This window comes from Yeosuana aromativorans (assembly GCF_014646655.1).
GTDB classification, from domain to species: domain Bacteria; phylum Bacteroidota; class Bacteroidia; order Flavobacteriales; family Flavobacteriaceae; genus Yeosuana; species Yeosuana aromativorans.
This window is the reverse complement of sequence record NZ_BMNR01000005.1, coordinates 230,685-288,355: the sequence shown is the minus strand read 5'-3', so window position 1 is coordinate 288,355 and position 57,671 is coordinate 230,685. Positions and strand designations below refer to the sequence as shown.

Annotated in this window: 61 protein-coding genes (2 of these 61 cut by a window edge); 27 read left to right on the top strand and 34 right to left on the bottom strand. The window is 35.4% G+C overall.

The window, feature by feature from the left end; translation table 11 throughout:
* The 3 genes in view from IEW94_RS12635 to IEW94_RS12625 are tightly spaced (at most 3 nt apart) and all read right to left on the bottom strand, a layout consistent with a single transcriptional unit that may run on beyond the window.
* Nucleotides 1-113, bottom strand: the 5' end (the start) of a protein-coding gene (locus IEW94_RS12635) for an HlyD family secretion protein (RefSeq protein WP_188653603.1). It extends 781 nt beyond the left edge of the window; the window shows 113 of its 894 coding nt (coding positions 1-113); its start codon is at nucleotides 111-113; its stop codon lies off the left edge, out of view.
* A 3-nt stretch (nucleotides 114-116) separates the two neighbouring features.
* Nucleotides 117-1,409 carry a TolC family protein gene (locus tag IEW94_RS12630; protein WP_229669520.1) on the bottom strand — a complete coding sequence of 431 codons (1,293 nt, stop codon included), beginning with the start codon at nucleotides 1,407-1,409 and terminating at the stop codon, nucleotides 117-119.
* Nucleotides 1,372-1,983 carry a TetR/AcrR family transcriptional regulator gene (locus tag IEW94_RS12625; protein ID WP_188653600.1) on the bottom strand — a complete coding sequence of 204 codons (612 nt, stop codon included), beginning with the start codon at nucleotides 1,981-1,983 and terminating at the stop codon, nucleotides 1,372-1,374. Before IEW94_RS12625 ends, IEW94_RS12630 begins: the two co-directional genes overlap by 38 nt.
* Before the next feature lie 229 nt (nucleotides 1,984-2,212).
* Here IEW94_RS12625 and IEW94_RS12620 point away from each other — a divergent pair, with 229 nt between their 5' ends.
* The 5 genes from IEW94_RS12620 to IEW94_RS12600 all read left to right on the top strand — a co-directional run bounded on the left by IEW94_RS12620 (nucleotide 2,213) and on the right by IEW94_RS12600 (nucleotide 7,271).
* Nucleotides 2,213-3,982, top strand: coding sequence for a TrkH family potassium uptake protein (locus tag IEW94_RS12620; RefSeq protein ID WP_229669519.1), 1,770 nt, complete (start codon nucleotides 2,213-2,215; stop codon nucleotides 3,980-3,982).
* A 7-nt stretch (nucleotides 3,983-3,989) separates the two neighbouring features.
* Nucleotides 3,990-4,673 carry a potassium channel family protein gene (locus tag IEW94_RS12615; protein WP_188653598.1) on the top strand — a complete coding sequence of 228 codons (684 nt, stop codon included), beginning with the start codon at nucleotides 3,990-3,992 and terminating at the stop codon, nucleotides 4,671-4,673.
* 112 nt (nucleotides 4,674-4,785) lie between these two features.
* Nucleotides 4,786-5,889, top strand: coding sequence for a VIT1/CCC1 transporter family protein (locus IEW94_RS12610; protein WP_188653596.1), 1,104 nt, complete (start codon nucleotides 4,786-4,788; stop codon nucleotides 5,887-5,889).
* A gap of 86 nt (nucleotides 5,890-5,975) precedes the next feature.
* A complete protein-coding gene (locus IEW94_RS12605) occupies nucleotides 5,976-6,515 on the top strand; it encodes a 2'-5' RNA ligase family protein (RefSeq protein ID WP_188653594.1) in 540 nt (179 codons plus the stop codon).
* Between the two features lie 126 nt (nucleotides 6,516-6,641).
* Nucleotides 6,642-7,271 carry a dioxygenase family protein gene (locus IEW94_RS12600; protein ID WP_188653592.1) on the top strand — a complete coding sequence of 210 codons (630 nt, stop codon included), beginning with the start codon at nucleotides 6,642-6,644 and terminating at the stop codon, nucleotides 7,269-7,271.
* Between the two features lie 14 nt (nucleotides 7,272-7,285).
* On the opposite strand, the gene IEW94_RS12595 is transcribed toward IEW94_RS12600, so the two are convergent.
* Nucleotides 7,286-8,284, bottom strand: coding sequence for an NADP-dependent oxidoreductase (locus IEW94_RS12595; RefSeq protein ID WP_188653590.1), 999 nt, complete (start codon nucleotides 8,282-8,284; stop codon nucleotides 7,286-7,288).
* 138 nt (nucleotides 8,285-8,422) lie between these two features.
* Here IEW94_RS12595 and IEW94_RS12590 point away from each other — a divergent pair, with 138 nt between their 5' ends.
* From IEW94_RS12590 to IEW94_RS12525, 14 genes are all read left to right on the top strand, one after another.
* Entirely contained in the window at nucleotides 8,423-8,827 is a 405-nt protein-coding gene (locus IEW94_RS12590) for a c-type cytochrome (RefSeq protein ID WP_188653588.1), read from the top strand.
* A 13-nt stretch (nucleotides 8,828-8,840) separates the two neighbouring features.
* A complete protein-coding gene (locus IEW94_RS12585) occupies nucleotides 8,841-10,193 on the top strand; it encodes a cytochrome C (protein WP_188653587.1) in 1,353 nt (450 codons plus the stop codon).
* Between the two features lie 201 nt (nucleotides 10,194-10,394).
* Nucleotides 10,395-10,772 (top strand): hypothetical protein, encoded by a 378-nt coding sequence (locus tag IEW94_RS12580; RefSeq protein WP_188653585.1) that lies wholly within the window; start codon nucleotides 10,395-10,397, stop codon nucleotides 10,770-10,772.
* Nucleotides 10,769-11,317 carry a DUF4251 domain-containing protein gene (locus tag IEW94_RS12575; protein ID WP_188653583.1) on the top strand — a complete coding sequence of 183 codons (549 nt, stop codon included), beginning with the start codon at nucleotides 10,769-10,771 and terminating at the stop codon, nucleotides 11,315-11,317. The genes IEW94_RS12580 and IEW94_RS12575 overlap by 4 nt, the downstream gene beginning before the upstream one ends.
* A gap of 391 nt (nucleotides 11,318-11,708) precedes the next feature.
* Nucleotides 11,709-12,806, top strand: coding sequence for a fatty acid desaturase family protein (locus IEW94_RS12570; RefSeq protein WP_188653581.1), 1,098 nt, complete (start codon nucleotides 11,709-11,711; stop codon nucleotides 12,804-12,806).
* Between the two features lie 85 nt (nucleotides 12,807-12,891).
* Nucleotides 12,892-13,083, top strand: coding sequence for a cold-shock protein (locus IEW94_RS12565; protein ID WP_188653579.1), 192 nt, complete (start codon nucleotides 12,892-12,894; stop codon nucleotides 13,081-13,083).
* Between the two features lie 217 nt (nucleotides 13,084-13,300).
* Entirely contained in the window at nucleotides 13,301-13,603 is a 303-nt protein-coding gene (locus IEW94_RS12560) for a hypothetical protein (protein WP_188653577.1), read from the top strand.
* Nucleotides 13,604-13,742: 139 nt separating this feature from the next.
* Complete coding sequence (locus IEW94_RS12555) at nucleotides 13,743-14,318, top strand: Crp/Fnr family transcriptional regulator (RefSeq protein WP_188653575.1); 576 nt, start codon at nucleotides 13,743-13,745, stop codon at nucleotides 14,316-14,318.
* 101 nt (nucleotides 14,319-14,419) lie between these two features.
* Nucleotides 14,420-15,526 carry an alkene reductase gene (locus IEW94_RS12550; RefSeq protein ID WP_188653573.1) on the top strand — a complete coding sequence of 369 codons (1,107 nt, stop codon included), beginning with the start codon at nucleotides 14,420-14,422 and terminating at the stop codon, nucleotides 15,524-15,526.
* Between the two features lie 18 nt (nucleotides 15,527-15,544).
* On the top strand, nucleotides 15,545-15,970 hold the full coding sequence (locus IEW94_RS12545) for an OsmC family protein (RefSeq protein WP_188653571.1): 426 nt from the start codon (nucleotides 15,545-15,547) through the stop codon (nucleotides 15,968-15,970).
* A 5-nt stretch (nucleotides 15,971-15,975) separates the two neighbouring features.
* On the top strand, nucleotides 15,976-17,034 hold the full coding sequence (locus IEW94_RS12540) for an NAD(P)-dependent alcohol dehydrogenase (protein WP_308423698.1): 1,059 nt from the start codon (nucleotides 15,976-15,978) through the stop codon (nucleotides 17,032-17,034).
* A 203-nt stretch (nucleotides 17,035-17,237) separates the two neighbouring features.
* On the top strand, nucleotides 17,238-18,533 hold the full coding sequence (locus IEW94_RS12535) for a serine hydrolase domain-containing protein (RefSeq protein ID WP_188653569.1): 1,296 nt from the start codon (nucleotides 17,238-17,240) through the stop codon (nucleotides 18,531-18,533).
* A 429-nt stretch (nucleotides 18,534-18,962) separates the two neighbouring features.
* The gene (locus tag IEW94_RS12530) at nucleotides 18,963-19,790 is read left to right on the top strand and encodes a hypothetical protein (protein WP_188653567.1); all 828 of its coding nucleotides are present in this window, start codon (nucleotides 18,963-18,965) and stop codon (nucleotides 19,788-19,790) included.
* A 106-nt stretch (nucleotides 19,791-19,896) separates the two neighbouring features.
* The gene (locus IEW94_RS12525) at nucleotides 19,897-20,676 is read left to right on the top strand and encodes a hypothetical protein (protein WP_188653565.1); all 780 of its coding nucleotides are present in this window, start codon (nucleotides 19,897-19,899) and stop codon (nucleotides 20,674-20,676) included.
* 308 nt (nucleotides 20,677-20,984) lie between these two features.
* On the opposite strand, the gene IEW94_RS12520 is transcribed toward IEW94_RS12525, so the two are convergent.
* Together IEW94_RS12520 and IEW94_RS12515 are read right to left on the bottom strand one after the other, a co-directional pair.
* Entirely contained in the window at nucleotides 20,985-21,365 is a 381-nt protein-coding gene (locus tag IEW94_RS12520; protein ID WP_188653563.1) for a hypothetical protein, read from the bottom strand.
* A gap of 12 nt (nucleotides 21,366-21,377) precedes the next feature.
* A complete protein-coding gene (locus tag IEW94_RS12515; protein ID WP_188653561.1) occupies nucleotides 21,378-23,492 on the bottom strand; it encodes an elongation factor G in 2,115 nt (704 codons plus the stop codon).
* A gap of 258 nt (nucleotides 23,493-23,750) precedes the next feature.
* On the opposite strand from IEW94_RS12515, the gene IEW94_RS12510 reads away from it, so the two are divergent.
* On the top strand, nucleotides 23,751-24,998 hold the full coding sequence (locus IEW94_RS12510; protein WP_188653559.1) for a mechanosensitive ion channel family protein: 1,248 nt from the start codon (nucleotides 23,751-23,753) through the stop codon (nucleotides 24,996-24,998).
* Between the two features lie 55 nt (nucleotides 24,999-25,053).
* On the opposite strand, the gene leuB is transcribed toward IEW94_RS12510, so the two are convergent.
* The 6 genes from leuB to IEW94_RS12480 all read right to left on the bottom strand — a co-directional run bounded on the left by leuB (nucleotide 25,054) and on the right by IEW94_RS12480 (nucleotide 31,287).
* Nucleotides 25,054-26,112, bottom strand: a complete 1,059-nt coding sequence (leuB, locus tag IEW94_RS12505) for a 3-isopropylmalate dehydrogenase (RefSeq protein ID WP_188653557.1) — start codon at nucleotides 26,110-26,112, stop codon at nucleotides 25,054-25,056.
* An 18-nt stretch (nucleotides 26,113-26,130) separates the two neighbouring features.
* The gene (locus IEW94_RS12500; protein WP_188653555.1) at nucleotides 26,131-27,651 is read right to left on the bottom strand and encodes a hydroxymethylglutaryl-CoA lyase-like TIM-barrel protein; all 1,521 of its coding nucleotides are present in this window, start codon (nucleotides 27,649-27,651) and stop codon (nucleotides 26,131-26,133) included.
* 3 nt (nucleotides 27,652-27,654) lie between these two features.
* Nucleotides 27,655-28,251 carry a 3-isopropylmalate dehydratase small subunit gene (leuD, locus tag IEW94_RS12495; protein WP_188653553.1) on the bottom strand — a complete coding sequence of 199 codons (597 nt, stop codon included), beginning with the start codon at nucleotides 28,249-28,251 and terminating at the stop codon, nucleotides 27,655-27,657.
* Nucleotides 28,252-28,358: 107 nt separating this feature from the next.
* A complete protein-coding gene (gene leuC / locus IEW94_RS12490) occupies nucleotides 28,359-29,753 on the bottom strand; it encodes a 3-isopropylmalate dehydratase large subunit (protein ID WP_188653551.1) in 1,395 nt (464 codons plus the stop codon).
* A gap of 236 nt (nucleotides 29,754-29,989) precedes the next feature.
* Entirely contained in the window at nucleotides 29,990-30,373 is a 384-nt protein-coding gene (locus IEW94_RS12485) for an acyl-CoA thioesterase (RefSeq protein ID WP_188653549.1), read from the bottom strand.
* A 26-nt stretch (nucleotides 30,374-30,399) separates the two neighbouring features.
* A complete protein-coding gene (locus tag IEW94_RS12480) occupies nucleotides 30,400-31,287 on the bottom strand; it encodes a DUF72 domain-containing protein (RefSeq protein WP_188653548.1) in 888 nt (295 codons plus the stop codon).
* A gap of 143 nt (nucleotides 31,288-31,430) precedes the next feature.
* Here IEW94_RS12480 and IEW94_RS12475 point away from each other — a divergent pair, with 143 nt between their 5' ends.
* Nucleotides 31,431-31,847, top strand: a complete 417-nt coding sequence (locus tag IEW94_RS12475; RefSeq protein WP_188653546.1) for a glyoxalase — start codon at nucleotides 31,431-31,433, stop codon at nucleotides 31,845-31,847.
* A 28-nt stretch (nucleotides 31,848-31,875) separates the two neighbouring features.
* Nucleotides 31,876-32,301 carry a hypothetical protein gene (locus IEW94_RS12470; protein ID WP_188653544.1) on the top strand — a complete coding sequence of 142 codons (426 nt, stop codon included), beginning with the start codon at nucleotides 31,876-31,878 and terminating at the stop codon, nucleotides 32,299-32,301.
* Here the strand turns inward: IEW94_RS12470 and IEW94_RS12465 are convergent.
* The 3 genes from IEW94_RS12465 to IEW94_RS12455 all read right to left on the bottom strand — a co-directional run bounded on the left by IEW94_RS12465 (nucleotide 32,294) and on the right by IEW94_RS12455 (nucleotide 34,576).
* Complete coding sequence (locus tag IEW94_RS12465; protein ID WP_188653543.1) at nucleotides 32,294-32,971, bottom strand: DUF2461 domain-containing protein; 678 nt, start codon at nucleotides 32,969-32,971, stop codon at nucleotides 32,294-32,296. The two genes, IEW94_RS12470 and IEW94_RS12465, sit on opposite strands and share 8 nt — an antisense overlap.
* 85 nt (nucleotides 32,972-33,056) lie before the next feature.
* Complete coding sequence (locus IEW94_RS12460) at nucleotides 33,057-33,611, bottom strand: hypothetical protein (protein ID WP_188653541.1); 555 nt, start codon at nucleotides 33,609-33,611, stop codon at nucleotides 33,057-33,059.
* 188 nt (nucleotides 33,612-33,799) lie between these two features.
* Nucleotides 33,800-34,576, bottom strand: a complete 777-nt coding sequence (locus tag IEW94_RS12455) for a tRNA pseudouridine synthase A (RefSeq protein ID WP_188653539.1) — start codon at nucleotides 34,574-34,576, stop codon at nucleotides 33,800-33,802.
* Between the two features lie 106 nt (nucleotides 34,577-34,682).
* Here IEW94_RS12455 and IEW94_RS12450 point away from each other — a divergent pair, with 106 nt between their 5' ends.
* Nucleotides 34,683-35,120, top strand: a complete 438-nt coding sequence (locus IEW94_RS12450; RefSeq protein WP_188653537.1) for a hypothetical protein — start codon at nucleotides 34,683-34,685, stop codon at nucleotides 35,118-35,120.
* A gap of 64 nt (nucleotides 35,121-35,184) precedes the next feature.
* Here IEW94_RS12450 and hisIE read toward each other — a convergent pair whose 3' ends face one another.
* The 8 genes from hisIE to hisG form a co-directional block, all read right to left on the bottom strand.
* Nucleotides 35,185-35,778: a bifunctional phosphoribosyl-AMP cyclohydrolase/phosphoribosyl-ATP diphosphatase HisIE gene (hisIE, locus tag IEW94_RS12445; RefSeq protein WP_188653535.1), complete on the bottom strand. Its 594-nt coding sequence runs from the start codon at nucleotides 35,776-35,778 to the stop codon at nucleotides 35,185-35,187.
* A 9-nt stretch (nucleotides 35,779-35,787) separates the two neighbouring features.
* The gene (hisF, locus tag IEW94_RS12440; protein WP_188653533.1) at nucleotides 35,788-36,543 is read right to left on the bottom strand and encodes an imidazole glycerol phosphate synthase subunit HisF; all 756 of its coding nucleotides are present in this window, start codon (nucleotides 36,541-36,543) and stop codon (nucleotides 35,788-35,790) included.
* A 14-nt stretch (nucleotides 36,544-36,557) separates the two neighbouring features.
* Nucleotides 36,558-37,292, bottom strand: a complete 735-nt coding sequence (hisA, locus tag IEW94_RS12435) for a 1-(5-phosphoribosyl)-5-[(5-phosphoribosylamino)methylideneamino]imidazole-4-carboxamide isomerase (RefSeq protein WP_188653531.1) — start codon at nucleotides 37,290-37,292, stop codon at nucleotides 36,558-36,560.
* Between the two features lie 66 nt (nucleotides 37,293-37,358).
* A complete protein-coding gene (gene hisH, locus IEW94_RS12430) occupies nucleotides 37,359-37,940 on the bottom strand; it encodes an imidazole glycerol phosphate synthase subunit HisH (protein WP_188653529.1) in 582 nt (193 codons plus the stop codon).
* Between the two features lie 64 nt (nucleotides 37,941-38,004).
* Entirely contained in the window at nucleotides 38,005-39,138 is a 1,134-nt protein-coding gene (hisB, locus tag IEW94_RS12425; protein WP_188653526.1) for a bifunctional histidinol-phosphatase/imidazoleglycerol-phosphate dehydratase HisB, read from the bottom strand.
* 2 nt (nucleotides 39,139-39,140) lie between these two features.
* Nucleotides 39,141-40,184, bottom strand: a complete 1,044-nt coding sequence (hisC, locus tag IEW94_RS12420; protein WP_188653738.1) for a histidinol-phosphate transaminase — start codon at nucleotides 40,182-40,184, stop codon at nucleotides 39,141-39,143.
* Between the two features lie 77 nt (nucleotides 40,185-40,261).
* A complete protein-coding gene (hisD, locus tag IEW94_RS12415) occupies nucleotides 40,262-41,545 on the bottom strand; it encodes a histidinol dehydrogenase (RefSeq protein ID WP_188653524.1) in 1,284 nt (427 codons plus the stop codon).
* An 11-nt stretch (nucleotides 41,546-41,556) separates the two neighbouring features.
* Entirely contained in the window at nucleotides 41,557-42,414 is an 858-nt protein-coding gene (hisG, locus tag IEW94_RS12410) for an ATP phosphoribosyltransferase (protein WP_188653522.1), read from the bottom strand.
* 308 nt (nucleotides 42,415-42,722) lie between these two features.
* On the opposite strand from hisG, the gene IEW94_RS12405 reads away from it, so the two are divergent.
* Nucleotides 42,723-43,241, top strand: a complete 519-nt coding sequence (locus tag IEW94_RS12405; RefSeq protein WP_188653520.1) for a thioredoxin family protein — start codon at nucleotides 42,723-42,725, stop codon at nucleotides 43,239-43,241.
* Nucleotides 43,242-43,292: 51 nt separating this feature from the next.
* Here the strand turns inward: IEW94_RS12405 and IEW94_RS12400 are convergent, their stop codons facing one another.
* The 10 genes from IEW94_RS12400 to IEW94_RS12355 all read right to left on the bottom strand — a co-directional run bounded on the left by IEW94_RS12400 (nucleotide 43,293) and on the right by IEW94_RS12355 (nucleotide 54,053).
* Nucleotides 43,293-44,111 carry a prohibitin family protein gene (locus tag IEW94_RS12400; RefSeq protein ID WP_188653518.1) on the bottom strand — a complete coding sequence of 273 codons (819 nt, stop codon included), beginning with the start codon at nucleotides 44,109-44,111 and terminating at the stop codon, nucleotides 43,293-43,295.
* A gap of 11 nt (nucleotides 44,112-44,122) precedes the next feature.
* Entirely contained in the window at nucleotides 44,123-46,156 is a 2,034-nt protein-coding gene (locus IEW94_RS12395) for a VWA domain-containing protein (RefSeq protein ID WP_188653516.1), read from the bottom strand.
* A 3-nt stretch (nucleotides 46,157-46,159) separates the two neighbouring features.
* Nucleotides 46,160-46,906: a 3-oxoacyl-[acyl-carrier-protein] reductase gene (fabG, locus tag IEW94_RS12390; RefSeq protein ID WP_188653514.1), complete on the bottom strand. Its 747-nt coding sequence runs from the start codon at nucleotides 46,904-46,906 to the stop codon at nucleotides 46,160-46,162.
* Between the two features lie 164 nt (nucleotides 46,907-47,070).
* Nucleotides 47,071-47,949, bottom strand: coding sequence for a succinate--CoA ligase subunit alpha (sucD, locus tag IEW94_RS12385; RefSeq protein WP_188653513.1), 879 nt, complete (start codon nucleotides 47,947-47,949; stop codon nucleotides 47,071-47,073).
* 69 nt (nucleotides 47,950-48,018) lie between these two features.
* Complete coding sequence (locus tag IEW94_RS12380; RefSeq protein ID WP_188653511.1) at nucleotides 48,019-48,957, bottom strand: UDP-3-O-(3-hydroxymyristoyl)glucosamine N-acyltransferase; 939 nt, start codon at nucleotides 48,955-48,957, stop codon at nucleotides 48,019-48,021.
* A 5-nt stretch (nucleotides 48,958-48,962) separates the two neighbouring features.
* Entirely contained in the window at nucleotides 48,963-49,529 is a 567-nt protein-coding gene (efp, locus tag IEW94_RS12375) for an elongation factor P (protein WP_188653509.1), read from the bottom strand.
* 31 nt (nucleotides 49,530-49,560) lie between these two features.
* Nucleotides 49,561-50,346: an acyl-ACP--UDP-N-acetylglucosamine O-acyltransferase gene (gene lpxA / locus IEW94_RS12370; protein WP_188653507.1), complete on the bottom strand. Its 786-nt coding sequence runs from the start codon at nucleotides 50,344-50,346 to the stop codon at nucleotides 49,561-49,563.
* 12 nt (nucleotides 50,347-50,358) lie between these two features.
* Nucleotides 50,359-51,765, bottom strand: a complete 1,407-nt coding sequence (locus tag IEW94_RS12365; RefSeq protein WP_188653505.1) for a bifunctional UDP-3-O-[3-hydroxymyristoyl] N-acetylglucosamine deacetylase/3-hydroxyacyl-ACP dehydratase — start codon at nucleotides 51,763-51,765, stop codon at nucleotides 50,359-50,361.
* Nucleotides 51,752-52,780, bottom strand: a complete 1,029-nt coding sequence (gene lpxD, locus IEW94_RS12360) for a UDP-3-O-(3-hydroxymyristoyl)glucosamine N-acyltransferase (protein ID WP_188653503.1) — start codon at nucleotides 52,778-52,780, stop codon at nucleotides 51,752-51,754. The genes IEW94_RS12365 and lpxD overlap by 14 nt, the downstream gene beginning before the upstream one ends.
* Nucleotides 52,781-52,832: 52 nt before the next feature.
* Nucleotides 52,833-54,053, bottom strand: coding sequence for an HD domain-containing protein (locus IEW94_RS12355; protein WP_188653501.1), 1,221 nt, complete (start codon nucleotides 54,051-54,053; stop codon nucleotides 52,833-52,835).
* 122 nt (nucleotides 54,054-54,175) lie between these two features.
* On the opposite strand from IEW94_RS12355, the gene porX reads away from it, so the two are divergent.
* The 3 genes from porX to IEW94_RS12340 all read left to right on the top strand — a co-directional run bounded on the left by porX (nucleotide 54,176) and on the right by IEW94_RS12340 (nucleotide 57,052).
* Nucleotides 54,176-55,729, top strand: a complete 1,554-nt coding sequence (gene porX, locus IEW94_RS12350) for a T9SS response regulator signal transducer PorX (protein ID WP_188653499.1) — start codon at nucleotides 54,176-54,178, stop codon at nucleotides 55,727-55,729.
* 96 nt (nucleotides 55,730-55,825) lie between these two features.
* A complete protein-coding gene (gene tsaE / locus IEW94_RS12345) occupies nucleotides 55,826-56,254 on the top strand; it encodes a tRNA (adenosine(37)-N6)-threonylcarbamoyltransferase complex ATPase subunit type 1 TsaE (RefSeq protein WP_308423697.1) in 429 nt (142 codons plus the stop codon).
* 255 nt (nucleotides 56,255-56,509) lie between these two features.
* Nucleotides 56,510-57,052, top strand: coding sequence for a hypothetical protein (locus IEW94_RS12340; RefSeq protein WP_229669518.1), 543 nt, complete (start codon nucleotides 56,510-56,512; stop codon nucleotides 57,050-57,052).
* 16 nt (nucleotides 57,053-57,068) lie between these two features.
* Here the strand turns inward: IEW94_RS12340 and IEW94_RS12335 are convergent, their stop codons facing one another.
* On the bottom strand, nucleotides 57,069-57,671 hold the final stretch of the coding sequence (locus IEW94_RS12335) for a TonB-dependent receptor domain-containing protein (protein ID WP_188653488.1). Its footprint extends 1,830 nt past the window's final position; 603 of the gene's 2,433 nt are visible here — the last part of the coding sequence; its start codon lies beyond the right edge, outside the window — the gene reads right to left on this strand; it ends in the stop codon at nucleotides 57,069-57,071.

The window sequence follows — 57,671 nt, the reverse complement described above, 5'->3', positions numbered from 1 at the left end:
TCTGTGGCTTCAAAATTGCCATAGCCATCAGCTCTGTCATTGCTGTTACCACAAGATAAAAGGGTAGTGGATACGATGCTTAAAATGGATATAATGTGTATGTGTGTCTTCATGGTTTATTGTCCTTTAGTGATGTTGTAATTGGCTTTTACAAGTAATAACTGTATGGTATGTGTTTTTAAATTGGTTTCATCTTCAAATAAATTGGTCAATTCCGTAATGTAAGCAGAAGCGGTAATCACGCCGTTTTTTAATTGTGATTCTGCGGCTTTTAAAACGCCTTGCCTTAACTTGATGATTTGGTTATCGGTTGCAATCAACTCGTTTATTTTTTGCATGTCTGATTCTTGTTGTCTCAGCTCCATGTTGGTTTTTAAATTAAAAACCTCTGTTTCTGTATCAATAATATCGTTTTTTACCAAAAGGGATTGCCGTTCTTTTTTGTTTGAATTCCAATCAAAAACCTTCCAGTTCAATTGCAATCCAACGGTATAAAATCCTTGAAACGAATTATCCAACATGTTCAAACCTGGATTGCCATAACCGCCTGTTGCAAATCCTGAAAGTTTGGGATAATTATTTTTGGAAAGCAGTTGTTCATTTGCTTGTATTTGTTCTTTTTTAAGTTGGAACAATTCCAATTCTGGACGGGAAATACCTGCTTGCAAAGGTGCAGTAAGCTCAGGATTCTCTAAGGATATTTTTGGGTTTAAGTCAGATCCAGTGAGTAATGATAAGGTTTCAAATAAACTGTTTTTGTTATAGTTATTATCTAAAAGCTGTTGTTGGATTTTTATTAATTCGGCCTCGAGCACTTTATCCGATGCCGGTAAAACTGTGCCATATTCTATCCCAGATTTCACCTCTTTAATACGAGTTGTTAGCTGTTCTTGTTTGGCCTCTAGCAAAGCGTTTTTTTCTTGCAACAATAGAATGGAAAAATAGATTTGGTTAACCTGTTTTTTAAGTTGGTACAAACTCACTTCAACTTGTTTTTGTTGGGTTTTTAAGTTTGTTTTTTGGGCATTTAATGACGCTTCAATGCGATTGCCATTGTAAATCAATTGATTAATGGTTGCGGTAGCTCGATATTGATCCTTGTTTAATGGCTCAATTCCCATATTGGGTATGGGTACTTGCGTAACTTCTGACTGATAAGTGGCCTGTGCAGCCAAACTGAGTTGTGGCAAAGCTTGGGTCTTGATAGCCTCTAAATCATAAGCGTTTTGATTTTCTAACAAGGATTGCTGTTTTGCCAATGGATAATTTTTATCAACCAGCTGGTAGCAATCTTCCAATGATAGTTGCTCTTGGGCAAATGCACTAAATGATAGAAGCAAAGTAATATAAATAACACTGTATTTCATGACATCATGCTTTAATGGAGTTGATGATAAATTGAGCGACATGTGTTTTTCGTTCTTCAACCAATACCTTAAATTGAGCGTCATCGATATTGCCAATAGCTTTGAGTAATGGAGCCCCAATAAAAGGAAAGACACTTAATGATAAAATATTGATAAACAGTTGCTCTGCTTTAATCGGTTTTATATGTTTTTTGTTCACTTCATCATCCACTTGTTTTTTAAAGGTTTCTAAATTTGGAAACCCTATGTTCCCTTTCATGTTCAATATAAATTCCGGGTTTCTGTTAATTTCCTGAATCACAAAATTTGGCAAGTAAGGATGTTTGCTGATGAACGAAATATAATTGCTTGTAAAGTTTTTGATTTTATCCTCTAAGGAAGATTCATCATTCAATATTTTGTTTAGTTGCGGAGCCAACAGAGAAAAGGCACTTTTAAAAACGGCTTCAAAAAGCAATTGTTTGCTTCTGTAATAATAATGGAGCAAGGCTTTGTTAATTCCAGCTTCATCAGCTATTTCTTGCATCCTGGCCCCATCCATACCTTTACGCTGAAAGACACTTTTTGCAGCTTGTAATATATTCTGTTCCGTGTTTTGGTCTTTGGGTGTTTTCATTATTAACTAATTAGTTTAACCAAATGGTTAACAAAAGTATTAATTATGAAAATATGTTGAATAAAACTGATGTTAAAAAAAAGTTAAAATAATTTATAGACTAGATTTTAATAGCTTAAAATGAACAAATTGGTAGATGGATAGTTGCGTGTGTATTAATATTTTTTATTGAAAACTTGAAGCATTTGCTGTATAAAACTTATTTTTACAAAAAAATTACTTTATTACGTTGGGAATAACTAAAATATCGTTTCAATTTGTTTTAAAACAATTGTATCGATTGGTTTTTATACTGAGCTTACTAGGACTCTTTCTTTTTATATTTGATTACGGTTTTGAGCAATCACCGGGAGTGCAACGCGTGCTGAATGCCTGTTATTTTGTAATATTATTACTGGGAGTATTAACTTCTGTATTGCGGTATACCACAAAGGAAAAGAAAATCAAAAACAGTGTATTGGCATTTGATATTGTGAGTATTTTTATCACCTTGCTTGTTTTGTACATTCATTTCTTTTCTGAAGAAGCCCATCACCATCTCTCATTTTTGTACAATGATAATTGGGTAAAGTTTGTTATCATACTGACCTTTACCCGTGAATTTTCTGAACAGAACATTAATTTTAAGCGAACGGTCTTAAACCCGGCACAGTTATTTATTATAAGTTTCTTGTCAATCATTTTAGCTGGTGCCTTTTTGCTCATGTTGCCTAATGCAACGTATACTGATATTTCATTTTTAAACGCCTTGTTTACTTCAACCAGCGCTGTCTGTGTGACTGGATTGATAGTGGTAGACACAGGTAGCTACTTTACCTTGTTTGGCCAAACTATTATTTTGTGTTTGATACAGATAGGGGGCTTGGGTATTTTAACATTTGCCAGTTATTTCAGTTATTTTTTTAAAGGTGGATCAACCTATGAAAACCAGCTGACATTAAGCGATGTTACTGGTGATAAACTAGGTGAGGTATTCTCTACCTTAAAAAGGATTCTGGCCATTACCTTTTTTATTGAATTAACATCGGCCATATTGATATTTACCAGTTTAAATAAAGCACTGTTTGAATCGTTTTCAGAACGCTTGTTCTTTTCGGTTTTCCATTCCATATCGGCATTTTGTAACGCAGGTTTTTCAACACTGCCAAACAATCTATATGAGGAGGGTTTTAAATATAATTATTACCTACAAACTGTTATTGTGCTGACCTTGATTTTGGGCGGATTGGGCTTCCCAATTGTAGTTAACATTTTAAAGTATCTAAAGTATTACTTTACTAAGCGGTTATTTTATTTCGGACACAAAAAGAAAGAATATATCCCATGGGTTCTCAACCTAAACAGCCGGATTGCATTGGTAACTACCATATCATTAACCGTATTTGGTACAATTATTTTTTATATTAATGAATACAACAATACGCTAGCAACCCATCACGGATTTGGTAAATTCATAACAGCCTTATTTGGAGCGGCCACACCTAGAACGGCTGGGTTTAACACAATAGATATGTCAGCTTTAAACTTTTCCACTATCATGATGATTTTTCTATTGATGTGGGTTGGGGCATCTCCAGCATCTACCGGTGGTGGTATAAAAACCAATACCTTTGCAGTAGCTATCTTAAACTTTATTAGCTTAGCACGAGGAAAGGCAAAAATTGAAATATTCCGACGTGAAATAGCCGATGTCTCCGTTAGAAGGGCTTTTGCGGTCATTGCTTTGTCCTTATTGGTAATAGGCTTGGCTGTCATGCTCATTTCAATTTTTGATAGCGACAAGAGCTTGTTAAACATTGCTTTTGAATGTTTTTCGGCCTATAGTACGGTTGGTTTAAGTCTTGGTATCACAGCAAAACTAAGTGCGTTGAGCAAATTGGTTATCATAGTTGTCATGTTTGTGGGAAGGGTTAGTATGTTGTCTATATTGATTGCTGTATTCAAAAAAGTAAAACAACAAAACTATCGATATCCAAAAGAGGAAATTACAATAAATTAAAGAAAAGATGAAATATATCATTGTTGGTTTAGGGAATTTTGGAGCCTCATTGGCCAAAAAATTGACGGAAAAAGGAAATGAAGTCATTGGTATTGATACCGATATGAACCGTGTTGATGTCTACAAAGAAAAAATATCACACACCATTTGTATGGATGCCACCGATGAATTTACCGTGTCTGGATTGCCCTTGGCAGATACCGATATGGTTATTATTGCCATTGGGGAAAATAAAGGTGCCAATGTCATGGCCACAGCGTTGTTTAAAAATTTTCAGGTTAAGCGGTTAATTAGCAGGGCCATTGAGCCTTTGCATGAAAAAGTATTGCACGCTATTGGTGTGGATGAAATTGTGCACCCCGAAGAGGAATCAGCAGAACGATGGGCAAAAAAGCTGTGTTTAAAAGGTGTTGTGGATTCGTTTGAGTTGAGTGATGACTATAGTATTGTTGAGGTTAATTTACCAGAAAAATACGCCGGTAAAACCATTAAGGAAATCGGCATTCGTGAGAATTACAACTTGTTGGTATTGACCACCATATCCAATAGCGAAGAAAAAAGCATCATAGGCAAAACTAGAAACATTACAAAAGTACAAGGTTTGGCACATCCTAACGATATGTTGAATGTTGATGATATTCTAGTGGTTTATGGTTCCAACGATCATATCAAGAAATTTCTTAAAAAGTAAACGCTTGGATTTAAATATCCATTTGTTGATATAATGTGACTTTAGTCAGCAAATAAACGCATGATTTATTCTAACTTAGTGAGTTTACAATTTCATTTTGAAATCACTAATTATGAATCCACTAAAAAATATTCAAACAGAGGTAGATGCCAGTTATTTATATGGCATTTTAGCCCAAAACGAACTCGATGATAATGTAGCCGATATTTTCAAGGAAATGAGCGGCATAGAGCAGGGCCATGCCTTGGCTTTTATGAAAAGCCATAACATACCGATAGAAAAATTGCCAAAGCCTTCCAATCGAGCCAAAACCTTAAAAATTATAGGAAAACTATTAGGATATGATTATGTATTGGGGGTCTTAATGGATACCGAACGCAGTATAGCGTCCTCCATCATTTCAGCCAGAAAAACAACAAATACAAATGCATCATTGTCTGATACGGCTCATGTTGAAATCCTTAAAAATATTCTGGACAATAACAAGCATAAAATTTCAGGTTCCAATTTGTCCCGTTTTGAAAAAAGGCACCGTTCTGTTGGCGGAAACGCCTTAAGAGCAGCCGTACTGGGCGGCAATGATGGACTGGTATCCAATTTTAGTTTGGTCATGGGTATTGCTGGTGCTACCAGTGGCCAAAACGAGGTATTGTTGGCCGGTATTGCTGGATTGCTGGCAGGCGCATTATCCATGTCATTAGGGGAGTGGATTTCAGTAAAAAGTTCCCAGGAATTATATGAAAACCAAATGGAATTGGAAATGGAAGAGCTGGAGGTCAACCCGGAAGGCGAGAAGAAAGAGCTGGCATTGATCTATCAGGCTAAGGGCATTCCCAAAGAGCAAGCCAAACAAATGGCCCATGATATCATGAAAAATAAGGAACATGCCCATGAAGTGTTGGTAAAAGAGGAATTGGGAATCAATAAAGAGGACTTGCAAGGTTCAGCTATGGAAGCCGCTGTGGCCTCCTTTATTTTATTTGCAATTGGCGCTATTATTCCTGTGATACCGTTCTTTTTTTCCGGTGGTTTAAATGCCATTATTTCTAGCACCATTTTAAGTGCCTTCGGATTGTTTTTAATAGGAGCTGCCATTACCTTGTTTACAGGAAAAAGTGTTTGGTATTCTGGTTTTAGGCAAGTGTTATTTGGTCTGTTGGCCGCAGCCATTACTTATGGTATTGGAACGTTAATAGGCGTTTCGTTGGCTGGTTAATTGGTTTTGAATAACTATTGAGTTCAGTTGTATTGTTAGTTTAAAAACAGATTTCAATAATTTTTTCAGCTTTTCACCAAATGAATATGTCCATAATAAAAACATACAATATCAGAATTGTTCCTACAAATTCAACTTATGATGATATTTTTGGTTTCAAGAAGCAATTTATCACTAAGTACGGAAATCATCCACTATCTAATTCGAACCCACACATCACCTTGGCACAATTTGATATGGATTACCAATATCATGATAAATTAATTAATTTTTTTACTCAATTAGCTTATAATAAAACGTTTAATCTAAGTATTGAAGGGTTTAAGGTCTTTCCAAAACTACTGTTTTTAGATGTTCCCGTGACTAAAGAAATAAACTTAATCCATGAACAACTTAAAACTATTTGGGTACGTGATCTGCACTTCAAAAGCAGTTTACTTAAAATTAGTAAAACACCACATATAACAATTTCCAAAACTTTTGATAAAGCAACTTTGGAAGCTAGTTTTGACTTTTTTAGTAAAATGGGATATGCAAACACCTTTGAAGTCAATCATTTAATTTTGACATCTAGAGAGCCAAGTAAAACTTGGGACTGGGAACAAAAAATTATATTGACTTCTTAGTGTTATTTTTATCGATGATTTTTGTCGTTGTCATCATTTTAACGAAAAAATCCTGCGTTCATAAGATTTTTAATTCTTTAACGGGCATAATGATTTAATTTTAAACGAATTAATAAGATTAGCCCCATGAAAAATCTAGTAACTCTTTTTAGTCTGGTCTGTTTGATAAGTTCAAATACCATCCTTTTGGCTCAAGAAACAGCCGATGCTTCAGAAACCATTCCGTTTAATTATAAAAAACGTAGTCCTATTTATGATTATTCAGAATCTCAATTGAATAACGTTGATACCATTCCTGATTTTGCATCAAAACCCAATAAACTAAAAATTTCAGGAACCATTTTCGAACCAGATGGTGTCACACCTGCCAGTGATGTGATTCTGTACATCTATCAACCTGATGAGAATGGTAATTATGAAATGAAACGTGATGATTTACGTAAGCGTTATGTATATCATCGTGGCTGGATAAAAACCGACACTGATGGTCATTATACCTTTTATACATTCATGCCTGGCAAATACATGCATACCAAGGAATTAAAACAAATCCATCGCATCATTAAACAACCTGGCAAACCAGAATACGAATTAAATGCATTCTTTTTTAATGATGATCCGCTAATACCAGACCTAACATTGGCTTGCCGAGCAAAGGCAGTACAAAGCATGCTCAGATTGGAACAACAAAAGGACGGCATGTATGTGGCTACCAAAGATATAGTACTGACCGAAAATAGCCCAGAGGAACAGTAATAGGTTTACTTTGTTTAGATTCTAACAATCATTTTCCCTTTATTTTTTCCGTCAAATAAATCAATGAATGCTTTTGGAATATTTTCAAAACCTTCAACAATTGTCTCGGTATAGGTTAATTTTCCATCAGCTAACCATGTGGCTAATTGATTTATAGCTTCCGGAAATTTCTCAGAAAAATTTGATATAATAAAACCTTGCATTAATGCACTGTTTTTTATTAAAAATGGCTGTACACTTACACTTTGGGGTAATTCTGTATTGTTATATACCGAAATGGCTCCGCAAATAATCATTCTGGCAAATTTGTTAATATTAAATAGTACTGCATCTGAAATAGGGCCACCAACATTATCAAAATAAATATCTACACCACTAGTTGCTACTTTTTTAATAGCTGCATTCATATTGGTTGATGAATTGTAGTTAATACCGTGGTCAAATCCAAATTCTGAGGTTATCATATTCACTTTTTCATCTGTGCCGGCTATACCAATAACGTTTAACCCCAATATTTTACCAATTTGTCCAACAATGCTCCCTACAGCACCAGCGGCACCTGAAACTACTAGTGTTTCGCCTGTCTTGGGTTGTCCAATTTCTGTAAGTCCTAAATATGCGGTTAAACCTGTCATACCCAAAACACCTAAATAGGCACTCAAAGGAGCCTTAGTAGCATCAACTTTTATCAGTCCGTTTCCATTAGAAATTTGTTTTGTTTTCCAGTCTAACATACCAGAAACATAATCCCCTTCATTAAATTTGTTATGTTTTGATGCAATGACTTTTGCTATACTACCGGAATATATGGGTTTATTAATTTTAAATGGATCTACATAGGATTTGGCATCGCTCATTCGGCCTCTTAGATAGGGGTCTACAGAAACATAAACTGTTTCCAGAAGCATCTCATCTTTCTTCAATGTCAAATCCGATTCTTCAGTTATAAATTCAAAATCTGATATTTTAGGTCTTCCTGTGGGTCTTTGTTTTAATAAAATAGTTTGAATCATAATTTTTGTTTTTGTTAAAGGCTACTCTTTCCAAGCAATATTTATAATTTTTTAGGAATTCTTTTCTTAAGTGCTACTAAAGTATCACTGGCTACTAAACTTAATATATAAATTCGTCATTAAAATACAACTACTGGAATGAAAACAATAACTAAATACCTTTGTGTTTTTCTTTTTATATTATTTACAAGTAATGAAATTTTAGCTCAGGAGAGTACCTGGAAAGCTCCAGAATCGGCTAATGACTTAAAAAATCCATTCTCTGGTAATACATTGGCGGCAAACAAAGGTAAAATGATATTTAGGCAAACATGTGTCCTATGTCATGGCATGAAGGGAGATGGTACTGGCGGTGGGGGTGTCAGCTTAAACCCAAAACCCGCTAATTTTCTTTCAAAAAGAGTAAAAGATGAAAGCGATGGTGCTCTTTTCTGGAAAATGTCACAAGGTAATCCTCCTATGGCTTCTTATAAGGATATATTTTCAGAAGATCAACGTTGGCAATTGGTCACTTATATACGTGTATTAGAAAATCAACAATAAATTTTTAAATAATATGAAAGCAAAACTAACTAGAGTAAAAACAATTCCTTTAATAGGTTTTTTGTTTGCTTTATTTTTTTTACCAGTAAATCTTTTCGCCGTTCCAAGTTATGCTCGTCAAACAGGTTTAGCTTGCTCAGCATGTCATACCGTATTCCCACAACTAACGGCTTTTGGTAGAGCTTTTAAATTAAATGGCTATACGTTAACAGGAATTAAAACCATAAGTGAGGAATTATCCAGTAAAGATGAAAAGGACATTAGACAATATTTACGTGTTTTAGGAATTTCTCCAATGTCGGGGATGTTTCAAACAGGTTACACTAGCTTAAACAAAACAATGCCTGACACACAAAACAATAATCTAGAATTTCCTCAACAATTAAGTTTGTTTTATGCAGGACAAGTCACTCCAAATATTGGGACTTTTATTCAGTTAACTTTGGATAATGAATCTGGAACAATAGGATTGGATAATACAGATATACGTTATGCCAATCAAACTTCTGGAAAAATACCTATAACTTATGGATTCACATTAAATAATAACCCAACTGTTCAAGACCTATGGAATACAACACCCGCTTGGGGTTACCCATATACATCATCTGGAGTAGCTCCAACTCCTGACGCAAGCCCAATGATTGAGAACTTAGGAGGATCTGTTGCAGGACTGGGAGCGTATGCAATGGTAAACAATATGTTTTATTTTGAATTGTCTGGTTATAAGACAGCACAATTAGGAGCCGCACTGCCACCAGATTCCTCTGTTTTTGGTGCTTTAAGTGGAACTTCACCGTATTGGAGAGCTGCTATACAAAAACAATTTGGTAAAAATTATTTATCAGTTGGAACTTTTGGATTGGCTACAAAAATATATCCAGATGGTATAGCCGATAATACTGATAATTATACTGACGTTGCTTTTGATATGCAATACGAGCGTCAATTTACTAATGGTCAATTTACACTACATACAGCCTATACACATGAAAATCAAAAATTAAATGCCACTTATGATGCAGGAAACAGTGAATATTTAAACAACAACTTAAAAAAGTTTGATATTGATGGTAGTATTTATCTTAAACAAGGCATCAATTTTACAGCAGGATATTTTAATACCTCAGGATCTTCAGATAATGGTCTTTTCTCAGCGGAAGCTGTTTCTGGAAATAACTCTGAAACACCTGATAACAGTGGAATAAAAACACAAATAGATTATTTACCATGGGAAAACACAAAATTAAGTCTACAATATTTTGCTTATAATAAATTCAATGGAGCATCAAACAATTATGACGGTTTTGGAAGAAATGCATCTGACAATAATATGCTGTATTTACAATTATGGTTTGCTTTTTAGGTATTACACTTTAAAATTTTATTAAAAAAGTGAGACTATTGATGCTATTAGTTCTTACTTTTTCCATTCAAGAATTTGCTTCAAACTTTGATGTAATAAAAAAACAATAAAACTTTACATTTAAAAAAACATAACTGTTAACATATATTAAAAACTTGACAGAGACCTAAATTTTCTTTATATTTTAAGAAAGAAAAAATTATGAAAACAATATGCACACTAGTTATTATATTCTTTACCACGCTGTCATTTGCGCAGTATCCAGATACAATATATTCAAATAAAGAAACCAGAAAAATGGCTCAAGAGATTACCAGTGCCTATGATGCACAATTGGGGTTAACGGGAAGGCAATTGCCCATTTTTCAAGATAAAATTAAGGATTATTTGGAGTTGTCACAAAAGGTAAAAGCAGACTATGACGGAAAAGCAGAATTGGATGCCTTGACCCAATTAGCTGTTGAGGAGTCGCTAGACATGAAAGATATTTTGACCAGAATTCAATATAATGTCTATAAAAAGATACGTCAGGATATCCAACCAATAAAAGTTGTTAAACTTAATGATAATAAAAAATGAAACTTAGTCATTTTGTTTTTGGCTTCTTGATACTGGCCATTACATCGTGTTCATCATCCAAATCCTCTGTAACTGAAGCTCAAACCAAGGCATTGGATTCCATGATGCAGAAACCAGAATTCAGTATTAAATCCAGTTGGGCACAACCCCAGGTTACCAGTGCCATGAACCAATTGGCCAATGTAGGATTGATACCCAGTGGCAGTTCTGCAGGTAATATTGATATATCAGGAATTACCAATTATTTAAAAATGCAGCAAGATAGTGTAAGGGCCAAATTGCCTTTTTTTGGTGAACGTCACTTTGGGGGAGGCTACAATAATAATGAAGGCATTGAATTTGAAGGTCTTCCTAACAATTTGAAAATAAAAAAGGAAAAGAATGCCGAATATACCATGCAATTTAACATTCGTGATACCAATTCGCCTTCTGAAACCTATCAAGTGTATATTACCATATGGCCTAATTTAAATACCGATATCACGGTAACAAGTGCCCAGCGCAATCCCATGCGATACCAAGGCAAAGTACAAGCCCTTGAATAGCGTTGTTTGCAATAAAATATCTGTAATTAGCTTCAAGCAACTAGTATGGCATTTATTGGTTGAACGCCAAGCTTTAACATATAATTGGTTAATATACAGTTAATTTTACCTATCTTTGTAACGTTAGCTAGTTGAACAGCCTTTCTTTATTTAATTTGTACTCCAATATTATTTAATCCTTTGCTTTCTTCAATACTGCAATAGAGCAGTCTATTAGATAATTTATTTAGCAAACTTTTTGGATACACCTATACAGTAGTTCTTCAAAAGATATTCTTCATAATCAACATTCTAAAGATGCCCTGTAAGCTTCAAACAATTTAATACACATTAAAAAGGTATGGTTTTTTTGAAGTTGGAGTGCTCACACATCAATAAAAAGAAGATTATTATGGAAAATCCAAAGTTTTCAAGAACAATTGATAGCGATTTTTCAAAAACGTTACGGAGTCGTGTCAATTTGTATTTCAACACAAATAACTTAAGTAGACACGCCAATGCTAACATGATGGTTAAAACAGTGGTCATGATGTTCTTATTTTTTGTACCATTGATTTTATTGTCTACAGGCTTGGTGACAACGACTTGGTTGCTTTTTACACTCTATATCATTAGTGGCTTGGGCATGTCTGGCATAGGTATGGACGTTATGCATGACGCTATTCATGGCTCATATTCAAAAAATAAAAAGGTCAATACCCTGTTAGGCTATACGTTCAATCTTATAGGTGCCAATGCCTCTGTCTGGAAAATCCAGCATAATGTTTTGCATCATACCTATACCAATATAGAGCACGCCGATGATGATATCAATACACCATTTTTTCTTAGGTTCTCACCACATGCCAAATACCATTGGTCACAAAAATTCCAACATATCTATATTTGGTTTTTTTATGCCATATCCACCTTGTTTTGGATTACGGCTAAAGATTTTGTCCGTTTAAAACGCTATAAAACGATGGGGCTTTTAAAAAACAAAGACCAATACCGTAGAGAATTACTTAAAATGGCTATTTGGAAGTTATTCTACTACTCGTATGCTCTTGTTCTGCCATTGTTTATGGTCCCATTGTCTTGGTGGTTGATAATATTAGGCTTTTTGTGTATGCATCTTATTACAGGCACCTTGGTAAGCATTGTGTTTCAAATAGCCCATATCATGCCGGCAAATGACTTTCCGCTGCCAAATGAAGAAGGTATGATGAAAAACGAGTGGTATAGACATCAATTTGCCACCACTAGTAATTTTGCGCCCAAAAGCAAGCTGTTGTTTTGGCTTATAGGTGGGTTGAATTATCAAGTGGAGCACCATGTCTTACCAGACGTGTGCCATGTGCACTATAAAAAATTAACAAAAATAGTGTCTGAAACGGCTCGGGAATTTGGCATGTCTTACCATGTTAAACAAAGTATGTTTCAAGCCATCTTAGACCATGTTAAAATGCTTCGGCTTTTAGGAAAAGAAGAGCCGATAAGCGCTTCATAAAATAAATACTGAATTGTAACAAAAAACAAAAATCATGATTAAACAGATAATTAAAAAATTAATAAACACTAATAAAACAAATACAATGAAAGAAGGTACCGTGAAATTTTTTAATAACGCCAAAGGATTTGGCTTTATAAAACTAAATGATTCAGACGAAGAAATTTTTGTGCATTCCACAAATCTTATTGATGATATTAAAGAAGACGACAAAGTAAAATTTGACGTAGAACAAGGAGACAAAGGATTAAGCGCTGTTAAAGTGAGTTTAATTTAAAAAATCTACAGTAATGTAATGAAGAAACCATCATATTGATGGTTTTTTTATGTCAATTCACAAGCGTTAAACTAATGTTTGAAACTGTTTTTAGCAATATAATTTGTCTGATTTAGGTTGTTTTTATATGTGAATTATACAAATTTCAATTAGAAATATGTAACGGTTTATTGCCAAAATAGGTTGATATTTAAATTCATAATTAAACATACAAAAGATGAAAACAACAAGACTTTTTTTAATGGTACTCATGGTATCATTAGGCACATTTTCGTTAGCTAATGCTTCTGAAAGTGCTGCAACCCCAATAACAAATGAAATTCCAGCAGAAATCACAGTCATGCTTAATCGTTTGGAAGAAATTAAAGACATGGACAAATCATCATTAACCCGAAGTGAGAAAAAAGACCTTCGTATTGAAGTTAGGGAAATAAAAAAAGAAGTGAGATCTTCTGGAAATGGACTTTACATTTCGGCTGGTGCCATTATAGTTATTTTATTGATATTGCTTATCATATAAGTTCACAAAACAACATGATAGATTAATTTATAGAGTTAAAAGTTCCTTTTTATAATAGGAGAGGAGCTGTTAAACTCTTTTTTTAAATAGGCTATGATTATAAGATTTAAGTATCACAAATATTTGCCATATTTGCTGTATGCATGAAATAATCGTAACACATTTAAAACATTACGTTAGTCCAACAGAACAGGATTTGAAATTGTTTCTATCCTCTTTAAATTCTATATCAGTTGATAAAGGTAAATTTTTATTACAACCCGGTACACAAGTAAAACATGAGTATTTTGTTGTAAAAGGGTGTTTAAAAGCCTATTATCTGGATGAAAAAGGACATAAACATATCATACAGTTTGCTGTCGAGAACTGGTGGATTGGTGATTTTGATGCCTTCTACAACGGAGTTCCTTCACGATTGCATATTGAAACCATTGAAAATTCAACTTTATTATCTATAAATTATGACCGCCTGCAAGAGCTTTTCAAACAGGCTCCGGTCTTTGAGCGCTATTTCAGATTGCTTGTTACAAATGCTTTTATTTCTCAACGGAAACGTATATTATCGTCATTAGAAAAAGATACAAAGGAACGCTATCTGGAATTTTGCGAATCGTATCCCAGTATTGAAGACAGAATACCCAATTATGATATAGCCAATTACTTGGGTGTGTCTGCCGAAAACCTAAGCAGGGTGCGTTCCAAATTAAGACGTTAATACTTTCTTAATTGATGTATGTCAATTGAATTGATGTTCAGCTATTGTATTTTTGTAAGTGAAGATTTAAAAAAAATTTTAACGTAAAAAATACAATAATAATGAGCAAACAACCCTTATTAACGCCTTATCATAAAAATTTAAACCTCAAAAATCGTGTCGTTATGGCACCTATGACACGTAGTCGTGCTGATAACGAAGGTAAAGTACCAACAGATGATTTGCAAGGTTTGTATTATGAACAACGCGCTTCGGCAGGATTGATTATTACAGAAGGATCCCAAGTTTCTGAACGAGCAGTTGGTTATATCAATACACCAGGAATTCATACTGAAGCCCAAGTAGAAGGCTGGAAAAAAGTAACCAAACGCGTACACGACCAGGGTGGAACTATTTTTATCCAATTATGGCACGTAGGACGTATGTCACATCCGTATTTTCATAATGGTGAATTACCGTTGTCGGCTTCGGCCATCAACCCCAATGCACAATCCTACACACCTGAAGGATTTAAAGATACCGTCACACCAAAGGAAATGACTCTTGAAGACATTAAAACCACGGTTAATGATTTCAAACAGGCAGCAGCAAATGCCGTAAAAGCAGGGTTTGATGGTGTGGAAATACATTCGTCGAATGGCTATTTATTTCATCAATTTTTCAACGGAACCTCTAATAAAAGAACTGATGAATATGGCGGAAGCATTGAAAACAGAGCGCGTTTCTTTTTTGAAGTTCTGGACGCCATTAAGGAAGTTATTCCACAGGAAAAAATTGGAGCTCGTTTCAATCCATCCTTAAACGGAGTATTTGGAATGACCATGGATGAAGATACCATTCCAACGTTTGAATATATCATCAAAAAATTGAATGATCATAACTTGGCTTACGTTCATCTTTCAGAACCATTTACCGATGTATCAGATATTCCGTATGCGGTTACAGATATTGCTAAACATTTTAGGCCGTTATATAAAGGTACTTTAATGATCAATTCAGAATTTAATCAGGAAACAGGAAATAAAATTATTGAAGACGGTCTTGCTGATTTAGTATCCTTTGGAAAACCATTTATTTCCAATCCCGACTTAGTGGAGCGTTTTGAACAAAATATTGACTTAGCTGACTGGGATAAAGATACCTTTTACACCCCAGGACCAAAAGGCTACACAGACTATCCCAAGGCAACTAAAAAAGAAACTGTTTAACTAAAAACATACAATAATATGAAATTTACAAGAAAAGCAAGTGCTGTTTGGAAAGGTAGTGGCAAAGACGGAAAAGGAAGTTTAACTACAGGAAGTAATGTTCTTGAAAATACGCCATATTCGTTTCATACACGGTTTGAAGATGGCAACAAAGGAACCAACCCAGAAGAATTAATTGGTGCTGCGCATACAGGCTGTTTTGCCATGCAATTAAGTTTCTTATTAAATGAAGATAACTATACGGCAACCACCTTAGATGTTGATGCAACGGTTCTGTTTGAAGATGGATCCATCACTAAAGTTAGTTTAAACTTAGAGGGTGATGTTCCAGGAATTGATGCTGAACAATTTCAGCAAATAGCACATAAAGCTAAAGAAGTCTGTCCAATATCTAAATTATTGGATACAGAAATAGAATTAAAAGTAACCTTAAAAAACGCATAAATAATATGTCAACAATAACAATAAAAGCCTACGGAGCAACAGCTTCAACTGAAGATTTAAAACCTTTGAATATAGAACGCAGACAAGTAGGTCAAGATGATGTAAAAATTGATATCACATACTGTGGTGTATGCCATAGTGATATTCATACCGTAAGAAATGATTGGAAAGGCTCTAAATACCCAGTGGTACCAGGCCATGAAATTATTGGTCGGGTAGTAGAAGTAGGAAATGGCGTAAGTAACTTCAAAGTAGGTGATTTAGTAGGTGTGGGCTGTATGGTAGATTCATGTCATACATGTTCTGCTTGTCAACAAGATTTAGAGCAATTTTGCGAAAATGGAGCTACGTTCACTTACAATAGTCCAAATAAACACATTCCGGGTACTCAAACCTATGGTGGTTATTCTACCTCGGTAGTCGTTGACAAACAATTTGTCTTGCGTGTGCCAGAGAATTTAGATGAAGCAGCTACTGCGCCTTTATTGTGTGCTGGTATTACTACGTGGTCGCCATTAAGTCACTGGAAGGTAAAAAAAGGGGATAAAGTTGGTGTTATTGGCTTGGGTGGCTTAGGACATATGGGAGTCAAATTCGCGAATGCATTGGGAGCCCATGTAGTTATGATTACCACATCACCAGAAAAAGGTGAAGACGCAAAAAAATTAGGTGCCCATGATGTATTGATTTCCAAAAACCAAGAGGGCATGAAAAAACATCAAGGTAGTTTTGATTTTTTACTGAATACCATTCCTGTTGGTCATGACATGGATCCCTACTTAGCATTACTAAAAATTGATGCGACCATGGTATTGGTTGGTGCTGTTGAACCCTTAAAACCATTTCATGGAGGCAGTATTATTATGGGACGTAAACGTATTGCCGGATCATTAATTGGTGGCATAAAAGAGACCCAAGAGATGCTTGATTTTTGTGGAAAACATAATATCACCAGTGATATAGAATTGATTAATATGCAAGACATTAACTCGGCTTATGAACGCGTAACAAGCAATGATGTAAAATACCGTTTTGTGATTGATATGCAATCGCTTAAAAACTAGTTTGTTCTAGTAGTAGGTAGTCAATAAACCAGCACGTAATTCAGTTTACGTGCTGGTTTTTTTATGATAAATATTGATTTTATTAACCAAGTATTGTTTTAAAGGAAGTTATAATTTAAAAATTTATATGTATTTTATCGGATTTTTAAGTATTTTATCCTATATTCGTGGCTTTGCATCCAAAACCTAACTTTTTTTTACTTATGAAGGGATTCAAACTAATAGGAATACCGTTATTCGCCATTTTTACGCTTTTTATACTAACCTCAAGTATAATGCCTATTTCCAGTCCTGTTACAAGCAAGGCCAGTCCATCTGATGATTTGGATAAACCGGTAGTTGACCAAAAAGCAATTGCATTATACCAATGGCGTAAACAAGCGGTAAAGGAGGCGCTTTCTAAGTATTTCAAAAAGGCCATTGCATCTGGTGATATAGTAGGGGCAGGGGTGAGCATTGTGAAAGGGGATTCCATAATTATTTCTGATGGATACGGCAAACGAAATGTTAAATACAAGGATGCCGTTGATGGTGAGACCGTATTTCGGTTAGGATCACTGTCAAAAGGGTTTACTGGTGTTTTGGCTGCCGATTTAAAATGTGATGGAAAACTGGATTGGACAGACAAAGTAAGTGACTATATCCCGAATTTTCAGTTGGGAGACAGTACCAATACTAAGCATGTCACACTGGCCACTATTTTATCACAAACGTCCGGCGCACCGTATCATAGTTATACCAATCTTGTTGAGGCCGGATTGTCATTAACAGATATAGCCAGTCGTTTTAAATCAATAAAGCCCATAAGTGAGCCTGGATCGGTATATAGTTATCAAAATGCCATGTTTGCATTGTCTAGTGTAATGATGCATGACGCCACTGGTCAAGATTTCAGAACTTTACTGCAAACCAAACTTTTTAAGCCATTGCACATGGATCACACATGCACGGATTACAAAACCTTGGCACAGCAAGACAATGTGGCCATGCCACATTCCAAAAGGCGTTATGGTTGGACGCCATTAAAACTCAATCATCATTACTATAACGCCGTTGCGGCAGGCGGTATCAATGCCAGTGCCGGTGATATGGCAAAATGGATGGAGTTGTTGTTAGGGCATCATCCAGAAATTATGGATAAGAATGCCTTGCAGGAAGCATTTACCCCATTTATTGAAATCAAGGGCCATAGCAAATATTACCAACGTTGGCCAGGCCATGAACGTTCATACTATGGCTTTGGATGGAGAATCCATAAATTTATGGATAACGGTGAAGAAAAAACCATGATTCATCACGGCGGCAGTGTGAACAATTACCGCAATGAAATTGCAGTCATTTCTGAAGACGATTTAGGGATCTGCGTACTGATGAACAACAATTGCAGACTGGCGCAAACCGTTATCCCGGATTTGTATAAAATTATCAAAGAGGTTTTTAACGATAACCATTTAAAAACGACTACAGACCATAGTACAGATGTGGCTTCTACATTTTAAACATTCATTTTTTAGTTTTTCTTAAATAGGAGCGGAATCAAGCATTCCCTTTTTTATACAACAAGCTTGTACTGAGTATAGCTGAAGGCATAGGAGGTAAGAATAATATATGTGGAATGATTTATTTTCAATCAATACTTTTCATAGTTATAATTTTAAAATTGCTTTCCATTTAGACTGATAAGCATCATTTCTTTTTGTTATAAGATCAACTAGCTTTGATTTACTGATAGTAATTGCCTTAGTTAGGAGGAATTATACAGTGCTCTAGTTCTACTAGATCTAGGCTAAGGCAATCAAAAAACGTGAATAAAAGTTTGAGAAATGCGTCGCATCCCAATAAAAATATCCCTAACGAAACCTATTACATTCTCCATTTTTAAAGTGCTTATAGTGCTTATAATATTAGGTTGTTCTTCGACAAAAAAAATGCAGAAAATAAACCTTTTGGGTTTGGATCAACATGCCGTACAAGTGCATACTAGTAATGGCAATACAGCATCTTCTGCACAAGATTATGATTTAGATAATCATGACTATATTAGCCAAAAGCTAGAGCTAGCATTCCCACCATCCAATTCCAAAGATTCATTGACACAAATGGTTACTAGCACAAAAAAAAACGATATTGTATCACAGTCTACTTTACTTGAAAAATTTACAAATTCGGATATTTTAGACATTAATACTCCAGTGGCTGATAAGATAGTAGAAAATTATCTATGCAGCGAAAACAAGAAGCCCAGTGGTCATTGTCTAGATGTAAGTAAAGGACGTTTTGAACAAGCTTATGAAGATGTTCACGGTCATTTGCTCTATCAAGACCTACCGGATAGCATGGCCACACAATTCTATACTGCTAAACAAGCGTATAACATACTTTATGATTCCGCTTCAGACACAAACCAAGGATGGCGAAGTCTCCCTGAAAAATATAGGGGCAAAGGCAACGCCGGTGCTATTGCCTATGCCGGTATGGGCACTTTAGTTGATTCATTAGGAATTTGGAGTGGTCAATTAAGACCCGGAGCACTCATGCAAGTTTGGCGGCATAAAGAAGACTATGAAAAAGTAGTCCGGGGTGTAAATGTTGAAAAACTTGATTCGTATGGACATTCGTTTATTTTTATAAGCTATGTGTGCAATGAAAAAAATGAAATTATAGGACTTAAAATTGCTGATCAAGGTTTTCAAAGCAGCAATCCTTTAATACCCAAAAATTATGAAGTTTGGTGGGCGGTAAATCTTAATATCTAAAAACAAATCGCCCAGAAAATAAAAATTTAACAGTTTTAATATAATTACTTCTTATTTAATACGTTATGACAGGTATTTTGGTAACTAAACATATAAAAAGACCTGCATGTTATTTTATTCACTACTATTTTCTTTAGGATTTTTAAGCAAAACCATCCCTAAAATAGACAAGGTAGTAGCTTATGCCCATGTTACTGAAAAGTCCATGTTTATAGCTAAAACCATGAATTTAAAGGAAGCAATGCCTTTTGAATTTAAAACAGATCTTGATAGTATTGCTAGTTCTTATGCGGGCACTAAAGTAGATTCTGGTAAACTTCGTTTGCGTTTAAAAGAAGGCCTTAGGTTGGGCACTATAAGTTTTAATAACGTTGAAAGAGCTTTTACCAATCAATTAGTAGATAAGATTATACCTCATTGGTACGGTACTCCTTGGAGTTTTAATGGACATACGGCGATACCTAACCATGGTGAAATTGCATGTGGTTATTTTATATCAACCACTTTGCGGGATATGGGAATAAATCTCAACCGCTATACATTGGCTCAAAAATCGCCTATTGATGAAGCTAAAATGATTAGTTGCGGCACTGTAATTAATAAGATTGTTCAGGATACACCCGAAAAAGCTTTTGAAGAGATTGATAGCTTAACGAAAGAGGGACTCTATTTTATAGGTTTTGACCAAGGGCATGTGGGCTATCTTTTAAAACGCGAAGGGGAACTATTTTTAATCCATTCCAACTATCTTTCTCCTGTGTCGGTTTGTATGGAAACTCTCAAAGAATCACAAGTTTTTAAGCGTTTTACTAAATTTTATCTTGTAGCTATTTCTCATAACAATAACCTTTTACAGCGTTGGTTAGATAATAGTATTGTGTTGTAATAAACAGTAGATATACTAACTAATGTTAATGAGCATTCTTCTTTCAGCGAGTATATTTATAGAATACATAAAAAGGCTGTGACATAATATCTGTCGATATAATTCGCTCACACGAAGTTATATCTGATATTATATCAAATACTGAAGTATTCGCCTTTTTACTCAAGTATACATTTGTACTATAATTTATATTATGTAAAATAGAATATTTCAAGCCCCAACTCCACAATTGTCTTATTCCAATAAAAAAAGCCACAAACATATATACGTCCATGGCTTTGCAATGTAAAATATAGTTTAGTTGTTAGTTATAAATATTCCAGGAAAAAATCCATCATGGCTTCTTTAAGTTCGTAATGCAATTTAATATAGGTCTGCATATCATCACGCAACGAATGTTGATTGTTTTGTAACCGTCCATTTAATTGTTCCAAAAAATCAGGATGCTCAAGCGCTTCTTTTTTCTTTCTAATGCGGTGCAGTAATTTAGAAATAGCATCTCGTTCTATCATGATTCTGTTTTGGAAAACTTCCAAATGCCTCGTAGCTTCGGGAGAAAATTCGCGTTTAGCAATTTGCTCCAGTTTTTCTTCAAATAAATCCATCTCGTTGGAATGAAATTTTAATTCGCTTCTCCAGATGTCTAAATTGAATTTCAGGTCACTTAAATATAAAACTTTCGTTTGCATAATACTTACTATTTAGTTTACTAATTCCTTTTTTACTAATTGGCTTTGAATATGTGGTGGCACCGATTCATACGATGAAAATTTAGTGCTAAACGTGGCGCGTCCTTGGGTTAACGAGCGTAAATCGGTTGAATAGCCATGCAGTTCATCGGCTGGTATCAAACAGTTTAAAATTTGATAATTATCACTGTTTTCAAAGCCTTGTATAACGGCTCTTCTGGATTGCAAATCGGTCATCACCTGGCCTACCATGTCCTCTGGGACTTTCACAACCAGCTCATTTCTAGGTTCTAACAATTTAGGGTTGGCATTTAAAAAAGCTTCGCTAAAGGCGTGTGCTCCTGCAATTTTAAAGGAAATATCATTGGAATCCACCGAGTGCATTTTACCGTCGTACACCATCACACGAATATCACGGATATACGAACCTGTTAATGGCCCCGATTCCATGACTTCCAAAACACCTTTCATAATGGATGGTAAATAGCGTGTATCAATTACTCCACCCACGATACAGTTATAAAAAACCAGCTTACCGCCCCATTTTAGATCGATATCCTCTTTTCCTCTAATGTTAAAGCCTTCGGGTTCTGGCATGCCTTCATACCAAGGTTCTATTTTTAGGTGCACTTGTGCAAATTGCCCAGAACCACCCGATTGTTTTTTATGGCGGTAGTTGGCAGTTGACGAGCGTTGGATGGTTTCCCTGTATGGAGTTTTTGGTTTCACAAACTGAGCTTCCACTCCATAGATATTTTTTAGGGTCCAATCTATGGTTGCTAAATGCAGTTCACCTTGGCATCCCAAAAGGAATTCCTTGGTTTCCTTTGAAAACGTTAAACTGACTGTTGGATCTTGACTGTGGATTTTTTTAAGCGCTTCACTCAATTTTTCATCATCGGTTTGTGTAACAGCGCTCACGGCAAGCACAATACGGTCTTCCGGATATTGGATATCCCGTAATGCGATGTCTTTTTTACCACTGTATAACGTATCATTGGTTTCCGTGAATTTCAATTTTAAGGTCGCCCCTATATCACCAACCGTTAGTTTTGAAACAGATTGGCGTTCCTTACCATCCATGATGAACAACTGGTTTATGACTTCGGTTTCACCGGTCCTAAAATTGGTCAAGCGGTCATTGACATTGACTTCCCCCGATTTTACCTTAAAGAAGGTAATTTGTCCCAAATTGGTTTGGAAGAGGGTTTTAAAAATAAACAAGACGGTTGGACCGTCTTTTTTTGGTACTAGCTCATCTCCTTGTACTGTTTGCTCTGATTTTAATTCGGCTGCCGCCGGAGCCACATTGTCAATGAAGCCCATTAAACGTCCAGAGCCCATATCATTCAAGGCAGATACACAAAATATAGGATACAAATCATGGTTGAGCATACCTGCTTTAATACCGGCACGCATTTCATCTTCATTTAGGGTGCCTTTTTCAAAAAACAATTCCAATAACGCATCGTCATTTTCGGCGGCTTTTTCAACCAATTCATTATGCAACTGTTCGGCACGCTCTTTTTGATCGTCTGGAATAGGCAGCTTTTCAGGTTTACCGCCATTGGGACCAAATTTATAGAGTTTCATTTTCAAGACATCCACAATCCCTTGACTGCCATCTATTTTTATAGGATATTGTATGATGGCTGCATTATTGCCAACCAATGACTGTATGCCTTTAATGGAATTTTCATATTTGGTGTCCGGATGATCGATTTGATTGACCACAAACAAGGTGGGAATATGATATTTATCTATATAGCTCCAAATAATCTCAGTCCCTACTTCCACCCCTTGCCGACCGTTTATGGTGGTCACCACGGTATCAGCCACACGAATGGATGCGATGATTTCTCCTATAAAATCATCCAGTCCGGGTGTGTCTATTATATTGATTTTGTAATTGCGCCATTCGGTATGTAGAGGTGTGGCATAAATGGATGCACTGCGTTCATGTTCTATACTGTGATAGTCTGAAACGGTGTTGTGGTCCTCAACAGTGCCTCGCCTATTGATAAGACCTGCCTCAAATAACATGGTTTCAGAAAGTGTTGTTTTGCCGCTGTTATGAGCCCCAACCAAAACAATGTTTTTGATGTGCTTATCGTCAAATATTTTCATGTTACTGGATTAATTGTTATGAAAATAAAACTAACTCGTTTAAATTAATAAAAAAATGACTTACGTCAGCTAAAAAATCCAAAAAATTATGTAGTTATATAACGTGGCCCATTAATTTTATATGTTAATGGCGTATTAAATGTTTCTTAAATTGTCATAATGTATGTTTTACAATATAATTATAACCTAAGTTACATACTGGTTTTCTGAGTCTAAATATTACCTTTGCACAAACCTATTAAATGCGTTTAATCCATTATGGAAGACTTAAAACATTTGCTTTACGATTATTTGGTATCTGTTGGGTTTACCGAAACAACGTCTAAATATCTCAATATGCTGGCACTTGGCTTGGCTTTGTGTATTTTGGTGTATATCATTGATTTTATCATCAGAAAATTATTGATCCAGGTCTTTTCACAGTTTGCGTCAAAATCCAAAACCAATTTTGATGATTTATTGGTGGCCAATAAAGTTCCCAGAAACGTAGCGCATGTCATCCCACTATTGGTCATGCTTCAGTTTATGCCCATTGTCCTTACTGATTTCAGTTATTATGAAATGCTTGTTGAAAAGGGACTCCAGGTATTTGCCATTGTTTTAACTCTTTGGATTGTCCGTAGTGTTTTGAATTCCATAAAGGATTACATGAAAACCCTGCCAAGTTTAAAGGATAAACCCATTGATAGCTATATTCAGGTATTCATGATTTTTGCTTGGGTTATCGGTATTCTCTCTGCAATTGCTATTCTTACGGGAATTGCATTTATACATTTTATAACCACATTGGGTGCCGCATCGGCTGTAGTCATATTGATTTTTAAGGATACCATTTTGGGCTTTGTAGCCAGTATCCAAGTATCCATAAACGATATGGTACATATTGGCGATTGGATTACTTTTGAAAAGTACGGTGCCGATGGTGATGTTATTGAAATCAACCTGGCCACTGTTAAGGTCCAGAATTTTGATAAAACCATCACCACGATTCCAACTTATGCTTTAATATCTGATTCGTTCAAGAACTGGCGAGGCATGGTAAAATCAGATGGACGACGTATTAAACGCGCTTTAAATATCAAATTAAGTAGTGTTAAGTATTTATCTAAAGATGAGATAGATAGACTAAAAAAAATTCAATTAATTGATTCGTATTTAGATACCCGTCAAAACGATATAGACAGTTATAATTCCAGTAATGGCATTAACAAAGAACTAGCTTTAAATGGCAGAAATTTGACCAATATTGGTGTGTTTAGAAAATATGCCCAAACCTATTTGGAACGCCATTCGGCCATAAATAAAGACATGATGATTATGGTACGGCAGTTGGAACCGACATCTCAAGGTATCCCTTTGGAAATTTATGCATTTAGTAGCGATAAACGCTGGGAAAACTACGAGTATATCATGGCTGATATTTTTGACCACTTGATAGCGGCTGTTCCTTATTTTGATTTGGAAGTTTTTGAACTGCCAACGGGATCCAGTTTTGTAAAGGCATAAAAAAACCGAGCCCTATAAAAGAGTCTCGGTTACATTATTTAGTTTAGTTGTGTTTTTAAATATTGGCAGCTAACCAATCCCCTACTTCTTTTGTGCCATAAGATTTACCACCATTGGCTAAATCTTCGGTAACCATGCCTTCTTCTAAAGCTTTATTGACAACTTCTCTAATAGCGGCACCTTCTTCAGGTAGATTAAAAGCCATTTCAAACATCATTGCTGCCGATAATACAGTTGCTAAAGGGTTTGCTATATTTAAGCCTGTTGCTTGTGGATATGATCCGTGAATAGGTTCAAATAATTGATTATCTGTACCAACAGACGCCGATGGCATTAATCCCATAGAGCCTGAAATCACCGAAGCTTCATCGGTTAATATATCACCAAACAAGTTTTCTGTAATTAATACATCATAGCTATTGGGCCATTGTACCAAGCGCATGGCTACGGCATCAACAAACTCATAGCTTACGGTTACTTCAGGATAGTCTTTTTCCATAGCTTGTACAGTCTCTCTCCATAAACGAGATGTTTCCAGTACATTGGCTTTGTCCACACAGCACAATTTTTTAGAACGTGTCATGGCCAGTTCAAATCCTTTTTTTGCCAAACGTTGAACTTCTTCCCTTGAATACACGCAATTATCGTAAGCGGTTTCACCACCATCTCTTCTACCCTTTTCACCAAAATAAATGCCGCCTGTTAATTCACGTAAAAACACTAAATCTGTACCTTCAATACGTTCTTTTTTTAATGGTGATTTGTCAATTAATGATGGAAATGTAAACGTTGGTCTTACATTGGCAAACAGCCCTAATTTTTTACGCATTTTAAGTAAACCTTGTTCCGGACGCACTTTAGCGCTTGGGTCATTGTCATATTTAGGATGTCCAATAGCACCGAATAATACGGCATCGGCTTTTACACAAACATCATGGGTTTCATCGGGGTAAGGTTCGCCAACTGCATCAATGGCTGCCGCACCCGTTAAAGCTGGAGTCCATGTAATGTCGTGTCCAAATTTTTTAGCAACTGCATCACTTACCTTAACGGCTTGTTCTATAACTTCTGGGCCAATGCCATCGCCTGCTAAAAGGGCTATATTCAATTTCATATAATCTTTATGGTTATCTTAATTAATAATAATATTCAACATTTTTTCTGTGGCTTTTATGGCAGATACCGTTTGGTCTGAATCCAAGCCACGGGTTTTAAATTCCTTATCAGGGCTCTTCCAAGTAATGATGGTTTCGCACAAGGCATCAGAATGGCTTCCTGGAGGAATCCGTACGGCATAATCAATTAAATTAGGCAGTACAAAATTTATGTTTTTGAAAATGGTTCGAATAGCGTTCATAAAGGCATCAAATTGCCCATCTCCAGACGCGTTCTCTTCATAGTTTTTGCCATTGATAGTAATGGAAACCGTTGTGGAAGGCTTTAGTCCTTTGGAATGCGTCAATACATACGACTCAACCTTTACTTTTTCTTCATACGTTCTATCCAACACATCTGAAATAATATACGGAAGATCCTCTTTGGTGACCACTTGTTTTTTGTCACCCAGTTCTATAATCCGCTGTGTTACCTTTTTTAAGTCTTCATCATTCAACTGAAGACCTAACTCTTGCAGGTTTTTTTGGATATTGGCCTTTCCAGACGCTTTGCCTAACGCATATTTTCTGGTTCTACCAAAACGCTCGGGCAGTAGATCGCTGAAATATAAATTTTTCTTGTTGTCACCATCGGCATGAATACCCGCGGTTTGGGTAAACACATTGGCTCCAATGATGGGCTTATTAGCTGGAATCATGACACCAGAAAAATTCTCAACCAACTTACTGACTGTATACAGCACTTTTTCATTCACTCCTACCTCTACAGCAGGCAAAAAATCATTAATAACGGCAATGGTACTGGCCATGGGCGCATTTCCTGCCCGTTCTCCCATACCATTGATGGTTAAATGCAAACCGTCTGCCCCTGCTTTTAAAGCTTCTAAAGCATTGGAAACCCCTAAATCGTAATCGTTATGAGCATGGAAGTCAAAATGCAAATGCGGGTATTTAGACTTTATTTCTGAAACAAACGCAAATGATTCCGCAGGGGTTAACACACCCAATGTGTCAGGAAGCATAATCCTCTTAATAGGTTGAGTTGACAAAAAAGCCAAAAATTCAAATACATAGTCTTTTGAATTTCGCATGCCATTGCTCCAATCCTCTAAATAGACATTGGTTTTAATGGCTTTTTCTTTCGCAAGATTAATACTTTCTTCAATTTCTTTAAAATGCTGATTTGGAGTCTTTTTTAATTGATGAGTTAAATGATTTAATGAACCTTTTGTTAATAAGTTTTGAACCTTGGCGCCTGCTTCAATCATCCAGTCAATGGACACACCTTTATCCACAAAAGTCAATACTTCTACTTGATCAATATACCCTGCTTGACTAGCCCAATTTGTGACATTCTTTACTGCTTGAAACTCCCCCTCAGAGACTCTGGCTGAGGCTATTTCAATACGGTCAACCTTTAATTCTTCAAGTAAAAGCTTGGCTATAGTCAATTTTTCAGAAGCAGAAAACGACACGCCCGAGGTTTGCTCACCATCGCGCAATGTCGTGTCCATTATTTCTATTTTCTTTCGAGCCATCAGTTATAGCAATAGACCGTCAGCAAAAGACTCTATCTCGCCTTTTATATTTTGAAGGTAATCAATATCATCAAAACCATTTAGCATGTTTTCCTTTTTATAACTATTGATTTCAAAGGATTCTTGAGCACCAGTAGAAAGGATTGTTATGGTTTGAGCAGGCAGATTGACCTCTATTTCTGTTTTTGGGTCATCATAAATAGCTTCAAAAATCTGTTCAGAGAATTCTGGACTTATCTGAACAGGTAATACACCAATATTCAAACAGTTGTTTTTGAAAATGTCCGCAAAAAAGCTGGATACCACACAACGGAATCCGTAGTCATAGACAGCCCAAGCAGCATGTTCCCTAGACGATCCTGAACCAAAGTTTTTACCACCTACCAGTATTTTACCTGAGTAGATAGGATTGTTCAATACAAAATCCTCTTTAAGAGAATTGTCACTGTTATAACGCCAATCCCTAAATAGGTTATCACCAAAACCTTCTCGCTTGGTCGCTTTTAAGAAACGGGCAGGTATAATTTGATCAGTGTCCACATTTTCCAATGGAAGAGGTACTGCTGTGCTTGTTAGTATATTAAATTTATCGTAAGCCATATTTTTTCGCTTTTGGCCTTTAGCTTTTAGCTAATGGCAATATTTTTATTTTACTCTTGTTCACTTTTACATTTAGCTAAAGGCCAACGGCCAATTGCTAAAAGCTATTAAATTAAATCCCTAGGATCTGTTACCACACCGGTTACCGCAGCAGCAGCAGCTACCAACGGACTGGCCAATAAGGTTCTGGAACCAGGTCCTTGACGACCCTCAAAATTCCTGTTGGATGTACTTACTGCATATTTTCCAGCAGGCACTTTGTCATCATTCATTGCCAAACAAGCTGAACAACCAGGTTGTCTTAAACTAAAACCTGCTTCCGTAATGATGTCAAGTATGCCTTCTTCCTTGATTTTAGCTTCCACTTCATGAGAACCTGGCACTAACCAAGCTGTTACATGATCTGCTTTTTTCTTTCCTTTTACTATAGAAGCAAACGCTCTAAAATCCTCAATTCTACCATTGGTACAGCTTCCCAAGAATACATAATCCACTTTTTTGCCAATCATGGAATCATTTTCGTTATAGCCCATGTAATCAAGTGATTTTTTGTAGGTAGCTTTACCTCCTTCAACCTGTTCTGCCTTTGGAATATGTTTGGAAATACCAATGCCCATGCCTGGATTGGTTCCATAAGTAATCATAGGCTCAATATCACTGGCATTAAAGCTTATTTCTTTATCAAACGTTGCATCGGCATCCGTTTTTAGCGTTTTCCAATAGGCTACGGCTTTATCCCATTCGGCGCCTTTTAGTGATAAGGGTTTATCTTTTAAGTAAGCAAAAGTAGTTTCATCTGGCGCAATCATGCCACCTCGGGCACCCATCTCAATAGACAAGTTACATACGGTCATACGGCCTTCCATGGTCATGTTTTCAAACACATCACCTGCGTATTCCACAAAATAGCCTGTAGCTCCCGATGTTGACAGTTGTGAAATAATATATAATGCCACATCTTTTGGTGTTACCCCTTTTCCTAATTGCCCATTGACATTAATGCGCATTTTTTTAGGCTTTGGTTGCATGATACATTGCGTTGATAATACCATTTCTACTTCTGATGTTCCAATCCCAAACGCAATGGCACCAAAAGCCCCGTGTGTAGATGTATGTGAATCACCACAAACAATGGTAGCTCCTGGGAATGTAATACCGTTTTCTGGTCCTACAACATGCACAATACCGTTTTTTTGATGTCCTAAACCCCAGTGACTAATACCGTATTCGTTGGAGTTGTCTTCCAGGGCCTTCAATTGATTTGCTGATAACGGGTCTTCAACCGGTAAATGTTGATTGATAGTCGGCGTGTTATGGTCGGCTGTTGCAAATGTGCGCTCTGGATATAATACTTTCAAGCCTCTGCTTTTTAAGCCAAGAAAGGCAACAGGACTGGTCACCTCATGTATAAAATGACGGTCGATAAAAAACACGTCAGGACCTCCTTCAATTTTTCTAACAACATGTGAGTCCCATACTTTGTCAAACAATGTTTTGCTCATAAAAATCTTTAATTTAATTTTTGAAATCTGGTGTGTAAATACCTGTTAAATCAACCAGATTATAAGGATGCCAAATTTATAAAAAACTCCCCTTTTTTCATCATAATAACAAAAGTTAAGGTGTCTTTTGATGCATTTTTATAGGATTATTAATGGATTTGATAAAAATCGATTTTATCTCAATAGAAACGATTGTTTGCTTATAAATTTTAAAGCTGCTTTTTTAAGCAATCTTATTATAATCTATCTTTTACATATTCCACTTGGGTTTTTCCATGTGGTTTGGCTTTTCCGTCAGGGCCCAAATTGACCATGACAATGTTTGAAATGGTAATTATGGTTTCGCGGGTCATTTTGTTTCGTACTTCACAACTTAAGATTAACGATGTCTTTCCAAATTTAACGGGTTCCATACCTATTTCAATGATATCACCTTGGTTGGCAGACGAAATAAAATCGATTTCACTCATGTATTTAGTGACTATTTTTTGATTTTCCAGTTGAATGGACGCATACAAAGCGGCTTCTTCATCAATCCATGCCAATAAACGGCCTCCAAACAACGTACCATTAGGGTTTAAGTCTTCTGGTTTTACCCATTTTCTAGTGTGAAATTTCATGTATCATATTTTTAACAAATATACGGTTATAATAAGCGTTGCTGCGAATCATCATTGGGTATTGTTAATGAATAGCCCAATTGATCATTCAATTTCCTAATAAAGTAAGCGGACAGCAAAGGCGATTCTTTTTCTATGTTTTGATGGATAAAGAAATCTATTTCCTTAATGCCTTGTGCTTTCCAATCTTTTAATCGAGCAATCCAATCATCCAAACGCTCATAATCACTCGGATGGTTAGCACCTACATACCGTATAAAAGCGGTAGCATTGGTCAAGCGCATATGCAATAAATCACGTCTTCCAGCCGTGTCGACCAATACATTAGAAATATCATGTGTTTCCAAAAGTTGGTATAAATCATTAGCTACCGAGGCGTCATTATACCAGTCGGTATGTCTAAATTCAATAGCCAACGGGATTTCTTTGGGCCATTGTTCAACAAAATCCTCAACCCTATTAAAATCTTTCGGACTGTAATTATTGTGCATTTGCAAAAAGACGGTTCCCAGTTTTTCTTTCAGATTGGATGCGTTGTATAAATAATTTTCAACAACTTCTTTAGTGTCTCGCAAGCGTTTCCAATGACTTATTTCTTGGTTCAGTTTTGGGAAAAACTTAAATCCTTTGGGTGTTTTGTCATACCAAGTTGCAAATTGTTCCGAAGGGAAAATCCTGTAAAAGGTCGCATTGAGTTCTATGGAATTGAATTGCGTTGAATAATAGGCCAACTCATCTTTTGTTCCTCGAGGATAAAATCCTTTCAAGTCTGCTTTGTTCCATTTGGCACATCCTACATATATTTCCGGAACATTATCATCTTTAACCGCATTTAAAACTTGTTTGGTCGATGGATGATCTTTAGGCAACGTAAAGTCGATATTTTCTGGGTTATCTACACTTCCAAATTTCATGAATTCTGTATTAAATAGGTTTATTGAAAAATAACTTCATAAAGATATAAAATTCCCAATTGTTGATAACGTAGTTAAAAAGTATCAACCCATTGGTTTTGTTCGGTTTTATTAATCTTTAATTTTATTGAAAATCTTAAATCATGAACACAAGACAATCCAACCTGGAAAGTATCCGTCCCGAGATTTCTACTACTACAATCAATGATACCATGAGTAGTGATGAGCGATTTCAAAATATGGTTATTAGACCCATAGTTAAGTTGCAGAATGATTTGCTTATTGAGGTTTTTAAGAACTATATCAATAAGTACAAGGGATCCTTCTACGAACTATCCGTTGAAAAACGCATTCATTTTATTGAAAATGCCATTCAAAAAGACATTAAATTCAGGAATTCATTGAAAGGTATCTTAATAGGACTTTTTACTGTTTCTGAATATAAAATCTATATCCAGAATTCATCAGCATTAAACAAGCGCATGATGAACATTGTAAAGGACAGATTAATCAGCAATATTCAACTTTTTCAACGACCAGAATTTTTAACAGCCGTTTAGATATTTAATGACGATAAAACAACAGCTTTTGCAAATTTGTAATGAACGTGTCGATAAGCGCATTCAAGATTACAAAGAAGAAATACATTTAATCAAGGAAGCCATTGAAAGTAATGACAAGGGAAACTCAGAAGATGATGATTCCGGAAATGGTAAATTGCTGAATGATCTTGAAAAAAACATGGCTTACATGAATGACGCCCTAAAGGCTAAGGACTTTTTGAAACAGATAAAAACCAATGTAAATTCTACTGATGCCGTACTGGGAAGCATTGTAAAAACAGATAGCATGAACTTTTACCTAGCTACTAGCATTGGTAAAATTGAATTGGAAAACAAAGAGTATTTTGCCATTTCATTAAGTTCTCCTATTGGCCAGCTATTAAAGAACAAAAAGCAAAACGATCGGTTTGAGTTTAATCAAACCAAGTATGTCATATCAGAAATTATATAGTGGATACGCCGTTTAAATCGGTTGTAAGGACATCGCTCATATAATTAAAGTATGGGCGAATGGCCTTGAACGCTTCATTGACCGTGTTGATGAAATCAGGTTCCAGAACCTCTTTATCATTAAATGGCTTGGTAAAAATATATTGTTTCTTTTTGATTAGGTCAATCGCCTCATGGTCTTTACTAAATCCTTTTGGAGCTGTTTTAACTTCATCACCTTTAATATCTCCCCAAATGGTTTTAAGAGCTTGATTGTTGAGTATGTCTCTCATCTCGCTGTCATCCATTTCAAATTCCTTACGAATTCTAAACAAATCGTCTTTGTTGGGTTCCCAAAAACCTGCTGCAATAAAACTTTGGTCATTAGGTTGAATATGCAAATAATATCCGCCACGTAATTTTGGTTTTGCCCTGTGGAAAGCGCCTCCAAAATGGGTTTTATAAGGTAATTTATTTTTTGAGAAACGCACATCCCGATAAATTCTAAACAGTTTTACACCATCCACATCATCATGGGTTTTTAGTAATTCAAACAGCGTGTTATAGACCTTTTTTATATCGGATTCTATGGATTTGAATTCTTTTTTATGGTCATTAAACCAATCCCGGTTATTGTTTTTTTCTAATCTTTTGAAAAAATCTAATACAGTTGGTGAAATAGCTATGTTCATTGTTGTTAATCCTTATTATTTTTTAAAAATACAAAAAGTCCCGAATGGAACGGGACTTTTTGTAAGGTGTTAACATTTTACAATGCTAATTTTTTATGTATGTCTTGACTTCAACTTGATCAGTATCTTTATTGTAATATTCAACCGCAAAATTTCCGTTAGAATCAAAATAACCAATACCAGAGTGCATATTTCCATTTAAAATATAATAGCCATTTGTACTTGTTGACCAAGCTTTTCCAACTTTTATCAAGTGATCATTGTCTTTATTTTTGTCATAAGCAATATCAAAACCTTTTTTATTAGGTGTGAACATATATTTTTCATCACCTAAAATATAATAAGTTTCTTGACTTAAAACATCATAATTGTTGTCATTATCATTATCAACGGAAACAGTTTTTTTGACTTTTTTTGTTGCTTTAATACGATTTTGATTTGTCTTGTTCTGATCTTTTTTGTCCAATTCAACTGAAGCTGTTTCTCTAGTAACTACTTTTACTTTTTTTTCAGTGGTTTTATCAGAATCTGTTGTTTTAACAGTCTTCACTTCAGTTTCTTGTTTTACCTCCTTAGGCTTTTCTTGAGCAAATGCGTTCCCTGACAGTATTATTGCAATCAATAACATTAAATTTTTCATTAGTCTATTTTTAAGTTAAATTTATTATGTGCATTTAGATTATTTGTAATAAACTAAATACCATTAAACAAAGATGACTCTATAATGTTTATTGCTCGTTACATGTTTTTTATTAAGAATTGTACAATTCACATATAACAACATGAAGTTCTTATAAAAAAGAAGCGATTTGAAATAATACTAGTAAATTAAATGAAGTTTATTTTATTAAGAATTAATCCAGATGCCGGTGCAATATAATCCATGACCTCTTTGCTTTCTGGCTTTAAACTGTCTTTAATATATTCTAAGGTTATGTCGCCTCGTCCCAACTTAATCAATGTGCCCATCATTAACCTGATTTGGTTTCGCATAAACCCTTTGCCCTTGACTTTAAAAACATAACTTTTTTCAGGAAAAAAATTAGCTGTAAACATGGTGTTCTCAACAATTTCACAAGCCTCTATAGTCCTTGTATAGATGCCTTCATCAGTTGCTTTGTAACAATAGCTTTTAAAATAATGTGTGCCTTCAAAGCACTTGGCACCTGCTTTCATGATTTCAATATCCAGTGGCTCCAAAATAGTGGTCATTAAGGGCGCGCAAAACGGATGGTTCTTCCCACCATGAGCAAACACATAAAGATATTCCTTTATTTTTGAATGTTGAATGATATTGAATTCAGCATTGACTTCATTAATGGTTAAAGCCCTGATGTCTTGCGGTAGATTGTGATTGAACAAGGCTAAAAAAGAATCTAAATCTTCAATGGGATGCTCTAAAAACAATTCAAAAGCCGCTTCTTGTGCAGACACCATCGCGTCAGTCCGTCCAGAGCCTAGTGTTTTAAAGGATTTGCCTTCAAGAATGAATTTTAGGGTCTTGTCAATCATTAAGTGCACCGTCTTTAAATACGGTTGCTTTTGCCACCCGTGAAAGCGGTACCCTAAAAATTGAACAGTAACAACATAAAAATATTTTTTCAATTTGTGTACGAAGTATTTAAAATATTTTTGAAAGTATGTAATTTAAGATTTGTGACAAAATTTTTTATAAATTGTAATACTTTTTACTAACTAAAACTATCTAATTATGACTGAAAAGACATCAAGCAAACCACCTATTTGGTTTTGGGTTGTGAGTGTAATTGCCCTTTTATGGAATATCATGGGTGTTAATGCATACTTACAGCAAGCTTATAAAAGCGAGGCTTTTAGAGCTAATTTTAATGAACAACAATTAGCTATTCTTGATGCAACGCCAGCTTGGGCAACTGCCGCTTTTGCGATAGCGGTTTTTGCCGGTGCTTTGGGTTGTATAGCTTTGCTACTTAGAAAAAAATGGGCAAAACCATTGTTTTTAATATCATTTATTGCTGTTCTTGTTCAATTTTCGCATGAATTATTTATGACCAATGCATCTGACTATTACGACAGTTTTGCTTGGATAATGACAATTTCCATCCCGATCATTGCTGCTTTATTGGTTAAACTATCGAAAACATCGATAGCTAAAAATTGGATATCTTGACCTAAACAATAGAAACTGAATACACAAAAGGCATTGAAATCATCAATGCCTTTTTCTTTGTTAATTATTTATGTCGTTTTTGAAGCACTTTGGTTATATCTTCTAATGTGTACCCTTTTGCCTGAAGTAGAATTAAATAATGGAACAACAAGTCGGCACTTTCTTCCAAGAACAAATCATCATTGTTGTCTTTAGCTTCAATAACCACTTCTACAGCCTCCTCTCCTACTTTTTGAGCTATTTTATTGATGCCCTTTTTGAATAAGGATGCCACATACGAGGTTTCAGAATCCGCATTTTCTTTCCTATTCTTTATCACTTCTTCAAGTTGGGATAGAAACCCAAAACTCTGAGAATTATCTTCATTCCAGCAAGTATCGCTACCTGTATGACAAGTAGGCCCAACGGGATTTGCCTGAATTAACAAGGTGTCCTTATCGCAATCGTTTTTAATATCCACAAGGTTTAAAAAATGGCCACTTTCTTCACCTTTGGTCCATAAACGTTGTTTACTTCTGCTAAAAAAAGTGACTTTTTTGCTTTCTAAGGTTTTTTGATAGGCCTCTTCATTCATATAACCCAACATCAACACATTTTTTGTTGTGGCATCTTGGATAATAGCAGGAACAAGTCCGTCATTATTATATTTTATTTCCATAATCTTAGATTATAATCGTACTGATATATTGTTGTTTTTTAATTCGTTTTTCAAGTCTAAAATAGGTATCTCTCCGTAGTGAAAAACACTTGCTGCTAGAGCAGCATCTGCTTTTCCTATTTTAAATGTATCGATAAAATGTTGAATGGTTCCTGCACCACCTGAAGCAATGATTGGAATGTTCAATTCTTCTGATAGCTTTGCCAACGCCTCATTAGCAAAACCATTTTTAGTACCATCATGATCCATGGATGTAAATAAAATTTCACCTGCACCACGTTGTTCTACCTCTTTGGCCCATTCAAATAAATCAATATCGGTTGGAATGCTGCCACCAGCCAAATGGACTTTCCAATTGCCATTAATCTGTTTGGCATCAATAGCTACAACTACACACTGACTTCCAAATTTATCTGCCAGTTCATTAACCAACTCGGGGCGTTTTACTGCTGAAGAATTTATGGAGACTTTATCAGCACCGCATTGCAGCAATGCATTTACATCTTCAACTGATGAAATACCACCTCCAACCGTAAACGGAATATTGACCTGCTCAGCAACATGTAGGACCATTTCCAAAGTGGTGGCTCTGCCTTCCAAAGTGGCTGAAATATCCAAAAAAACCAATTCGTCAGCACCTCTGTCAGCATATTGTTTGGCCAAAACAACAGGGTCTCCAGCATCTCTTAAATCCACAAAATTAACACCTTTTACGGTGCGCCCATTTTTAATGTCTAAACACGGTATGATTCGTTTTGTTAACATGGTTCCGATATCAATTAAATATATTTTTCAAGCTGTTTTAGGGTAATTCTATCTTCATATATGGCTTTACCTATGATAACGCCTTCGCAACCTATTTCCTTAAGAACAGGGATTTCCTCAATGGAAGAAATACCACCCGATGCAATCAATTTAATGGATTGACCATTACTGCTATTGGAACATTCTGAAATGATTTGCTTATATAAATCTACTGAAGGCCCTTCAAGCATGCCATCTTTTGATATATCGGTGCAAATGACATATTGAATGCTTTTCTTTTGATAACCTTTAATAAAGGGAATCAAGTCCTCTTTGCTTTGTTCCATCCAACCGCTTATGGAAACTTTGCCCTGGTCACTATCGGCCCCCAAAATGATTTTTGTAGGGCCATATTTAGATATCCAACCTTCAAATACCTTTGGGTTTTTAACGGCAATGCTACCGCCCGTGATTTGCTTGGCACCAGAGTTAAAAGCAATATGTAAATCTTCATCTGCTTTTAGACCACCTCCAAAATCAATTTTTAAATTTGTTTTGGATGCTATTTGCTCTAAAATTTTAAAATTAACAATATGCTGTGCTTTAGCTCCATCTAAATCCACTAAGTGCAGATATTCAATTCCAGAGGATTCAAAGGCTTTTGCTACTTCAAGAGGGTTTTCATTATATACTTTTTTAGTTTCATAATTACCTTTGGTCAAGCGAACACACTTTCCGTCAATAATATCTATGGCTGGTATAATTCTCATTTTATCTTTTGGCTTTAGGCTTTTGGCTACTAGCTAAAGGCTAACAACTAATTACTAAAGACTTATTTATAATTTTAAAAAATTATCTAATATTTTCTCTCCTGCTAAACTACTCTTTTCTGGATGAAATTGAACCCCAAAAAAGTTATTATGTTGTAATGCTGATGCATAGTTGATACCATAATCCGTTGTTGCAATGGTTTGTTTGCAATGTTCGGCATAGTAACTATGTACTAAATACATGTATTCATTTTCCTTAATTCCAGAAAACAAATCTGATTTTAGATTTTTAATGACATTCCATCCCATTTGTGGTACTTTAACTTCATTGGAAAACCGTTTAACATTTGTATTGAAAACCCCTAAGCCTTTCGTGTTGCCTTCTTCTGTTGAATTGCACAGTAACTGCATGCCCAAACAAATACCCAAAATCGGTTGTTTTAAATTGGGAATCAATGTATCCAACCCCGTTTCTTGCAACTTTTTCATGGCGGAACTGGCTTCGCCAACACCTGGGAAAATAATTTTGTCTGCAGACAAAATTTCCTCAGGGTCATTTGATAAAATCGCATCTATTCCCAAACGGTTAAAGGCAAATTGAATACTTTTGATGTTTCCGGCTCCGTAATTTATGATGACTAATTTCAATTGATTTACGATTTACGATTTACGAATTCAATTCCGTAATTCTAAAGTCTGAATTCTTAATTTTTTAAAGCATTCCTTTTGTTGATGGCAATATCATTTTCTCAATATCACGTTTTACCGCCATTTTAATAGCTTTTGCAAAGGCCTTAAAAATGGCTTCAATTTTATGATGCTCATTGGTGCCCTCAGCTTTGATATTCAAATTGCACTTGGCACCATCGGTAAACGATTTAAAGAAATGATAAAACATCTCGGTTGGCATTTTACCAACCATTTCACGTTTAAATTCGGCTTCCCAAACCAACCAATTACGTCCGCCAAAATCTATGGCAGCTTGCGCGTAACAATCATCCATTGGCAAACAAAAGCCGTAACGCTCGATACCTAGCTTATTGCCTAAAACCTTGTTAAACAATTCCCCAAGGGCAATGGCTGTATCTTCAATGGTATGGTGCTCATCAACTTCTAGATCTCCTTCAACCTTAATAGTCAAATCCAATTGTCCGTGGCGTGCAATCTGGTCCAGCATGTGGTCAAAGAACGCAATGCCTGTATTAATCTTACTTTTTCCGGTGCCATCAAGGTTTAATTGAATGGCTATTTTGGTTTCGTTGGTGTTTCTTATGATGCCGCCACTTCTATCGTCAGCTTTTAAAAAGGCATATATTTTTTGCCAATCATTGGTTTCTAAAGCTATATAATCGTTTAATTCCTCACGTTTAACAGTGATTTCATTAACACCTAAATGGGTTTCATCATTGATGTAAATTCCCTTTGCCCCTAAATTTTTAGCTAATTCAATATCGGTCAACCTATCCCCTATTACAAACGAGTTTTCCAAATCGTACTCATCAGAAAAATAGTTTGTTAGCAACCCCGTATTAGGTTTTCTTGTGGGGGCATTGTCCCGTGCAAATGTTCTGTCTATCAATTGTTCACTAAAAACAATACCTTCATCTTCAAAGCATTTAATGATAAAGTTATGGACTGGCCAAAAGGTGTTTTCTGGATAAATTTCGGTTCCTAACCCATCTTGATTAGTTACCATCACCAATTCATAATCCAGCTCTTTGACAATTTTACTTAAATACTGAAATACCTTTGGGTAAAACTGTAACTTTTCAAAGGAATCAATCTGTTCGTCCGCTGGTTCTTTTATAAGTGTGCCGTCACGATCTATAAACAATACTTTTTTCATAACTATTTACTTTGAATGTCTTGTAATACACGTATTAATTTTTTGTTTTCGGAAGCAGTACCAACCGTAATTCTTAAACAATCCTTGCATCCGGGTTGTGTGGTTCTGTTTCTGATGACAATCCCTTGATTGATTAGCTGATTGTAACGTTTATTGGCATCGTCAACTTGTATTAAAAAGAAATTAGCATCAGATGGATAAATTTTTAAAACAAAGCTAATGGTTTTTAATTCAGTTATTAAGATATCACGTTCCTTTAAAATATCAGCGATTTGATTTGCAGCCAGCTCTTTTTTATTTAGATTTTCAATGGCTTTTTGCTGTGTCAGTTCATTAACGTTATAAGGAGGTTTGATGGTGTTAAGTACTTCAATAATTTCAGTTGACGCATAACATATCCCCAAACGAATACCTGCCATACCATAGGCTTTTGATAGGGTTTGTGTGACGATAAGATTTGGGAATTCCTCTAATCTGTTAAGCCAACTTTGTTGACTTGAAAAATCAATATAAGCTTCATCAATAACCACAATCCCTTGAAACTGTTTAAGAAGACGTTCTACATCATCCGTGGAAAAACTATTTCCTGTTGGGTTGTTTGGCGAACATAAAAATAACAGTTTGCTATTTACATTTGTTTCGTTTAAAATCGCATCAACTTTAGGTTGAAAACTTTCAGATAATGGTACCTTAATCGTTTCAATGGCATTTAAATTGGCCAATACCTCATACATACCATACGTTGGAGGCAATATAATAACGTTGTCCTTATTAGGCTCACAAAACATTCTAAAAATGAGATCCAAGACTTCATCACTGCCATTACCAAGCAACATATTTTGTGTTGGAATACCTTTAATATCAGATAAAATGGATTTCAATCTGTTTTGGTGCGGATCTGGATAGCGGTTCACACCATTTTCAAACGGATTTTCATTGGCATCCAAAAACACCATATCAGCTGGCACCCCTTGAAACTCATCTCTTGCAGATGAATATGGTTTTAATGCCTTGATTGTAGGTCGTATTAAACGTTGAATATTCATGTTCGTCATACTGAATGTATTTCAGTGTCTCATTAATTTGTTTGTGTGATGCTGAAACAAGTTCAGCATGACGCTTATTATTTTAAATTCTTTAATCGAATGCTTACGGCGTTTTTGTGTGCCTGTAAGCCTTCTGCTTCAGCCATTAACTCTATGGCATTGCCAATATTAAGTAGTCCCTCTTTGGTAATTTTTTGAAAGGTCATACTTTTTAAAAAACTATCTAAATTGACACCTGAATAGGCTTTTGAAAACCCATTGGTTGGTAAGGTATGGTTGGTTCCTGATGCATAATCCCCCGCACTTTCGGGCGTGAAATCACCAATAAAAACCGATCCTGCATTTGTAACGCCATCAATATAGAATGTTTCGTTTTTAGCACATATAATAAAGTGTTCAGGTCCATATTCGTTAATTAATTCAAGAGCCAAACTATCGTTTTCAACATATATCAATTTTGAATTGGCAATGGCTTTTTCAGCAATGGCTTTTCTGGGCAGCACTTTTATTTGTGAATATATTTCTTTAGAAACAGCATGTATGATATCATTTGATGTTGACACCAAAATTACTTGACTGTCTGTACCATGTTCGGCTTGACTCAATAAATCGGATGCTATATAGGATGCATTGGCGGAATCATCTGCAACAACCAATAACTCACTAGGACCAGCTGGCATATCAATAGCAACACCGTACTTGGTTGCTAACTGTTTAGCAACAGTTACAAACTGGTTTCCTGGACCAAATATTTTATACACTTTTGGAATAATGTCCGTGCCAAATGTCAAGCCTGCAATGGCTTGAATACCACCTACTTTAATGATTTTGGTTACATTGCAGAGTTGTGCTGCATAGAGTATTTCTGAAGCAATAGTTCCCTCTTTGTTAGGTGGTGAACACAATACTATCTCTTTACAACCAGCAATTTGCGCCGGTATGGCCAACATTAAAACCGTTGAAAATAATGGAGCTGTTCCACCGGGAATATACAAACCAACCTTCTCAATAGGTCTTTTTTCTTGCCAACACGTTACCTCTTTAGTTGTTTCAATAGAAACTTTAGAGGTTTTTTGTGCACTGTGAAACGTTTCAATGTTTTGCTTTGCAATCTTGATAGCTTCTTTTAGTTCAGGTGATACATTTTGGATGGCACGTTCTATTTCAGCATCACTTACAAGCATGTTTTCCAATTCAATACCATCAAAATATGAGGTGTACTTTTTAATGGCAGCATCGCCTTTTTGATTCACTTCATCAAAAATTTGATTGACCGTCGCCTCAATATCATCAACAGTTTGGGTTGGACGTTTTAAAATATCAGCCCAGTCACTTTTATTAGGATTATTAAGTATTTGCATGATAATTATGATTATATGACCATTTTTTCAATAGGGCACACTAAAATCCCTTGGGCCCCTTTCTTTTTTAATTCGTCTATGATGTCCCAAAATTGATTTTTACTAATTACGGAATGTACAGAGCTCCATCCTTCTTGTGCCAAAGGTAAAACCGTTGGACTCTTCATACCTGGTAGGACATTAATGATGTCTTGCAACTTGTCATTAGGTGCATTCAACAATACATATTTAGAGTTTCGCCCTTTTAAAACCGATTGGAGCCTAAATTGTATTTTATCTAAAATATCCTGTTTCTCTTGACTCAAAACCGGTGAAACCGCTAATACCGCTTCCGATTTCATAATTACTTCAACCTCTTTTAAATTGTTTTTAAACAAGGTGCTGCCACTGGAAACAATATCACAAATGGCATCAGCTAAACCAATATTAGGCGCTATTTCAACAGACCCATTAATGATGTGCAAATTGGCTTTAATGCCGTTTTTGTCCAAATACCCCTGTATCGTGTTGGGGTATGATGTGGCAATCCGTTTGCCTTCTAAATCCTGAATACCAGTATATTTAACAGACTTAGGAATGGCTATTGATACCTTACAGGTTGAAAACCCTAGTTTTTCGGCGATGGTAATGCCATTGCCCTTTTCTACCAATATATTTTCTCCAATGATAGCCGCATCAACCACGCCATCTTTTAGATATTGCGGAATATCGCCATTTCTCAAATAAAACACTTCCAACGGAAAGTTTCTGGCAGACGCCTTTAATTGATCTTTTCCATTATCTATAGAAATACCAATATCTTTTAGTATTTCCATGGATTCGTCGTGTAAACGACCCGCTTTTTGCACTGCGATTCTTAATTTACTCATTTATTAATTTTTATGAGTTTGAAACAATCTTGTCAGGAATTAAAAAACCCGCTTGATTGTCTCAAACGGGTTTAAAATATATGTTGAATTTATTCAATACATTTTCACTTCGCTTGAGGGCAAATTTGAAAATGATGGTGATGTAATTGAATAAAGTTCATGTTTTCTCAATTATTTGAAACAAATATCTAAAATTTAAATCAATGTTTCCAAATATTTAGTTTTATTTTTTTTCGAATTGAATATTTTTAGGTAATATGCACTTAAATTTACGTAATCACAAAAATTTACTTCATTCAATAAAAATTATGAAACGGAGATCTTTACCAATTTTGATTATGCTCATTGTTTTGGGCACCCAACAGGTGATTTCACAAGAATCTGCAGAGAATATTTTATTGAAAGCCACAGAACAGGCTAAAAAAGAAAACAAGCATGTGTTTATTATGTTTCATGCATCTTGGTGCGGTTGGTGCAAACGAATGGATAAACTGATGAACGATCCTGCTTGCAAAGAATTTTTTGATAACAACTATGTCATTGATCATTTAGTAGTCAAAGAATCTGAAAACAATAAACATTTGGAAAACCCCGGCGCTAATGAGCTTTTAAAACAATACAAAGGCGACAATTCAGGAATTCCTTTTTGGTTGATTTTTAACAAAAATGGAGCTTTTGTAGATGATTCTTTTGATTCAAAAGGTAATAATCTAGGTTGCCCAGCATCAAAAGAAGAAGTATCACAATTCATTAATATTTTAAAAAACACGTCAGCAATGAATGATGATGAACTTCAAATAATTGCCAATACATTTATTATGGAATAAAAAAAACAGAAACGGATGCTTCTGCTTTTTTATTTCTTGTAGTGATTATCTTTATTGATTTCCTAGTATAATTGGCATGCCACTATCACCAGAGCCAATAACAACCACTTTACTGTTTGTTGATTCTGCTAGTTTTATGGTGGCTTCAATGCCTTTGTCCTGCAAAATCTTATCTGTTAATGAAGCACTTAATATTTTGTTGGCATCGGCTTTACCTTTGGCTTCAATAATTTGGCGTTCAGCTTCTTTATGTGCCGTGACCAACCTAAACTCATATTCCAATGATTCTTGTTCTTGTTTTAGTTTTCGTTCAATGGCCTGTTTGATTGTTGCTGGCAAGGCAACATCACGAACCAAAATAGCATTTAATTGAATAAACTGGGGTTCAACTATTTTTTTTGTTTCTTCAAAAATTTCATGTTGCACGGCATCTCTCTTGGTAGAATACAATTGTTCTGGGGTATAACGCCCAACAACACTTCTAGTTGCAGAGCGAACAGCAGGCACAACAACACTTTGCAAATATTCCTCACCTCTTGTTTGGTGCAATTTTGCTACGGTTTCGGCTTTTGCCTGGTATAATATAGAGGCATCCAGTTTAATCTCCAATCCGTTAGATGACAGCACAGACATGCCTTTTTCAGATAATTCTTGCTGACGAATATTGTAAACAAAAACCTTGTTCCAAGGCGCTATAATGTGAAATCCTTCCCCTAGTGGAGGTTCATCTGTCACAACGCCACCCCCAAAAGTTTCGTAGAGTACGCCCCGTTCGCCTGAGCCTACCGTTACTGCTGATTTGGCCAGTACTATAATCAGTATGATGGCTATAATAATTATTGGTATTCCAATTTTCGGTAATTTTTCCATTGTTTAGTTATTTAAATTAATCCGTTATATTTTCTTAAAAACCATTCTGCAGATAAGCTAATAGCTATTATAAACAGTAAGTATTTCCAATCTATTAAAGGTATGGTTCTTTTGTTCTTTTTTTGAATGGCCATGTATCTATTGTCCTTTAATAAATTGTCCGTTAATGATTTTGTGTTGCCTATAAAATAAGCAGTTCCGTTGCTATTAGTAGCCACTTGCTGCAATTTTGTTACATTGGCATTTAAAAATTGCTGTTCTACATTGTACTCCAAAATTTTGAACTTACCAAATTGAGATATATTTTCATGGGTAGCGCGTACCTCAAAACTATAGTCTGATGCTGGTAAACTGCTCAAATCCACTTGATAACTATTATTTTTTAAAATGAAAGGAAATGTTTGTGATTTTTCTGAAATTGAATCCTTTACAGTAATTGTAAGCTCTTCCCTATCATCAAAATTATAATTCTTATCAAAGAATTCTGCCCGTATGGTAATGCCATTATTGCCATTATAAAACGACTTGTAATCTACATCCAATCTGTTCTTGCGCTTGTTGTTAGACAAATATTGAATGAGTTTACCTAAAAAAGTATCAAAACCTGAAAATGACTGGGTATTTAAAAAACTCTGTGCCCGCCATTGCCAGATACCTTCGCCAAACAACACAGCTTCTCTCCTATTATTGACCTCAAAAGTCGCCAATAAAGGTTTTGTTGTTGAATTTGAGCTCAATCGCTTATACAATAACGTTTCATAAGGAATTGTAAACGTCACGTCTCCAAAATTTGATTTCAAAGGAGGAAACGCCCCAAAGTTTATATCGTCAACAATAAATGGTGAGTAACCCGTATTGAGTTCAGCTTGAACATCTTCTGTTTGATTGGTTATCTCTTCTGAAAAATAGGACTCATTGGAATTCAAAAAATTTAAATCCGTGTCCTTTCCTACAACCATAAACCAATTGGACTTTTCACTATTTAAAGACTCAAATACTTGTTTAAACTTAGCATTTGGTTGATATAGTATAACTAATTGAAAATCATTTTTTTGACTTAAATAATCTTTTGTATTTAAAATACTAGCGCTACGCTGCTCGTTACTTTCAATGCTTTTCTTTAAGGCACCAAGATCAGGATGGGGAAAATCACTTACAATGGCAACATTAGTTTTTTGGTCAATTACTTCAACAGCAAAAAACCGGGTGTTATTAACAATGTTTTTTTCATTGGCAATCGGCACAATGGACGCTTTATAACTATGCACACCAACATAATCAGCCGGTAACGTAAAATTGATGATTTCAGAATTGTTGTTTTTGGACAGTCTAACAGGTTTTGAAAACACTACATTATTTCCTGAATATACTTCAAAACGACTGTTGACAGTGCCATTACCATTATAAGCAACAAAACATTCTACTGGAAATTTGTTCTTTAAAAAGGCATATCTGTTCACATTGAGTCGTTTGATGCTAACGTCAGTATATGTTACGGTATCTCCTAAAATAATGGGATATATAGGATGCTTATAGTTTAATGCAGTATATTGATAATCATTTCCAAAGGTTTGGTTACCATCAGTAATAAGAAGCATTGGCGCAATGTCATTGTTATAAATCTGCGGCAATTCACCAAAAAGATCATCCATATTGGTTTCTGAGTCTGAAAAGTCTATTGTATCTGTAGATTTTAAAGTATTCCCAAACTGATAGGTCTCTATATTAAATTTATCATTCAACGCTTTATTGTTTTTGATGGAATCCAAAAAGCGTAAAACATTGGTATCCTGCTTTAAATGTTTAATAGAGCTGGAATTATCAATCGCTAAAATTAAATTAGGTTTTTCTTTATAAAAACTAATGCTTTCAAATTTTGGGTTGATTATCAGTAGTAATATGGAAAAGATGGCAACAAACCTTAAAAAAACGTATAAAAAGGATAATGGCCCAGTGGCTTTACTTTTATATTTATACAGAAAAAGCGCTAAAAATAGCGCTATAATTCCTGCAATGACAATATATAGTATAGTTAGGGCTGTCATATATTATGTTAGCATTCCACCATCAACATTGATTGTTTGTCCGGTGACATAAGCACTCATGTCACTGGCTAAAAAAACACACACATTGGCAACATCTTCTGGTGTGCCACCGCGTTTTAATGGAATGCCTGCCCGCCAGCCTTTTACAACCTCTTCGTCTAATTTAGCGGTCATTTCAGTTTCAATAAAACCGGGAGCAATCACATTACTACGGATATTTCTTGAACCCAGTTCTAAGGCTACCGATTTTGAAAACCCAATAATTCCCGCTTTTGAAGCTGCATAATTGGTTTGGCCAGCGTTGCCTTTTACACCAACTACTGAGCTCATATTGATAATAGAGCCTTTGCGTTGCTTCAACATGGTTTTTTGTACGGCTTTGGTCATATTGAAAACCGATTTTAGGTTCACTTCAATAACAGAATCAAAATCCTCTTCACTAATACGCATCAATAAATTGTCTTTTGTGATTCCTGCATTATTGATTAAAATGTCAATGCTGCCAAATTCAGCTACAACATCATCCGCCAACTTTTGGGCTTCATTAAAATTTGCAGCGTTGCTTTGATACCCTTTGGCCTTAACGCCTAATGCATTTAATTCGTTTTCCAATTCTTTGGCCGCTTCAACAGACGAACTGTAAGTAAACGCTACATTAGCGCCTTGTTGTGCAAAAACCTGTGCAATACCGCGTCCTATTCCTCTACTGGCACCTGTTATTATAGCTGTTTTTCCTTCAAGTAATTTCATGTGTTTTTAATTGTTTTAAGGTCATATGTAACACCTTTCTTAAGGAATGTTACATAAGTTTTCAATATGTTTAGTTGATTTTCAAAGATAGCAAATACTAATTGCTTCAAATAAAAAAACCTTACAAGATTTCATGTAAGGTTTTAAATAAATAGATTATTATTTTATAGTGATGCTAATACTTCAGCAACTTTTTTACCGATTTCAGCAGGTGAGTCAACGACGTGAATACCCGAATTTCTCATAATTTTCTTTTTAGCCTGTGCCGTATCATCACTACCACCTACAATAGCTCCTGCATGACCCATGGTTCGTCCAGCTGGCGCTGTTTCACCAGCGATAAATCCTATGATAGGTTTTTTACTTCCACTGTTTTTGTACCATGTAGCGGCATCAGCTTCTAATTGTCCTCCAATTTCACCAATCATAACAACGGCTTCAGTTTCTGGATCGTTAATTAATAACTCAACAGCTTGTTTTGTTGTTGTTCCAATGATTGGGTCACCACCAATTCCTATGGCAGTCGTAATTCCCAAACCTTGTTTGACAACCTGATCGGCCGCTTCGTAAGTAAGCGTTCCAGATTTTGAAACAATTCCCACTTTACCTTTCTTAAATACAAATCCTGGCATGATACCAACTTTAGCCTCTTCAGGAGTAATCACACCTGGACAGTTAGGCCCTATAAGACGACAGGGTTTGTGTTTGATATATTCGGCAACCTTGATCATATCTGCAACAGGAATACCTTCAGTAATAGTAATAATGACTTTAATTCCAGCGTCAGCTGCTTCCATAATGGCATCAGCGGCAAAAGCTGGTGGTACAAAAATAATACTGGTATCGGCCCCCGCTTTTTCAACAGCTTCAAGAACCGTGTTAAAAACTGGTTTATCCAAATGTGTCTGACCTCCTTTTCCAGGAGTTACGCCTCCTACCACGTTGGTTCCATATTCTATCATTTGGCTAGCATGAAATGTGCCTTCACTACCGGTAAAACCTTGTACTATTATTTTTGAATCTTTGTTTACTAAAACACTCATTTTTATATTTTTTTATTTAACTAAAAGCTCTACAAAAGTACTTTTTTGAGTTCAGTTTTTAGGGTTAAATCACTTTATTTTTTTAAGTTCAGATAAAATTTCTGGGATTTGTTTTATGGATGCCATTTCTTTAAGGACAATCCTGGCTTCTTGAGCCGGCGTTCCCCAATAGGTCTTATGTCCGTCAAGTGATTTACTGATTCCCGACTGTGCATGAACTACTGCCTTTTTGCCAATGGTTACGCCGCTAGTACATCCAACCTGCCCCCAAATAGTGACTTCATCCTCAATGACTACGCAACCAGCAATTCCTACTTGCGATGCCATTAAACACTTTTTGCCTACAACAGTATCATGGCCAATTTGTATTTGATTGTCCAATTTTGAGCCTTCTCCAATAATGGTATCTCCAGAAACACCTCTGTCAATAGTGCAAAGAGCACCAATGTCAACATGGTTCTCAATTACTACACGTCCCCCCGATTTTAAACGATCAAAGCCTTCTGGACGGTTTTTATAATAAAAGGCATTGGCACCCAGAACGGTTCCGGCGTGTATGGTAACATGATTACCAATAACCGTGTCATCATAGATGCTCACGTTGGAATGAATCACACAGTTATCACCAATTACCACATTATGTCCAATAAAACAATTAGGCTGTATAACTGTGTTTTTACCAATTCTGGCAGATTCTGAAATGGAAGCTTCAGAAGAAATAAACGGTTTAAAATAGTCCGTTAACTTGTTGAAATCCCTAAAAGGATCATCACTAATAAGCAATGCTTTTCCAATAGGGCAATCCACTTTTTTGTTGATTAAAATAATGGTTGCTTTTGAATTTAAAGCCTTGTCATAATACTTTGGATGGTCAACAAACACAATATCGCCTTGCGTAACCACATGGATTTCATTCATTCCTAATACAGGGAAATCACTTTCCCCTATATAGTCACAATCAATAAGTGTTGCTATTTCCTCTAAGGAATATGTTCTTGGAAACTTCACAAAAATCAGTCTTTAATACGTTCTTTGTAAGTTCCTTTTTCGGTTTCTATTTTAATCTTATCGCCTTCATTGATGAACAATGGTACATTAACTTCGGCTCCAGTCTCAACAGTAGCAGGTTTTGTTGCGTTTGTAGCGGTGTTTCCTTTAACGCCCGGCTCGGTCGCCACAACTTCCAAAATAACACTGGCTGGCATCTCAACTGAAAGCGGCATGTTATCTTCTGTGTTGATCAATACGGTTACAACTTCACCTTCTTTCATCAATTCCGGTCTGTCCAACGCACTTTCTCGTAACTGAATTTGTGTGTAATCTTCGGTGTTCATAAAATGGTAAAATTCACCATCATTGTACAAAAATTGAAACTTATGGGTCTCAACCCTAACATCCTCAATTTTATGTCCTGCAGAAAAGGTGTTATCCAACACTTTTCCAGTGGTAACACTTTTCATTTTGGTTCTTACAAAAGCAGGCCCTTTTCCAGGTTTTACGTGTAAAAACTCTATAATTTTATAAATATCGTTGTTGTACCTTATGCACAATCCATTTCTGATATCTGATGTACTTGCCATATTGATTTATTGTATAATCTTAATTTAAATTTTAGTTTGATTTGAAATACCCTTTCATTATACCTCTATGAGAGTTCTTGATAAATTGAAGAATCTCATCACGCTCGGGAGTAGCTTCCATTTCGGCTTCAATGATTTCTGAGGCTTGGGTATTGTTATAGTTTTTTTGATAAAGAATCCTGTAAATGTCTTGGATTTCCTTGATTTTATCAGAAGAATAACCACGTCTTCTAAGTCCTACGGAATTGATTCCAACATAAGACAATGGCTCTCTGGCAGCCTTAACATACGGAGGCACATCTTTTCGTACCAAAGACCCACCTGTTACAAAAGCGTGATTTCCAATAGACACAAATTGATGTACAGCAGTCATACCAGCCAAAACTACGTAGTCTCCTATTGATATGTGACCTGCCAGCGTACTGTTATTGGAAAATATACAGTTGTTGCCTACCACACAGTCATGGGCTATATGACAATAGGCCATAATTAAACAATTATTGCCAACCACCGTTTTCATTTTATCGGCGGTTCCTCTGTTGATGGTTACACATTCCCTAATGGTGACATTGTCACCAATTTCTACGGTAGTATCCTCATCATTATATTTTAAATCCTGGGGAATCGCAGAAATAACAGAACCTGGAAAAATATTGCAGTTTTTTCCAATTCGTGCACCTTCCATGATGGTCACATTACTGCCTATCCAAGTGCCCTCGCCAATAATGACGTTATTATGGATGGTAGTAAAGGGTTCAATGACTACGTTTTTTGCAATTTTAGCACCAGGGTGCACATAAGCTAATGGCTGGTTCATGTATTTTTTTTATTATTTTACTTTTACTATTTGTGCCATAAGCTCTGCTTCAGCACAAAGTTTACCGTTGGCATAAGCATAACCTTGCATGTGGCAAATTCCGCGACGAATAGGAGTTATTAGCGTACATTTAAAAATCAATGTATCGCCAGGAACAACTTTTTGCTTGAATTTAACATTATCTATTTTCATAAAAAGTGTCAAATAATTTTCAGGATCTGGAACCGTACTTAAAACTAAAATCCCTCCTGTCTGTGCCATGGCTTCAACAATTAAAACCCCTGGCATAACTGGTGATCCTGGAAAATGACCTGCAAAGAATTGCTCGTTCATGGTGACATTCTTCATACCAACAACATGTGAATCACTCAATTCAAATATCTTATCAATGAGCAAAAACGGTTGTCTGTGCGGCAACATATTCATGATTTGATTAACATCCATTAGTGGTGTTTGGTTCAAATCAATATTAGGCACATTGTTGCGCTTTTCATTTTTGATGATTTTTGACATTTTTTTTGCAAACTGTGTGTTCACAAAATGCCCGGGCTTATTGGCTATGACTTTTCCTCTAATGTGGGTGCCAATAAGTGCTAAATCTCCAAGGACATCCAATAACTTATGTCTGGCAGCCTCATTGGGATGATGTAGGGTTAAGTTATCCAAAATACCATTGGGTTTAACCGCAATAGTGTCTTTTTTAAAGGCCACTTTAAGCTTCTCCATGGTTTTTGGTGATAATTCTTTGTCAACATAAACAATGGCGTTGTTTAGATCGCCTCCCTTAATCAGACCATTTTCCAATAACATTTCAATTTCGTGCAAAAAACTAAAGGTTCTTGAATTTGAAATATCTGTTTTAAAATCTGAAATGGTATTTAAGGTTGCGTTTTGGGTGCCTAACACTTTGGTTCCAAAATCTACCATAGTGGTTACTTGGTATTCCTTTGAAGGCATGACCAAGAGTTCACTGCCACTTTCTTCATCAGCATAGGAAATAACATCGGTAACAACGTACTCTTCCCTAAAAGCATCCAGTTCCACAATGCCAGCTTTTTCCAAAGCCTCAACAAAGAATTTTGAGGACCCATCCATAATAGGTGGTTCTGATGCGTTCAATTCAATAATGACATTGTCAATATCCATCCCAACAAGCGCAGCAAGCACATGTTCGGAGGTTTGTATAATAACACCGTTTTTTTCTAAACACGTTCCGCGTTGTGTGTTGGTTACATAACTAGCATCGGCTTCTATAACTGGATTTCCCTCTAAATCTACTCGTTTAAAGGCCAAGCCAAAGTTGGCAACTGCAGGTTTAAACGTTAACGTCACGTTCTTACCGGTATGCAAACCAACACCTGACAAGGATACATCCTGCTTGATTGTCTTTTGTTTTGTTTCTGTATTAACTATTGCCATGTATTTTTTTTTCTATTTCATTAATATCCTTAACAATTTTGGGTAGATTTTTAAAGTGAACGTATGACTTGTTGAAGTCTCCGTAAGCAATGGCAGGGGAACCTTGTAGCACTTCATTATCTTTTACATTTCTGCCAATGCCTGACTGTGCTTGTATTTTTACATTGTTCCCAATGATTAAGTGGCCAACAATACCTACTTGGCCTCCTATCTGACAGTTCTCCCCTATTTTTGTTGAGCCTGCTATGCCTGTCTGTGCAGCAATCACCGTGTTTTTGCCAATTTCAACATTATGGGCAATTTGAATTTGATTGTCAAGTTTCACACCATGCCTAATAATGGTTGAGCCCAATGTGGCCCTATCTATGGTTGTTGCAGCTCCTATGTCTACAAAATCTTCTATAATAACGTTTCCTATTTGTGGTACTTTACTATATTCACCATTTTCTCCGGGCGCAAAACCAAATCCGTCTGCACCTATAATAACGCCAGAATTAATCACACAAAATTTTCCAATGACGGTTTCTGAATAAATTTTAGCACCAGAAAATATAACGGTGTTGTCACCTATTACCACATTGTCACCTATATAAGCGCCAGGAAAGACTTTTACATTGTTCCCAATGGTAACAAACTCACCAATATATGAGAAGGCTCCCACATAAATATTGTCACCATACGTTGTGGTTTTTGAAATGTGCGATGGTTCTTCTATACCGGTTTTATTAAGCTTGATAACATTGTAATACTCCAATAATTTTGAAAAGGATTTATACGCGTCATCAACCTTGATAAGAGTCGTCTTTAAATCGTTTTCTGGCTTAAAAGTTTTGTTTACTATGGTTATTGATGCCTTGGTGGAATATATATATGGTGTGTACTTTGGATTGGCTAAAAACGTTAGCGAACCTTCAATGCCTTCTTCTATTTTAGATAGTTTTGATACTTCAACATCCGAACTTCCTACAATATCACCCTCTAAAATATCTGCTATTTGTTGAGCTGTAAATTTCACACGCTAAGGTTTGTTGTTTTGGTTTATTTGTCGCAAAAATATGAAAAATGTACTAAAGTTTTTCTTTAGGATAGCATATATAGTATTTTGTGACCGGTTTTGATAACGCTTTTAAATTAAATTGATCGGAAGCTTCAATAATATCCTCAATTTTTCCAGACTTATGCAAAATATTAATACCCTGTGTTTTTAGCATGTACGCTTGATTGGACATCTGGCCAGTAAAAACAAAATAGCTAGCCTCAGCTTCTGTTAAATGATGCTGTTCCATGACCTTTTCTAAACGTTTAGCCAAGCTTTTCTTTGGGATTTTTTCAGACTTCACTTTAATTTTGAGTAATGTCCTGTTGATAATCATGTTGCACAAATTACTCAAAACAAAATCGGAATGGTGCTGCCAACCTTTCATGGCCGAAATAATATCAAAGTCATCCAGTTCTGAAAACACTTTGATGACATCTTCATTAAAATTGGCCAATGTAATATCATGGTCCAAAAAATAATTAAGCGCATAACTGGATTCTAATTGAACGCCCGAACCCTTTAATTCCTTGGCCCGTTTTAAAACACGAATCAATAATTGCTCGGCAACAATGCCCGTTTTGTGCAAATACACCTGCCAATACATAAAGCGCCTTGCATTAATGAATTTTTCTACGCTATAAATACCTTTTTCTTCAACAACCAATATATCATTAACCACATTGAGCATACTAATGAGTCGCTCACTACCAATATTCCCTTCCGTAACGCCGGTATAAAAGCTATCACGCTTTAAATAATCGGCTCTATCCATATCCAATTGCCCCGATACCAATTGGCACATGAACTTTCTATGATACTCGCCTTTGAATATTTGAATGGCAAGCGTTAAACTTGAGTTAAATTCTCTGTTCAATTGCTCCATAAACAAAAGCGAAATTTGTTCATGAGACACAGTATTCACTATGCTATGCTCCATGGCGTGAGAGAACGGGCCATGCCCAATATCATGCAACAAAATAGCTGCATAAAGAGCATTTTCTTCTTCTTGTGAAATGCTAACTCCCTTAAAACGAAGCACATTCACAGCTTGTTTCATTAAATGTACACAACCAATGGCATGATGAAAACGGGTATGGTGCGCCCCAGGATAAACTAGATATGACATGCCCATTTGGGTAATTCTGCGCAAGCGTTGAAAATACTTGTGTTGTATTAAGTCGAAAATAAGCGCATTGGGGATGGTAATAAAACCGTAAATTGGGTCGTTAAAGATTTTAAGTTTGTTCAAACTTCAAATTTTAATGTTAAATTGATACAAATATAATTATATATGACATGCATAATAGTCATCTTACAATAAAAATCACAGCTTAAAAAAATATAAATTTACACCAAATATCAGTTATTTACATGAATACAATACATATACTCTGGATTGATGATGAAATTGATTTGTTAAAGCCACACATCTTGTTTCTTGAGCAAAGAAACTATAAGGTAACAACCTGTAAAAGTGGTTCTGAAGCCATTGATGTTTTAGAAGACAGTAATTTTGATATTGTTTTTCTTGATGAAAACATGCCTGGATTGACTGGGCTTGAAACCTTGAATGAAATCAAGGAAAAGAAGGATAACCTTCCCGTGGTGATGATTACCAAGAGTGAAGAGGAATATATTATGGAAGAAGCTATTGGCAATAAAATAGCTGATTATTTGATAAAACCTGTAAACCCGAATCAAATTTTGCTCAGTCTAAAGAAAAACCTAGACCTCTCTCGGTTGGTTTCAGAAAAAACCACATCAAACTATCAACAAGAATTCAGGAAAATTGCCATGGAATTGTCTATGGTCAATAGTTTTGAAGAATGGGCCGCTTTATATCAAAAACTGATCTATTGGGAAATTCAACTGGAAGATATTGAAGATATCGGTATGTTTGAAATATTGGAGTCACAAAAAGTTGAAGCAAACGCTCAATTTGCAAAATTTGTTGAGAAAAATTATCCGTCTTGGTTTGACAACAAATCAGAATCACCAGTAATGTCACATACGCTTTTTAAAGAAAAAGTAGTGCCACTACTAAGTAAAGAACAACCCACTTTAATGGTGGTTATTGATAATTTGCGATATGATCAATGGAAGGTTTTTGAACCCATTATCAATACCTATTATAAAAAAGATAGCGAATCAGCTTATTATAGCATTTTGCCAACAGCCACACAATACGCACGAAATGCTATTTTCTCAGGCCTAATGCCAAGCGAAATGGAAAAATTATTTCCGCAGTATTGGAAAAATGACACCGATGAAGGTGGCAAAAACCTTTTTGAAGCCGAATTTTTGCAAACCCAAATGAAACGTTTAGGTCTCAATCACTTGAATTATGAATATCATAAAATAACCAGTTTAAAATCAGGTAAAAAACTAGTTGAAAACTTCAATTCTTTAAAAAACAACGATTTAACTGTTGTTGTCTATAATTTTGTTGATATGCTATCACATGCCAAAACAGAAATGGAAGTGGTTAAAGAATTGGCATCAAATGACAAAGCGTACCGATCCTTAGCATTGAGTTGGTTTAAAAACTCACCGCTATTAGAAATGATCCAACATGCACAGTCGTTAGGATTTAAACTTATTTTGACCACAGATCATGGCACTATTAATGTTAAAAATCCATCAAAAGTTGTAGGTGACCGAGATACCAGTTTGAATTTAAGATATAAAACAGGAAGAAGCTTAACCTATGAAAACAAAGATGTTTTGGTTGCCAAAGACCCTAAAACAATTCATTTGCCATCCATAACCATGAGCAGTTCCTTTATTTTTGCAAAAGGTGACCTGTTTTTTGCCTATCCAAATAACTACAATCACTATGTGAGTTATTATAGGAATAGCTATCAACATGGTGGCGTTTCCTTAGAGGAAATGATTATTCCGTTTGTAGTTTTTAATCCAAAATAACTCCATGTAATACCAAAAACATCGATGAAATACATAAAATATTAGGTTTTTTAAAATATATTTGGTATCATTGCAGTAAATTATAATGTGTTGAAAATGAAGTATACCCTAAACGCAATTGATGAAGTGGCATCACAAATTATTAGTTGCTTAACTTCAAAAACAATTTTGTTGTACGGTAATATGGGTGTAGGCAAAACAACCTTGACAAAAGCCTTGGTCAAAGCGTTAGGTAGTGATGACGAAGTGAGCAGCCCTACATTTTCAATAGTAAATGAGTATGAAACCCAAAATGATAAGATATATCATTTTGATTTGTACAGAATAAAAGATTTGGAAGAAGCCTACAGTTTTGGAATTGAAGAGTATTTATATTCTAACAATTGGGTCATTATAGAGTGGCCAGAACTAATTGAGAGTCTGCTTCCAAAGGAGGTAGATAGATTGGATTTGGAATTAAACCCAGATCATTCCAGATTTTTAAAATTAAATTTTGAGTCTAATTTAGATAAACAAGTATGCTAAGCTTTATGAATAAATAACATATATCAACTCTGGTTTTTGAAGGTTTACGGTAAAACCGCAACACGTTTTTTTAAAATACATTGTTTTTAACATAATTTTAACATTTCACCTAAATCTTCAGGATACTTTTATATACTTTTGAGGTATTAATTAATTAATCCCTTAAAATTATGAAAACTAAAAAGTATGTAATTGCATTAGCAATTTTCGGAGGTATGTTGTTTACAGCTTATGCTGCTAACACAATGAACCAAAATGAGCAACAAACAGCTAAAATCGAAAGAAGCGCAATCCGAATTCCTTCGGCTGGATAAAAAAAGTATGATTATAGGGAGTATAATTGCTACATTAATAGCAATTACTCCTTATCTGTTTTACTTATATGAAAGTGTTCCAAACATCCGTGTTTGGAACACTTTTTTATTTACGTATGACAGTAAATATTATGGCAGTGTTTTAACCGTTGCTTGGACGTTAACAGGTAAACTAATACCTTTATATTTATTATTTATTTGGTTTTTTACCTGTCGCCATTGGTGGTACCATGCCTTATTGGTGCCCATAGCTATGTATGCTTATCAAATATTTATTACTTTAAATGATGACTTACATTATGTTGACTCAAATCAATTGATATACTTAATACCCATTATGGCTGTGATTGTGCCTTCTATTTATTTAATAAGAGCACAGATTTTCAATAAAGTCAATACAGCAAACAAATCCTTGCAGGAACTAGAGGATGAATTTAAAGTGTCACCTAAATCCTTTTGGGATAAGATTAAGCAATATTTTTAAAAGAAAAAATAGATAATTAATTAGATTTAGAGTTCAGCCGATCACGTTCATCCAGCTCAATGGGCTTTTGATTGGTTTTTAAATGGGTGTTTCCAAATTTGTAGTTAAACCCTATTGTTAGTAATCTATTTTCCATTCTCGAGTTTGTAAACAGATCTTGATTTAAATACTTATTGGTTTGTGTAAAGTTTTGGGTGTTAAATAAGTCAGAAACACCAATGCTTAATGAAGCTTTATTGTTCCAAAGTGTTTTTCTGAAATTAATATCCAACCCATGTCTGCTACTATAAACAGAAGATCCTTCAACAATTGGTGAAATATATAAATAGGATACTTCGGCTGTTAGGCTCCTATCCTTTAAAAATGAGAAATAATTAATGATTTGAGAGTAAAAAGACCATTTATCATTTGTAATCAACTCATTATTGCTTTCCTGGGCGTAAAATTGACCTTCATAGTAGAACAACGACGATAACACGTATATGTTCCAGAAGGAGTTAAGTTTTGTATAGGTTGTAAAATCCAGTCCGTACGAAATATTTTTGTCAATGTTGGTATTGATGTATTTTAAAATATTATTGTCATTGTCTTGAAAAGTGATTTCAAGGGTCGGGTTATT

Excerpts from the sequence above, each read along its gene's own strand:
- IEW94_RS12630 (WP_229669520.1), bottom strand. The coding sequence starts at position 1,409 with ATGTCGCTCAATTTATCATCAACTCCATTAAAGCATGATGTCATGAAA.
- IEW94_RS12625 (WP_188653600.1), bottom strand. The coding sequence starts at position 1,983 with ATGAAAACACCCAAAGACCAAAACACGGAACAGAATATATTACAAGCT.
- IEW94_RS12615 (WP_188653598.1), top strand. The coding sequence starts at position 3,990 with ATGAAATATATCATTGTTGGTTTAGGGAATTTTGGAGCCTCATTGGCC.
- IEW94_RS12610 (WP_188653596.1), top strand. The coding sequence starts at position 4,786 with ATGAATCCACTAAAAAATATTCAAACAGAGGTAGATGCCAGTTATTTA.
- IEW94_RS12605 (WP_188653594.1), top strand. The coding sequence starts at position 5,976 with ATGTCCATAATAAAAACATACAATATCAGAATTGTTCCTACAAATTCA.
- IEW94_RS12600 (WP_188653592.1), top strand. The coding sequence starts at position 6,642 with ATGAAAAATCTAGTAACTCTTTTTAGTCTGGTCTGTTTGATAAGTTCA.
- IEW94_RS12595 (WP_188653590.1), bottom strand. The coding sequence starts at position 8,284 with ATGATTCAAACTATTTTATTAAAACAAAGACCCACAGGAAGACCTAAA.
- IEW94_RS12590 (WP_188653588.1), top strand. The coding sequence starts at position 8,423 with ATGAAAACAATAACTAAATACCTTTGTGTTTTTCTTTTTATATTATTT.
- IEW94_RS12585 (WP_188653587.1), top strand. The coding sequence starts at position 8,841 with ATGAAAGCAAAACTAACTAGAGTAAAAACAATTCCTTTAATAGGTTTT.
- IEW94_RS12580 (WP_188653585.1), top strand. The coding sequence starts at position 10,395 with ATGAAAACAATATGCACACTAGTTATTATATTCTTTACCACGCTGTCA.
- IEW94_RS12575 (WP_188653583.1), top strand. The coding sequence starts at position 10,769 with ATGAAACTTAGTCATTTTGTTTTTGGCTTCTTGATACTGGCCATTACA.
- IEW94_RS12570 (WP_188653581.1), top strand. The coding sequence starts at position 11,709 with ATGGAAAATCCAAAGTTTTCAAGAACAATTGATAGCGATTTTTCAAAA.
- IEW94_RS12565 (WP_188653579.1), top strand. The coding sequence starts at position 12,892 with ATGAAAGAAGGTACCGTGAAATTTTTTAATAACGCCAAAGGATTTGGC.
- IEW94_RS12560 (WP_188653577.1), top strand. The coding sequence starts at position 13,301 with ATGAAAACAACAAGACTTTTTTTAATGGTACTCATGGTATCATTAGGC.
- IEW94_RS12555 (WP_188653575.1), top strand. The coding sequence starts at position 13,743 with ATGCATGAAATAATCGTAACACATTTAAAACATTACGTTAGTCCAACA.
- IEW94_RS12550 (WP_188653573.1), top strand. The coding sequence starts at position 14,420 with ATGAGCAAACAACCCTTATTAACGCCTTATCATAAAAATTTAAACCTC.
- IEW94_RS12545 (WP_188653571.1), top strand. The coding sequence starts at position 15,545 with ATGAAATTTACAAGAAAAGCAAGTGCTGTTTGGAAAGGTAGTGGCAAA.
- IEW94_RS12540 (WP_308423698.1), top strand. The coding sequence starts at position 15,976 with ATGTCAACAATAACAATAAAAGCCTACGGAGCAACAGCTTCAACTGAA.
- IEW94_RS12535 (WP_188653569.1), top strand. The coding sequence starts at position 17,238 with ATGAAGGGATTCAAACTAATAGGAATACCGTTATTCGCCATTTTTACG.
- IEW94_RS12530 (WP_188653567.1), top strand. The coding sequence starts at position 18,963 with ATGCAGAAAATAAACCTTTTGGGTTTGGATCAACATGCCGTACAAGTG.
- IEW94_RS12525 (WP_188653565.1), top strand. The coding sequence starts at position 19,897 with ATGTTATTTTATTCACTACTATTTTCTTTAGGATTTTTAAGCAAAACC.
- IEW94_RS12520 (WP_188653563.1), bottom strand. The coding sequence starts at position 21,365 with ATGCAAACGAAAGTTTTATATTTAAGTGACCTGAAATTCAATTTAGAC.
- IEW94_RS12515 (WP_188653561.1), bottom strand. The coding sequence starts at position 23,492 with ATGAAAATATTTGACGATAAGCACATCAAAAACATTGTTTTGGTTGGG.
- IEW94_RS12510 (WP_188653559.1), top strand. The coding sequence starts at position 23,751 with ATGGAAGACTTAAAACATTTGCTTTACGATTATTTGGTATCTGTTGGG.
- leuB (WP_188653557.1), bottom strand. The coding sequence starts at position 26,112 with ATGAAATTGAATATAGCCCTTTTAGCAGGCGATGGCATTGGCCCAGAA.
- IEW94_RS12500 (WP_188653555.1), bottom strand. The coding sequence starts at position 27,651 with ATGGCTCGAAAGAAAATAGAAATAATGGACACGACATTGCGCGATGGT.
- leuD (WP_188653553.1), bottom strand. The coding sequence starts at position 28,251 with ATGGCTTACGATAAATTTAATATACTAACAAGCACAGCAGTACCTCTT.
- leuC (WP_188653551.1), bottom strand. The coding sequence starts at position 29,753 with ATGAGCAAAACATTGTTTGACAAAGTATGGGACTCACATGTTGTTAGA.
- IEW94_RS12485 (WP_188653549.1), bottom strand. The coding sequence starts at position 30,373 with ATGAAATTTCACACTAGAAAATGGGTAAAACCAGAAGACTTAAACCCT.
- IEW94_RS12480 (WP_188653548.1), bottom strand. The coding sequence starts at position 31,287 with ATGAAATTTGGAAGTGTAGATAACCCAGAAAATATCGACTTTACGTTG.
- IEW94_RS12475 (WP_188653546.1), top strand. The coding sequence starts at position 31,431 with ATGAACACAAGACAATCCAACCTGGAAAGTATCCGTCCCGAGATTTCT.
- IEW94_RS12465 (WP_188653543.1), bottom strand. The coding sequence starts at position 32,971 with ATGAACATAGCTATTTCACCAACTGTATTAGATTTTTTCAAAAGATTA.
- IEW94_RS12460 (WP_188653541.1), bottom strand. The coding sequence starts at position 33,611 with ATGAAAAATTTAATGTTATTGATTGCAATAATACTGTCAGGGAACGCA.
- IEW94_RS12450 (WP_188653537.1), top strand. The coding sequence starts at position 34,683 with ATGACTGAAAAGACATCAAGCAAACCACCTATTTGGTTTTGGGTTGTG.
- hisIE (WP_188653535.1), bottom strand. The coding sequence starts at position 35,778 with ATGGAAATAAAATATAATAATGACGGACTTGTTCCTGCTATTATCCAA.
- hisF (WP_188653533.1), bottom strand. The coding sequence starts at position 36,543 with ATGTTAACAAAACGAATCATACCGTGTTTAGACATTAAAAATGGGCGC.
- hisA (WP_188653531.1), bottom strand. The coding sequence starts at position 37,292 with ATGAGAATTATACCAGCCATAGATATTATTGACGGAAAGTGTGTTCGC.
- hisB (WP_188653526.1), bottom strand. The coding sequence starts at position 39,138 with ATGAAAAAAGTATTGTTTATAGATCGTGACGGCACACTTATAAAAGAA.
- hisC (WP_188653738.1), bottom strand. The coding sequence starts at position 40,184 with ATGAATATTCAACGTTTAATACGACCTACAATCAAGGCATTAAAACCA.
- hisD (WP_188653524.1), bottom strand. The coding sequence starts at position 41,545 with ATGCAAATACTTAATAATCCTAATAAAAGTGACTGGGCTGATATTTTA.
- hisG (WP_188653522.1), bottom strand. The coding sequence starts at position 42,414 with ATGAGTAAATTAAGAATCGCAGTGCAAAAAGCGGGTCGTTTACACGAC.
- IEW94_RS12405 (WP_188653520.1), top strand. The coding sequence starts at position 42,723 with ATGAAACGGAGATCTTTACCAATTTTGATTATGCTCATTGTTTTGGGC.
- IEW94_RS12400 (WP_188653518.1), bottom strand. The coding sequence starts at position 44,111 with ATGGAAAAATTACCGAAAATTGGAATACCAATAATTATTATAGCCATC.
- IEW94_RS12395 (WP_188653516.1), bottom strand. The coding sequence starts at position 46,156 with ATGACAGCCCTAACTATACTATATATTGTCATTGCAGGAATTATAGCG.
- fabG (WP_188653514.1), bottom strand. The coding sequence starts at position 46,906 with ATGAAATTACTTGAAGGAAAAACAGCTATAATAACAGGTGCCAGTAGA.
- sucD (WP_188653513.1), bottom strand. The coding sequence starts at position 47,949 with ATGAGTGTTTTAGTAAACAAAGATTCAAAAATAATAGTACAAGGTTTT.
- efp (WP_188653509.1), bottom strand. The coding sequence starts at position 49,529 with ATGGCAAGTACATCAGATATCAGAAATGGATTGTGCATAAGGTACAAC.
- lpxA (WP_188653507.1), bottom strand. The coding sequence starts at position 50,346 with ATGAACCAGCCATTAGCTTATGTGCACCCTGGTGCTAAAATTGCAAAA.
- IEW94_RS12365 (WP_188653505.1), bottom strand. The coding sequence starts at position 51,765 with ATGGCAATAGTTAATACAGAAACAAAACAAAAGACAATCAAGCAGGAT.
- porX (WP_188653499.1), top strand. The coding sequence starts at position 54,176 with ATGAATACAATACATATACTCTGGATTGATGATGAAATTGATTTGTTA.
- tsaE (WP_308423697.1), top strand. The coding sequence starts at position 55,826 with ATGAAGTATACCCTAAACGCAATTGATGAAGTGGCATCACAAATTATT.
- IEW94_RS12340 (WP_229669518.1), top strand. The coding sequence starts at position 56,510 with ATGAGCAACAAACAGCTAAAATCGAAAGAAGCGCAATCCGAATTCCTT.